The 56463-nt window shown below is 71.4% G+C and carries 50 protein-coding genes and 1 riboswitch (1 of these 51 only partly in view); of the genes, 14 read left to right on the forward strand and 36 right to left on the reverse strand.

The window, feature by feature from the left end; all coding sequences use genetic code 11:
* Positions 1 to 111: 111 nt before the first annotated feature.
* The 9 genes from ABZY33_RS09955 to ABZY33_RS09995 form a co-directional block, all read right to left on the reverse strand.
* A complete protein-coding gene (locus tag ABZY33_RS09955) occupies positions 112 to 879 on the reverse strand; it encodes a DUF3159 domain-containing protein (protein ID WP_356491027.1) in 768 nt (255 codons plus the stop codon).
* A gap of 3 nt (positions 880 to 882) precedes the next feature.
* Positions 883 to 1293, reverse strand: a complete 411-nt coding sequence (locus ABZY33_RS09960) for an OB-fold nucleic acid binding domain-containing protein (RefSeq protein ID WP_356491028.1) — start codon at positions 1291 to 1293, stop codon at positions 883 to 885.
* 65 nt (positions 1294 to 1358) lie between these two features.
* Positions 1359 to 2042 carry a response regulator gene (locus tag ABZY33_RS09965; RefSeq protein ID WP_356491029.1) on the reverse strand — a complete coding sequence of 228 codons (684 nt, stop codon included), beginning with the start codon at positions 2040 to 2042 and terminating at the stop codon, positions 1359 to 1361.
* Complete coding sequence (locus tag ABZY33_RS09970) at positions 2039 to 4705, reverse strand: sensor histidine kinase KdpD (RefSeq protein ID WP_356491030.1); 2667 nt, start codon at positions 4703 to 4705, stop codon at positions 2039 to 2041. Before ABZY33_RS09970 ends, ABZY33_RS09965 begins: the two co-directional genes overlap by 4 nt.
* Positions 4706 to 4822: 117 nt before the next feature.
* Positions 4823 to 5560: an ABC transporter ATP-binding protein gene (locus ABZY33_RS09975; protein WP_356491031.1), complete on the reverse strand. Its 738-nt coding sequence runs from the start codon at positions 5558 to 5560 to the stop codon at positions 4823 to 4825.
* Between the two features lie 87 nt (positions 5561 to 5647).
* Positions 5648 to 6868: an alginate lyase family protein gene (locus tag ABZY33_RS09980; RefSeq protein ID WP_356491032.1), complete on the reverse strand. Its 1221-nt coding sequence runs from the start codon at positions 6866 to 6868 to the stop codon at positions 5648 to 5650.
* Positions 6869 to 7050: 182 nt separating this feature from the next.
* Positions 7051 to 7833, reverse strand: a complete 783-nt coding sequence (locus tag ABZY33_RS09985; protein WP_356491033.1) for a DUF3710 domain-containing protein — start codon at positions 7831 to 7833, stop codon at positions 7051 to 7053.
* A gap of 1 nt (position 7834) precedes the next feature.
* Positions 7835 to 8353 carry a dUTP diphosphatase gene (dut, locus tag ABZY33_RS09990; protein WP_356491034.1) on the reverse strand — a complete coding sequence of 173 codons (519 nt, stop codon included), beginning with the start codon at positions 8351 to 8353 and terminating at the stop codon, positions 7835 to 7837.
* Positions 8350 to 8934: a PaaI family thioesterase gene (locus ABZY33_RS09995; protein WP_356491035.1), complete on the reverse strand. Its 585-nt coding sequence runs from the start codon at positions 8932 to 8934 to the stop codon at positions 8350 to 8352. The genes dut and ABZY33_RS09995 overlap by 4 nt, the downstream gene beginning before the upstream one ends.
* Before the next feature lie 58 nt (positions 8935 to 8992).
* Here ABZY33_RS09995 and ABZY33_RS10000 point away from each other — a divergent pair, with 58 nt between their 5' ends.
* Entirely contained in the window at positions 8993 to 9439 is a 447-nt protein-coding gene (locus ABZY33_RS10000; RefSeq protein WP_356491036.1) for a DUF3093 domain-containing protein, read from the forward strand.
* A 60-nt stretch (positions 9440 to 9499) separates the two neighbouring features.
* Here ABZY33_RS10000 and ABZY33_RS10005 read toward each other — a convergent pair whose 3' ends face one another.
* The 4 genes from ABZY33_RS10005 to ABZY33_RS10020 form a co-directional block, all read right to left on the reverse strand.
* Entirely contained in the window at positions 9500 to 10492 is a 993-nt protein-coding gene (locus ABZY33_RS10005) for a hypothetical protein (protein WP_356491037.1), read from the reverse strand.
* Positions 10493 to 10505: 13 nt separating this feature from the next.
* Positions 10506 to 10802 (reverse strand): DUF4193 domain-containing protein, encoded by a 297-nt coding sequence (locus tag ABZY33_RS10010; RefSeq protein WP_018535993.1) that lies wholly within the window; start codon positions 10800 to 10802, stop codon positions 10506 to 10508.
* Positions 10803 to 11229: 427 nt separating this feature from the next.
* Positions 11230 to 12462: a HAMP domain-containing sensor histidine kinase gene (locus ABZY33_RS10015; protein WP_356491038.1), complete on the reverse strand. Its 1233-nt coding sequence runs from the start codon at positions 12460 to 12462 to the stop codon at positions 11230 to 11232.
* A 7-nt stretch (positions 12463 to 12469) separates the two neighbouring features.
* Positions 12470 to 13123, reverse strand: coding sequence for a response regulator transcription factor (locus ABZY33_RS10020; protein WP_207826424.1), 654 nt, complete (start codon positions 13121 to 13123; stop codon positions 12470 to 12472).
* A gap of 324 nt (positions 13124 to 13447) precedes the next feature.
* On the opposite strand from ABZY33_RS10020, the gene ABZY33_RS10025 reads away from it, so the two are divergent.
* Complete coding sequence (locus ABZY33_RS10025) at positions 13448 to 13621, forward strand: hypothetical protein (RefSeq protein ID WP_356491039.1); 174 nt, start codon at positions 13448 to 13450, stop codon at positions 13619 to 13621.
* A 101-nt stretch (positions 13622 to 13722) separates the two neighbouring features.
* Here ABZY33_RS10025 and ABZY33_RS10030 read toward each other — a convergent pair whose 3' ends face one another.
* Positions 13723 to 14520, reverse strand: coding sequence for an inositol monophosphatase family protein (locus ABZY33_RS10030; RefSeq protein ID WP_356491040.1), 798 nt, complete (start codon positions 14518 to 14520; stop codon positions 13723 to 13725).
* A gap of 10 nt (positions 14521 to 14530) precedes the next feature.
* Positions 14531 to 15664, reverse strand: a complete 1134-nt coding sequence (locus tag ABZY33_RS10035) for a ferrochelatase (protein WP_356491041.1) — start codon at positions 15662 to 15664, stop codon at positions 14531 to 14533.
* 128 nt (positions 15665 to 15792) lie between these two features.
* On the opposite strand from ABZY33_RS10035, the gene ABZY33_RS10040 reads away from it, so the two are divergent.
* Both ABZY33_RS10040 and ABZY33_RS10045 read left to right on the forward strand, forming a co-directional pair.
* Positions 15793 to 17049 carry an MFS transporter gene (locus tag ABZY33_RS10040; protein WP_356491042.1) on the forward strand — a complete coding sequence of 419 codons (1257 nt, stop codon included), beginning with the start codon at positions 15793 to 15795 and terminating at the stop codon, positions 17047 to 17049.
* Positions 16997 to 18328: a D-arabinono-1,4-lactone oxidase gene (locus ABZY33_RS10045; protein ID WP_356491043.1), complete on the forward strand. Its 1332-nt coding sequence runs from the start codon at positions 16997 to 16999 to the stop codon at positions 18326 to 18328. Before ABZY33_RS10040 ends, ABZY33_RS10045 begins: the two co-directional genes overlap by 53 nt.
* A 34-nt stretch (positions 18329 to 18362) precedes the next feature.
* Here ABZY33_RS10045 and ABZY33_RS10050 read toward each other — a convergent pair whose 3' ends face one another.
* The gene (locus ABZY33_RS10050; RefSeq protein ID WP_356491044.1) at positions 18363 to 19718 is read right to left on the reverse strand and encodes a hypothetical protein; all 1356 of its coding nucleotides are present in this window, start codon (positions 19716 to 19718) and stop codon (positions 18363 to 18365) included.
* 521 nt (positions 19719 to 20239) lie between these two features.
* Between ABZY33_RS10050 and sepH the strand changes: the two genes are divergently transcribed.
* On the forward strand, positions 20240 to 21313 hold the full coding sequence (gene sepH, locus ABZY33_RS10055) for a septation protein SepH (protein ID WP_356491045.1): 1074 nt from the start codon (positions 20240 to 20242) through the stop codon (positions 21311 to 21313).
* A 67-nt stretch (positions 21314 to 21380) separates the two neighbouring features.
* On the opposite strand, the gene ABZY33_RS10060 is transcribed toward sepH, so the two are convergent.
* Positions 21381 to 22238, reverse strand: a complete 858-nt coding sequence (locus tag ABZY33_RS10060; protein ID WP_356491046.1) for a sulfurtransferase — start codon at positions 22236 to 22238, stop codon at positions 21381 to 21383.
* 273 nt (positions 22239 to 22511) lie between these two features.
* On the opposite strand from ABZY33_RS10060, the gene ABZY33_RS10065 reads away from it, so the two are divergent.
* Complete coding sequence (locus ABZY33_RS10065) at positions 22512 to 23285, forward strand: VOC family protein (RefSeq protein ID WP_356491047.1); 774 nt, start codon at positions 22512 to 22514, stop codon at positions 23283 to 23285.
* 42 nt (positions 23286 to 23327) lie between these two features.
* Here ABZY33_RS10065 and ABZY33_RS10070 read toward each other — a convergent pair whose 3' ends face one another.
* The 4 genes from ABZY33_RS10070 to ABZY33_RS10085 form a co-directional block, all read right to left on the reverse strand.
* Positions 23328 to 23972: a thymidine kinase gene (locus tag ABZY33_RS10070; RefSeq protein ID WP_356491048.1), complete on the reverse strand. Its 645-nt coding sequence runs from the start codon at positions 23970 to 23972 to the stop codon at positions 23328 to 23330.
* 47 nt (positions 23973 to 24019) lie between these two features.
* The gene (locus ABZY33_RS10075; RefSeq protein ID WP_356491049.1) at positions 24020 to 25207 is read right to left on the reverse strand and encodes a nucleotide pyrophosphatase/phosphodiesterase family protein; all 1188 of its coding nucleotides are present in this window, start codon (positions 25205 to 25207) and stop codon (positions 24020 to 24022) included.
* Positions 25207 to 25794, reverse strand: coding sequence for a DUF5998 family protein (locus ABZY33_RS10080; protein ID WP_356491050.1), 588 nt, complete (start codon positions 25792 to 25794; stop codon positions 25207 to 25209). The genes ABZY33_RS10075 and ABZY33_RS10080 overlap by 1 nt, the downstream gene beginning before the upstream one ends.
* A gap of 79 nt (positions 25795 to 25873) precedes the next feature.
* Positions 25874 to 28699 carry a GNAT family N-acetyltransferase gene (locus tag ABZY33_RS10085; RefSeq protein WP_356491051.1) on the reverse strand — a complete coding sequence of 942 codons (2826 nt, stop codon included), beginning with the start codon at positions 28697 to 28699 and terminating at the stop codon, positions 25874 to 25876.
* 179 nt (positions 28700 to 28878) lie between these two features.
* On the opposite strand from ABZY33_RS10085, the gene ABZY33_RS10090 reads away from it, so the two are divergent.
* Complete coding sequence (locus tag ABZY33_RS10090) at positions 28879 to 29160, forward strand: HPr family phosphocarrier protein (RefSeq protein WP_356491052.1); 282 nt, start codon at positions 28879 to 28881, stop codon at positions 29158 to 29160.
* A gap of 210 nt (positions 29161 to 29370) precedes the next feature.
* On the opposite strand, the gene ABZY33_RS10095 is transcribed toward ABZY33_RS10090, so the two are convergent.
* The 4 genes from ABZY33_RS10095 to ABZY33_RS10110 all read right to left on the reverse strand — a co-directional run bounded on the left by ABZY33_RS10095 (position 29371) and on the right by ABZY33_RS10110 (position 34238).
* Positions 29371 to 30057, reverse strand: coding sequence for a GntR family transcriptional regulator (locus tag ABZY33_RS10095; protein WP_356491053.1), 687 nt, complete (start codon positions 30055 to 30057; stop codon positions 29371 to 29373).
* Between the two features lie 221 nt (positions 30058 to 30278).
* A complete protein-coding gene (locus tag ABZY33_RS10100) occupies positions 30279 to 31067 on the reverse strand; it encodes a M23 family metallopeptidase (protein ID WP_356491054.1) in 789 nt (262 codons plus the stop codon).
* Positions 31068 to 31079: 12 nt separating this feature from the next.
* Positions 31080 to 31251: riboswitch (cyclic di-AMP (ydaO/yuaA leader) on the reverse strand.
* A 237-nt stretch (positions 31252 to 31488) separates the two neighbouring features.
* Positions 31489 to 32856: a pitrilysin family protein gene (locus tag ABZY33_RS10105; protein ID WP_356491135.1), complete on the reverse strand. Its 1368-nt coding sequence runs from the start codon at positions 32854 to 32856 to the stop codon at positions 31489 to 31491.
* 17 nt (positions 32857 to 32873) lie between these two features.
* Positions 32874 to 34238, reverse strand: a complete 1365-nt coding sequence (locus ABZY33_RS10110) for a pitrilysin family protein (protein WP_356491055.1) — start codon at positions 34236 to 34238, stop codon at positions 32874 to 32876.
* Between the two features lie 317 nt (positions 34239 to 34555).
* On the opposite strand from ABZY33_RS10110, the gene ABZY33_RS10115 reads away from it, so the two are divergent.
* The gene (locus ABZY33_RS10115) at positions 34556 to 37015 is read left to right on the forward strand and encodes a DNA topoisomerase IV subunit A (RefSeq protein ID WP_356491056.1); all 2460 of its coding nucleotides are present in this window, start codon (positions 34556 to 34558) and stop codon (positions 37013 to 37015) included.
* A 114-nt stretch (positions 37016 to 37129) separates the two neighbouring features.
* Here ABZY33_RS10115 and ABZY33_RS10120 read toward each other — a convergent pair whose 3' ends face one another.
* Positions 37130 to 38248, reverse strand: a complete 1119-nt coding sequence (locus ABZY33_RS10120; RefSeq protein WP_356491057.1) for a GTP-binding protein — start codon at positions 38246 to 38248, stop codon at positions 37130 to 37132.
* A 283-nt stretch (positions 38249 to 38531) separates the two neighbouring features.
* Here ABZY33_RS10120 and ABZY33_RS10125 point away from each other — a divergent pair, with 283 nt between their 5' ends.
* The 5 genes from ABZY33_RS10125 (at position 38532) to ABZY33_RS10145 (ending at position 43090) form a co-directional block, all read left to right on the forward strand.
* Positions 38532 to 39062 (forward strand): DUF6082 family protein, encoded by a 531-nt coding sequence (locus tag ABZY33_RS10125; RefSeq protein ID WP_356491058.1) that lies wholly within the window; start codon positions 38532 to 38534, stop codon positions 39060 to 39062.
* A gap of 146 nt (positions 39063 to 39208) precedes the next feature.
* Complete coding sequence (locus ABZY33_RS10130; RefSeq protein ID WP_356491059.1) at positions 39209 to 39445, forward strand: hypothetical protein; 237 nt, start codon at positions 39209 to 39211, stop codon at positions 39443 to 39445.
* A 137-nt stretch (positions 39446 to 39582) separates the two neighbouring features.
* Positions 39583 to 40629: a sucrase ferredoxin gene (locus tag ABZY33_RS10135; RefSeq protein ID WP_356491061.1), complete on the forward strand. Its 1047-nt coding sequence runs from the start codon at positions 39583 to 39585 to the stop codon at positions 40627 to 40629.
* A 143-nt stretch (positions 40630 to 40772) separates the two neighbouring features.
* A complete protein-coding gene (locus ABZY33_RS10140) occupies positions 40773 to 42416 on the forward strand; it encodes a sensor histidine kinase (RefSeq protein WP_356491062.1) in 1644 nt (547 codons plus the stop codon).
* Positions 42413 to 43090, forward strand: a complete 678-nt coding sequence (locus tag ABZY33_RS10145; protein ID WP_356491064.1) for a response regulator — start codon at positions 42413 to 42415, stop codon at positions 43088 to 43090. The genes ABZY33_RS10140 and ABZY33_RS10145 overlap by 4 nt, the downstream gene beginning before the upstream one ends.
* 134 nt (positions 43091 to 43224) lie before the next feature.
* Here the strand turns inward: ABZY33_RS10145 and ABZY33_RS10150 are convergent, their stop codons facing one another.
* The 6 genes from ABZY33_RS10150 to ABZY33_RS10175 form a co-directional block, all read right to left on the reverse strand.
* Positions 43225 to 44817 carry a cation acetate symporter gene (locus ABZY33_RS10150; RefSeq protein WP_356491065.1) on the reverse strand — a complete coding sequence of 531 codons (1593 nt, stop codon included), beginning with the start codon at positions 44815 to 44817 and terminating at the stop codon, positions 43225 to 43227.
* Positions 44814 to 45341: a DUF485 domain-containing protein gene (locus tag ABZY33_RS10155; protein ID WP_356491136.1), complete on the reverse strand. Its 528-nt coding sequence runs from the start codon at positions 45339 to 45341 to the stop codon at positions 44814 to 44816. Before ABZY33_RS10155 ends, ABZY33_RS10150 begins: the two co-directional genes overlap by 4 nt.
* Positions 45342 to 45441: 100 nt before the next feature.
* Positions 45442 to 46155, reverse strand: a complete 714-nt coding sequence (locus ABZY33_RS10160) for a response regulator transcription factor (RefSeq protein WP_356491066.1) — start codon at positions 46153 to 46155, stop codon at positions 45442 to 45444.
* Positions 46152 to 47309, reverse strand: a complete 1158-nt coding sequence (locus ABZY33_RS10165; protein ID WP_356491067.1) for a histidine kinase — start codon at positions 47307 to 47309, stop codon at positions 46152 to 46154. The genes ABZY33_RS10160 and ABZY33_RS10165 overlap by 4 nt, the downstream gene beginning before the upstream one ends.
* Positions 47306 to 47812, reverse strand: coding sequence for a DUF1453 domain-containing protein (locus tag ABZY33_RS10170; RefSeq protein WP_356491069.1), 507 nt, complete (start codon positions 47810 to 47812; stop codon positions 47306 to 47308). The genes ABZY33_RS10165 and ABZY33_RS10170 overlap by 4 nt, the downstream gene beginning before the upstream one ends.
* 138 nt (positions 47813 to 47950) lie before the next feature.
* On the reverse strand, positions 47951 to 50074 hold the full coding sequence (locus ABZY33_RS10175; protein WP_356491070.1) for a DNA topoisomerase IV subunit B: 2124 nt from the start codon (positions 50072 to 50074) through the stop codon (positions 47951 to 47953).
* 441 nt (positions 50075 to 50515) lie between these two features.
* On the opposite strand from ABZY33_RS10175, the gene ABZY33_RS10180 reads away from it, so the two are divergent.
* Entirely contained in the window at positions 50516 to 50746 is a 231-nt protein-coding gene (locus ABZY33_RS10180) for a hypothetical protein (protein ID WP_356491071.1), read from the forward strand.
* A gap of 94 nt (positions 50747 to 50840) precedes the next feature.
* On the opposite strand, the gene ABZY33_RS10185 is transcribed toward ABZY33_RS10180, so the two are convergent.
* The 4 genes from ABZY33_RS10185 to ABZY33_RS10200 form a co-directional block, all read right to left on the reverse strand.
* Positions 50841 to 51671 (reverse strand): serine protease, encoded by an 831-nt coding sequence (locus ABZY33_RS10185; RefSeq protein WP_356491072.1) that lies wholly within the window; start codon positions 51669 to 51671, stop codon positions 50841 to 50843.
* A 161-nt stretch (positions 51672 to 51832) separates the two neighbouring features.
* On the reverse strand, positions 51833 to 53365 hold the full coding sequence (locus tag ABZY33_RS10190) for an RNA polymerase sigma factor (RefSeq protein WP_356491073.1): 1533 nt from the start codon (positions 53363 to 53365) through the stop codon (positions 51833 to 51835).
* 437 nt (positions 53366 to 53802) lie between these two features.
* Positions 53803 to 54687, reverse strand: coding sequence for a FadR/GntR family transcriptional regulator (locus ABZY33_RS10195; RefSeq protein WP_356491074.1), 885 nt, complete (start codon positions 54685 to 54687; stop codon positions 53803 to 53805).
* A gap of 162 nt (positions 54688 to 54849) precedes the next feature.
* On the reverse strand, positions 54850 to 56463 hold the 3' portion of the coding sequence (locus ABZY33_RS10200; RefSeq protein WP_356491075.1) for an ABC transporter ATP-binding protein. Its footprint extends 441 nt past the window's final position; 1614 of the gene's 2055 nt are visible here — the last part of the coding sequence; its start codon lies off the right edge, out of view; its stop codon occupies positions 54850 to 54852.

Below are 56463 nucleotides of genomic sequence, written 5' to 3' on the forward strand. Positions count from 1 at the left end.
GCGGGTCGGGGGCCCCCCCCACGCCGCCGGGGGCGGCCCCCCCCTTCCGCTGTTCAGGGGCGCGGGGAACTGCGCGCCCAGCCATCGACGGCCCGCGGCCGCGAGATGACCTCAGGCCTCCCGGCGATGCCGCGCACCCTCAGCAGAAGCAGCCTTCTCAGCGGCCTCGGCCGCTTCCATCTCGGCGAACACATCGATCGGCGCGGGCGCCTTCGCCAGGAAGACCCACGTCAGATAGACCGCCAGCAGGAACGGCGGGATCTTCAGCGCGATCAGCACCCAGCTGAACTGCGTCGTCGCCGAGTCCGTGTCCGCCCAGAAGTACAGCGGGAAGAGAATCGCGCACTTGGCGAGCAGGATGAGCCCCCAGGCCCAACTCGCCTTGCCGTACGCCTTCTTGCGGCCGGGGTTACGTGTGCGCCACGACAGGTTCTCCTTGAACACGGGGCCGAGGATGAGCCCGATCAGGGGGACGCCGCAGAGCGTGGTCACGATGTAGGCGAGCGCGAGCCCCAGCGTGTAGAGCATGCCCGGCAGGTAGAAGTCCTTGGCGTTGCCGGTGAACATCGCGAAGACGACGCCGAACGCGACACCGAAGACGCCGCTGAAGGCGTGCTTGACGGTGTCCTTCATGACCAGCCGCACCACGACGAGGACCAGGGAGACCGCGAGGGCCGCGATGGCCGACACGTGCAGGTCCTTGTTGATCGTGAAGATGGTCACGAAGAGGAGGCCGGGCACGACCGTCTCCACCATGCCCCGCACGCCGCCGAAGGCCTCGAAGAGCGCGGCCTCGGTCACCGCCTTCGCAGCGGTGGAGCCCTGATCTGCTTGGTGGGCTTCCTGTTCGCGGTCGGTCGGCTTGTCGAGGGACGTCACCGGCTACTCCCGTCCGAGCGGTCTGAGTTCGTACTTCGGGTTGAAGAGCACCCTACGGCCCCGGCTCATCGAGATCCGCCCGGAAGCGATCAGCTTGCGGCCAGGTTCGATTCCCAGAATCGAACGCCGGCCGAGCCACACCACGTCCAGGGCGGCCGACCCGTCGAACAACTCCGCCTCCAGGGCCGGGACTCCGGCGCGTGGTCGCAGGGTCACCGTGCGCAACGTACCAGTTACCTGGACCACCTGGCGGTCCTGGCAGTCGCCGATGCGCGTACAGCCCGTGGTCTGGGAGTCCTCGCGCAGCTCCTCCGACTCCAGGTCCTCCTGGGAGGTGGACAGCCGGTCGAGCATGCGCCGGAAGCGGCCCGCCGGCTTCTCGGACGCCCTGTCGGAACGAGGAACAGCACTCATACAGGAAGCCTACCCGGGGCCGCTTCATCGGTCGTACTCGCTGGTGTACCCCGATCACGGGGCGCTTATTTCTCGAACCGGTAGCCCATTCCCGGCTCCGTGACGAAGTGCCGCGGGTGCGAGGGATCGGCCTCCAGCTTGCGGCGCAGCTGGGCCATGTACACGCGCAGGTAGTTGGTCTCCGTGCCGTACGAGGGGCCCCACACCTCCTGCAACAGCTGCTTCTGGCCGACCAGGCGTCCCGTGTTGCGCACGAGCACCTCAAGCAGGTGCCACTCGGTCGGGGTCAGGCGCACGTCGCGGCCGGCCCGGTGGACCTTCTTCGCGGCCATGTCGACGGTGAAGCCGTCCGTCTCGACGATCCCCTCGTCGCCGCCGGGGCCGGTGGGCTCGGCGCGCCGCACGGCCGCGCGCAGCCGCGCGAGCAGCTCGTCCATGCCGAAGGGCTTGGTCACGTAGTCGTCGGCGCCCGCGTCGAGCGCCTCGACCTTCTCGTCCGAGGAGTGCCGGGCGGAGAGCACGAGGATCGGCACGCGGGTCCAGCCGCGCAGCCCCTTGATCACCTCGACGCCGTCCATGTCGGGCAGGCCGAGGTCCAGGACGACGACGTCGGGGTGGCGGGCGGCCGCGAGCTGGAGCGCGCCGGCCCCGTCGGCCGCCGCGTCCACCTCGTACTTGCGCGCCTTCAAGTTGATGACGAGGGCGCGGACGATCCCCGGCTCGTCGTCGACCACGAGCACCCTGGTCATGCGTGCCTGCCTCTCTGCGCGGCGGCGGTGTCGGCCGCCGCTGTCTCGGTTGTCGCGGTCTCGGTCACCGCGTTCTGAGTCACTCCGGTATCGGTCACTGCGGTCTCGGTCACTGCGGTCTCGGTCACTGGGGTCCGGGTCGCTGCCGTGCCGGTGACGGGGTCCGCCGCCCGCAGGGTGAGGACCATGGTGAGTCCGCCACCAGGAGTGTCCTCCGCACCGAGTGTGCCGCCCATGGCCTCGACGAAGCCGCGGGCCACGGCGAGGCCGAGCCCGACGCCCGCGCCCCGCGGCGCGTCTCCGTAGCGCTGGAAGGGCGCGAAGATGCGCTCCTTGGCCTCGTCCGGGACGCCGGGACCGCGGTCCACCACGCGCAGTTCGACGCGGCGGCCGAGCGTGCTGGCGGAGACCAGGACGGGGGCGTCGGGCGGGCTGTACTTGACGGCGTTCTCGACGATGTTCGCGACGGCCCGCTCCAGCAGGCCCTTGTCGACGCTGACCATCGGCAGCGACTCCGGGATGTCGAGGTCGACGCTGAGCTCCGGGTCCTCCACGCCGACCAGCGCCATCGGCACCACCTCGTCGAGGTCGGTCTCCCGGACGAGCGGGGTGACCGTGCCGGTCTGGAGCCGTGACATGTCGAGCAGGTTCCCGACGAGGTGGTCGAGCCGGTCGGCGCCCGCCTCGATCCCGGCGAGCAGCTCGGCCCGGTCCTCGGGCGACCAGTCGACGTCCGGCGAGCGCAAGGAGGAGACGGCGGCCTTGATGCCGGCGAGCGGGGTGCGCAGGTCGTGGCTGACGGCGGCGAGCAGGGCGGTGCGGATGCGGTTGCCCTCGGCGAGGGTGCGGGCCTGTTCGGCCTCCGACTGGAGCCGGCGCCGGTCCACCACTACGGCGGCCTGCGCGCCGAAGGCGGCGAGCACCCGCCGGTCCTCCGCGGGCAGCACGCGCCCGGTCAGCGCCAGCGCCATGTGGTCGCCCACGGGCACGTCGACGTCGGCGTCCTCGGGCCGGCCGTCGGGGTGCGGCCCGACGCTTCCCGCGCAGGTCCAGGCGGAGGTCTCCGTCTCCCGCTCCAGGAGCGCGACAGACTCCATCGCGAAGGTCTCGCGTACGCGTTCGAGCAGCGCTTCCAGGCTGGTGTCGCCGCGCAGCACGCTGCCCGCGAGGAAGGAGAGGATCTCGGACTCGGCGCGCAGCCGGGCGGCCTGGTGGGTGCGCCGGGCGGCGAGGTCGACGACCGACGCGACCGAGACGGCGACGCCCACGAAGATCACGATGGCGACGATGTTCTTCGGGTCGGCGACGGTGAACAGGTGCAAGGGGGGCGTGAAGAAGTAGTTCAGGAGCAGCGAGCCGAACGCGGCCGAGGCGAGCGCCGGGAGCAGTCCGCCGACCAGCGCGGCGGCCACGGTCAGCGACAGGAACAACAGCATGTCGTTGGCGAGGCCGAGGTCGGCGTCGACGTGGGTGAGCAGGAGGGCGAGCAGCGCGGGGCCGCCGACGCCGGCGAGCCAGCCGCCGAGGATGCGGGTGCGGCCGAGCCGGGCGCCCCGGGCGACGGGCAGGCCGCGCCCCTTGGCCGCCTCCTCGTGAGTGACGATGTGGACGTCGAGGTCGGGCCCGGACTCGCGGGCGACGGTCGCGCCGACGCCGGGTCCGAAGACGTACTGCCAGGTCTTGCGGCGGGAGGAGCCGAGGACGATCTGCGTGGCGTTGACGCCGCGGGCGAACTCCAGGAGCGCCGCGGGGACGTCGTCGCCGATCACGTGGTGGAACGTGCCGCCGAGGTCCTCGACGAGGGTGCGCTGCACGGCGAGTTCCTTGGGCGAGGCGGCGGTCAGTCCGTCGCTGCGCGCGATGTAGACCGCGAGGACCTCGCCACCCGCGCCCTTCTCCGCGAGCCGTGCCGCGCGCCGGATCAGCGTGCGGCCCTCGGGGCCCCCGGTGAGGCCGACGAGGATGCGCTCGCGAGCCTGCCAGGTGGAGCGGATGTTGTGCTCGCCCCGGTACTGCTGGAGGTACTCGTCGGCGCGGTCGGCGACCCACAGGAGGGCCAGTTCGCGCAGGGCGGTGAGGTTGCCGGGGCGGAAGTAGTTGGAGAGGGCCGCGTCGACCTTGTCCGGTTTGTAGATGTTGCCGTGGGCCATCCGGCGGCGCAGGGCCTGGGGCGACATGTCGACGAGTTCGATCTGGTCCGCGCGGCGCACGACCTCGTCGGGGACCGTCTCGCGCTGGCGGACACCGGTGATCGCCTCGACGACGTCGCCGAGTGATTCCAGGTGCTGGATGTTGACGGTCGAGACGACGTCGATGCCCGCGGCGAGCAGTTCCTCGACGTCCTGCCAGCGCTTGGCGTGGCGCGAGCCCGGCACGTTCGTGTGCGCCAGCTCGTCGACGAGAGCGACGGCCGGGGCCCGCGTCAGGACGGCGTCGACGTCCATCTCGGGGAAGACGGAGCCGCGGTACGCGATCTCCTTGCGCGGGACGACTTCGAGGCCGTGCAGCATGACCTCGGTCCGGGGCCGCCGGTGGTGCTCGACGAAGGCGACGGCACAGTCAGTGCCGCGCTCGGTGCGACGGTGCGCCTCGGCCAGCATCGCGTACGTCTTGCCGACGCCCGGTGCGGAACCGAGGTAGATCCGAAGCTTGCCGCGTCCCATGGCGTCGACCTTACGGTCATCGGGGGTGGCGGAGCGGACGGATGCCTGGTGGGCGGCGGTCTTTGACAGAACCCTGATGCCCGCGTGGACCGCTCGGTGCTCGGCCCGGTACTCGGTTCAGCGCTCGGTCCGGTGCTCGACGATCTCGCCGTCGCTCAGCTCCAGGACCCGGTCGGCGAGGCCGAGCAGCGTCGGATCGTGTGTGGCCACCAGCGCCGTGACGCGCTCGCTGCGCACGACGGCGCGCAGCAGCTCCATCACGGCGAGCCCGGTCTCCGCGTCGAGCTGGCCGGTCGGTTCGTCGGCGATCAGCAGGGCGGGCCGGTTGGCCAGGGCGCGGGCGATGGCGACGCGCTGCTGCTGGCCGCCGGAGAGCTCGCCGGGCCGCTGCCCGGCGTGGTTCTCGAGGCCGACGAGGGTCAGGAGCAGGGCGACCCGTTCCTCGCGTTCGCGCACCGGCGTCCCGCGCAGCCGCAGCGGGACGCCGACGTTCTCGGCGGCGGAGAGGATCGGGATGAGCCCGAAGGACTGGAAGACGAAGCCGACGCGGTCGCGGCGCAGCTCCAGGAGCCCGTTCTCACCGAGGCCGGCGAGGTCGAGTCCGTCGACCTCGACCTCGCCGCGGTCCGGTGTGTCGAGGCCGCCGACGAGGTTGAGCAGGGTCGTCTTGCCGGAGCCCGAGCGGCCCTTGAGCGCGACGAGTTCGCCGCGCGGGATCTCGAAGGAGACGCCGCGCAGGGCGTGCACGGCGGCGGCGCCGGTGCCGTAGGAGCGGTGCAGGTCCCGCACGACGACCATCGGCCCGCCGCCGTCCTGGCCGAGGACGGCACTCCCCGCCCCGGTGCTCTCGGTCATGCGTCCCGCTCCCCCGTACGTACGTTCCCGGCCGGGCGCCAGTATGGTCACGCGGCGCCCGGCCGGGCAATGGCGAGGCCGCGCGGGTCAGCTCGGGTTCTCGGCGTGGGTGAGGGTCTCCCAGGCGACGAAGAGGTTGTCGGAGCCGGCGGGCCGCTGCTGCTCGGTCAGCTTCTGGGTGTTGGTCATGGCGGTGCCGAGGCGGGTGTGCAGGGCGTTGTAGCCGACCTCGGTGACGGGGCCGAGCCCGCGGGTGACGCTGCCGCCGCACAGCCAGCTCGGCGGAGCCTCCCCGAGCTCGTACTTGGCGTGGAAGCCGAGCGCCTGGCGCAGCCGCTCGCCGACGTCCGTGCCGTACAGATCCTGGCCCTGGATGCGGCTGGTCTCGGCGATGTGCGAGATGGCGGAGATGCCGTACCCGGTGTGGGTGAAGTCGCGGCAGGTCTCCTGCGTCAGGCCGGTCACGAACGTCGACTGGCCCTGCCAGTAGCTGACGATCTTGGCCTTGGTGTCCAGGTTCTGGCTCGGCACGGTCCTGGGCAGCGCGCCGTCCGAGGCGAGGTAGACGTAGGCGGCCGTGCGGGTGCGGAACTTCGCCATCGCCTTGTCGTAGGACGCCTTGTCCTCCAGGAAGACGGAGATGCCGACGGCGGCCTCCATCATCGACAGCTCCCAGTTCCCGTTGGAGTTGGAGCCGTTGATGATCTTCGGCAGGTAGACGTCGCGCAGCATGGTCTTGAAGCGCGCCTCATTGGCCCAGCCGCCGGTGTACGTGTACTTGATGATCTCGGCGGCCTTGGGCCAGGAGGAGCCTGCCCAGCCGGTCTGCAGCGGCCCGTTGCTGTTGGTGTGCTCCTTGATCGTCCCGGACCAGGCGTCCATGAGTGCGATCGACTTCTTCGCGTACCGCTCGTCGCGCGTGAAGTACCAGGCGAGCGCGTCGGTGTACGCGGCTATCGCGTCCTCGCGCTCGTCGGTGCAGCCGTAGTTGGGGTTCGAGTACGAGCCGCACTCGACGGTGGCTCGGGGCTTGGGGGTGCGGTTCAGATCGGCGTACTTGCCGGCGATCATCTGGTCGAAGGCGCTCTTCCAGGGCTGCGCGCCGGCGTCGACCTTGGCCTTGGCGAAGTCCAGCTGTGCCCGGGAGACGGTGACGCCGGGGTGGGCGAAGGCGGTGGGGGCGGCCTCGGCGCGGTCCGCGGCGGGCCCGGTGACGACGCCGGCGACCAGCGCGGCGACGGCGGTGGCGAGGGTGGCGAGCAGGGCGGGACGCGATCTTCTGTGACGAGCCTGCATGGTGGGGGCCATCCGTTCTCGTATGTGAACGCTAGGCGCTGATATGAACCACAGCGCTGGCCGGTGACCCTAGGTACGGACCAGCCCCCCGTCAAGTACGCGGAACGGAACGGCAGTTGGGAGCGGACAGGAAAACGGCCGGGGCCGCGCACCCCTTGGGATGCGCGGCCCCGGCCGGTGTACGGACCGACGGGTCAGCGAACCTCGGTGATCTCCGGACCCCGGGCCAGCTGGCCCATGCCGCCGGAGAAGCGCGAGCCGTCCGCGGCGTCCTGACCGGCGCCCTCGGCGACCATCTGCGCGTCGTCGGGAAGCTTCAGGACGATCGGGTCGCGCGGGGCCATCGGGCCCTCGCCGCGGACCACGACGGTGTCCCGGAAGATCTGCTCCAGCAGGCCGGCCGCCTGCGGCTGCACCGCGCCCTGGCCCGAGATGACACCGCGCAGGAACCAGCGCGGGCCGTCCACACCGATGAACCGCACGACCTGAAAACCGCCGGTGCCGTCCGGCAGCTGCACCGGCACCTGGGCCCGCAGCTCCCAGCCGAGCGGACCCTCGACCTCGTCGATCACACCACCCTGCTGGGTGATGCCCGAGGCGATCTCCTCGCGGACCTCGCCCCAGATGCCCTCCTTCTTGGGGGCGGCGAAGGCCTGCAGCTGGACCGCGCTGTCCTGGAGGACGACCGTCGCGGCGACGATCGCGTCACCCGCGACCTCCACGCGCAGCTCCATGCCGTCCACACCGGGGACGAAGAGTCCGCCCAGGTCGACCCGGCCCTCGCCGGGCTCGCGGACCTCGGTGGAGTCCCAGGGCCCGTCGGGCCGCGGCTCCGGCTCCAGCCGGACGCGCGCGGAGCGCCCCTCGGCGTCCGTACCGGCACTGTCGGCCCCGTCGACACCGTCGACCTGCTCGGCCTCGCCCGCCGCGTCCACTGCGTCTTCAGCGGAGCTGTTCTTCTTGCGACGTCCGAACACGTCACTGTCCTTCCCGGTCGGATACGACCGATGCGTATCGATTCCCACCCTGTTGACCGTCCGTGCCCACCGAGGCGTGGCCTCCCGTGGACCCGAAGCCCCCCTCGGCCCGCACGGAGCCGGGAAGCTGCGCGACCTCCTGGAAGCGCACCCTCTCGACCTGCTGGACGACCAGTTGGGCAATCCGGTCGAAGCGCTCGAACCGCACCTTCTCGCGCGGGTCGAGATTCACCACGATCACCTTGATCTCCCCACGGTACCCGGCATCCACCGTCCCCGGGGCATTCACCAGAGCGACACCACAGCGAGCGGCGAGCCCGGAGCGCGGGTGCACGAAGGCCGCGTACCCCTCGGGCAGCGCGACAGCCACGCCGGTGGGCAGGACCACGCGCTCGCCCGGCGCGAGGACGCACCCCTCGGTGGTGCGCAGGTCGGCGCCCGCGTCACCCGGGTGCGCGTACGCGGGCAGCGGCACATCGGGGTCGACGCGCCGGATGAGCACGTCCAGCGGCTGGTTCACGGGTTCACCTCGAAGGCACGCGCGCGCCGGACCTGGTCCGGGTCGCTCATGGCCGCCTGGATCTCCTGCGGGCGGCCGTTGTCGATGAAGTGGTCGACCTTGACCTCGATGAACAGGGCGTCGGCGCGGACCGCGACGGGCCCGTCGGGGCCGCCGAGCCGGCCGGTGGCGGTCGAGTAGATCTTGCGGCCTGCGACGGCGGTGACCTCCGCGGACAGGTGCAGCACGGTGTCCACGGGCACGGGCCGCACGAAGTCCGTCTCCAGCCGGCCGGTCACGGCGATGACCCGCAGCAGCCAGTTGAGCGAACCGAGCGTCTCGTCGAGGGCGGCGGCGAGGACACCGCCGTGGGCCAGGCCGGGCGCGCCCTGGTGGGCGGAGCGCACGGTGAACTCGGCGGTGACGCGCACACCGTCACCGGCGCGCGCCGCAAGGTGCAGTCCGTGCGGCTGCTCACCGCCGCAGCCGAAACAGTGGCCGTAGTGCGCGCCGAGAAGCTCACCGGGGGCGGGAGCGTCGGGGTGGCGCACCGGCGTTATGGCGTCGGCGGGGGGCGTCAGAGCTGCTGAAGTACCACTCACAGGCGCAGACCTTACCTGCGCGTCCTGTGCCGTCGCGCATCGTGCCAAGCTTGGTCGCATGGAGCTCTCGACGACGCCTTACGAAGAACGCCTCACCGCACCTAAAACGTGGTGGCTCGTCACCTTCCTCGTGGGGGTGGCCTGCGGTCTGACGCTGCTGCCCTTCGGCACGCTGCCGCTGCTCGGCGGGTTCGTCGGCGGAATCCTCGTGGCGGCCGTGATCACCAGCCAGTACGGCTCCGTGCGGATCCGCGTCGTGGGCGACTCGCTGGTGGCGGGGGAAGCGCGGATCCCGCTGTCGGCGCTGGGCTCCGTCGAGATCCTGGACGCGGAGGAGGCGCGCGCCTGGCGCACGTACAAGGCGGACCCGCGCGCCTTCATGCTCCTGCGCAGCTACGTCCCCACGGCGGTCCGCGCCCAGATCACGGACCCGTCCGATCCGACGCCGTACGTCTACCTGTCGACCCGCGAACCTGAAGTTCTGGCAAAGGCTCTGGGCGCCTGACCCGGCCGGGGCCTCCCCCGCGCCGGCGCGCGCGTGCCGCAAGGGCCGGTCCTACGGGGATCAGTCCTCGATCTCCAGGGCGTCCTTCGGTACGGGCAGGGCCGGCAGCTCGGGCAGGGCGTCCCAGGGCACCTGGAGGCGGCGCAGGTCCTTGCGGACCCGCTCGGCGAGCTTCTTGGTGTCCCTGCGGTTCATGGCCGCGCCGACCGCGGCGCCCACCAGGAACGGCATCAGGGCGGGGAGGTTGCGGACCATCCGCTTCATGATCTGCTGGCGCAGTTCGCGCTTCATCTGGCCGCCCAGCGCCGCGTTCAGGGTCGACGGCTTCGAGACGTCGATCCCGCGCTCCTCGGACCAGGAGGTCAGGTAGGCGCTGCTGCGGCTGGGCAGGTTCCCGGGGGGCCGGACCCCGTAGACCTCGTGGAGTTCGGCGATGAGCTTCAGCTCGATCGCCGCGACGCCCGTGATCTCCGCGGCCAGTTCGGCCGGCATCGCGGGCGGGACGGGCAGCATCGCGGCCACGCCGACACCGGCGCCCACCGTGGACGAGGCGGCCGCCGCTCCGGCGACCAGCTTGTCGGCGATCTGCTCGGGCCCCAGGCCCGGGAAGTGTCTGCGCAGGGTCGCGAGGTCCCGTACGGGCACGCGCGGGGCGATGTCGATGATCCGGTCGGCGAGGTGGCCGACCGCGGCTCTGGCGGCGCTGCCGCTCTTGGCGAGGCCGGTCCGTGCGGCGCTGCCGCTCTTGGTCAGGCCGGTTCTGGCGGCACTGCCGCTCTTGCGGACGCCGTCCTTCATGGCGTCCCTGCGACGCCGGGCCGGCGACATGTCGCTGCCCGTCGCCTCGACCGCGTCGGAGTCGTGCGCCACCACGACACCGGCCGCCGTCGGGGCACCCGTCGTGTCGCGGGGGTGCGCCGCTTCGAGCGAGGCGTCTTCACTGGTGGAAGAGCCCCGCCCGTCGTCGTCACGCACGGCCTCTGACGGGCCTTCTGCCGCATCCCGGTGCTTGCTGCGGATGCGGCGCTTCCAGGGCGGGGTCGAGCCACTCATGCCCGACCCCACCTCAGTCGCAGTCGCGGCAGATCGGCTGGCCGTTCTTCTCCCGCGCGAGCTGGCTGCGGTGGTGCACCAGGAAGCAGCTCATGCAGGTGAACTCGTCCTGCTGCTTGGGCAGGACCCGGACGGCCAGCTCCTCGTTCGAGAGGTCGGCGCCCGGAAGTTCCAGACCCTCGGCCGCCTCGAACTCGTCCACGTCGACGTTGGACGCCGACTTGTCGTTCCTCCGGGACTTCAGCTCTTCGATGCTGTCCTCGTTGAGGTCATCATCTGTCTTGCGTGGGGTGTCGTAGTCCGTTGCCATGTCGCGCTCTCCCCCTCTGGGTGTATGCGGTGTCTCAGCGCACGTAACGCATGAGAGGCCGGACTTGTGCCCGACCTGAGGCGGAGATTTTGCCTCACATCAAGGTCTGTTACTCAATCGACACCCAACCGGACCCCTCAGGAGTGATCGGCTTGGGTGGCGATCGGGACCGTACACGGTCCGATTTCGTACCGCACGGGCGCCACCCCGTGTACTTCCCGTGATCAAGGTGCCCGAAAACTCGGATTTTCCGGCTTTCAGACGGCTTTTACGATCACGCAGAGTAGAAACCCGGAATATCGCCCTTGTGATCGATCACACACGGACTGACGGGTTGCAGGTCCCGAAAATTCCGCTAAAAGCGAACTCTTCCAGCGCGTCGGCGGAAGCATGTCAGATCCCTCCGCGCGGCGCACGTCGAACCGGCCTAGATCGGCAGGGTGACACGCATCACGAGGCCACCCCCCTCCCGGGGCACCGCGGTGATCCGGCCACCGTGCGCCCGCGCCACCGACCGGGCGATGGACAGGCCGAGCCCGACCCCCTTGTCGCTGCCGGTGCGCTCGGTGCGCAGCCGCCGGAACGGTTCGAAGAGGTTGTCGATCTCGTACGCGGGGACGACCGGGCCCGTGTTGGCGACCAGCAGGACGGCCTGCCCGTGCTGGGCCTCGGTGTCGACCTGGACCCAGCCGCCCTCCGCGACGTTGTAGCGGATCGCGTTCTGGACGAGGTTCAGCGCGATGCGCTCCAGGAGGACGCCGTTGCCCTGGACGACCGCCTCCTTGCGCTCGCCCCGGACCTCCACGCCCTTCTCCTCCGCCTCGGACCTGGCTTGATCGAGCGCCTGGGAGGCGACCTCCGCCAGGTCCACGGGCTTGCGCTCGACGATCTGGTTGTCGCTGCGGGCGAGCAGCAGCAGGCCCTCCACCAGCTGTTCGCTGCGCTCGTTCGTGGCGAGCAGGGTCTTGCCGAGCTGTTGCAGCTCGACCGGGGCGCCCGGGTCCGAGAGGTGGACCTCCAGGAGGGTGCGGTTGATGGCGAGCGGGGTGCGCAGTTCGTGCGAGGCGTTGCCCACGAACCTCTGCTGCGCCGTGAACGCCCGCTCCAGGCGGTCGAGCATCTCGTCGAAGGTGTCCGACAGCTCCTTCAGCTCGTCGTCCGGGCCGTCCAGCTCGATGCGGCGCGTCAGGTCCGTGCCGGCCACGCGGCGCGCGGTGCGCGTGATGCGGCCGAGCGGGGACAGGACGCGGCCCGCCATCGCGTACCCGAAGGCGAAGGCGATGATCGCGAGGCCGAGCAGAGCCATGAGGGAGCGGCTCAGCAGGACGTCCAGGGCGTGCTGGCGCTGCTGGTTGACGCAGTCGTTAAGGGCGTCGTTGAGCTGGTTGTCCGTCGGGTCGGACGGGATGGCGCAGACCGAGCTGACGAGGTTGTGGTTGATGATCTTGAACGGCAGGTCGCTGCCCACGTTGAGCGCCTGCGCCGCGAGCATGTAGATGATCGACAGCAGCAGGATGCCCGCGATGAGGAACATGCCGCCGTAGAGCAGCGTGAGCCGTATGCGGATGGTGGGGCGGAGCCAGGGGAAGGGCGGGTCGACTTTCGTGCCCGGTTTCCAGCTCGGCTTCGGAGGCGCGGTGGGGGGCGCTGGGGCGGCCATGGTGGGATCAGATCCGGTAGCCGGAGCCGGGCACCGTGACGATGACCGCGGGCTCGCCCAGCTTGCGGCGCAGCGTCATCACGGTGACGCGCACGACGTTCGTGAACGGGTCCGTGTTCTCGTCCCAGGCCTTCTCCAGAAGCTGCTCGGCGGAGACGACGGCGCCCTCGCTGCGCAGCAGCACCTCCAGGACGGCGAACTCCTTCGGGGCGAGCTGGATCTCCTTGCCGTCGCGGAACACCTCGCGCCGGTTCGGGTCGAGCTTGATCCCGGCGCGCTCCAGGACGGGCGGCAGGGGCACGCTCGTACGGCGTCCCAGAGCCCGCACACGGGCCGTCAGCTCGCTGAACGCGAAGGGCTTGGGCAGGTAGTCGTCGGCGCCCAGTTCCAGGCCCTCCACGCGGTCGCTGACGTCACCGGAGGCGGTCAGCATCAGGATGCGGGTGGCCATGCCCAGCTCGACGATCTTGCGGGCGACGTCGTCGCCGTGCACGAGCGGGAGGTCGCGGTCGAGCACGACCACGTCGTAGTCGTTGACGCCGATGCGCTCGAGGGCCGCCGCACCGTCGTACACGACGTCGACGGCCATGGCCTCCCGGCGCAGCCCGGTGGCCACCGCATCGGCGAGCAGTTGCTCGTCCTCGACGACGAGTACGCGCACGTCGCTGTCCTTCCTCTGGCCACCCGCGGGCAGGTTCGGGCGCACGCGGGCAGATCGTTTCCTGGGATGTGAGCCTCCATCCTGCCCCTTTCGGCCATAAACCGGCTGTAAGGCGGCCAGGCGGCGGGGGAATGCCGGTTTTTCTCCGGGTGTTGAGGTTTCCGCGGATGGGGCCGGGGGGAGGACGGTTCTACACCCGCGATCACGCTTTGTATGTGGCGTGCCACGAGCTGCTCACCGCAGGCGGCTCGAGACGTGATCACCCCTTCCACAGGGCACACCCCCGTGCCACCGACCCACGACCCAGGACGAGGGGGCGCAACCATGGACGCATTCACCGCAGGACTGCTGCAGCGCATAAAGGCGGCCGAGTCCGACCTCACGCTGGCGCGCGAGACCGGCGACGACTTCCTCGCGGAGGTCGAGCAGGGCGAGTTGGACGACCTCCACCGCCTCGCCGCCGAGCACGGCGTGGAGATCCACGCCGCGAGCGCCTGACCGACCTCCGACAGACCAGACCGGCACAGGGAAGGGCCCCGGCGCCTGATATCGATCCAGGCGGGCGCCGGGGCCCTTCGCCGTGTGCGGGCACGGCCGCGTCAGTCGTGCCAGGCGCCCAGCTCCTCCAGCAGGTTCTGCAGCGGCTCGAAGAGGCCGGGCGGCGCGGCGACCGTCAGCTCGGGCGACACGGGGTCGCCGGGACGGCCACCGGTCAGCGCGCCCGCCTCGCGGGCGATCAGGTCGCCGGCCGCGTAGTCCCAGGGGTTGAGGCCGCGCTCGTAGTACGCGTCGAGGCGACCGAGCGCCACGTCGCAGAGGTCGATCGCGGCCGAGCCGCCGCGCCGGATGTCCCGGACCCGGGGTACCAACTCCCGTACGACGTCGGCCTGTCGGGCCCGGCGCGACTCCAGGTAACCGAAGCCGGTGCCGACCAGCGCCTGTCCGAAGGGGGGCGCCACGCGCGCGTGGGCGGGCCGGTCGTTCACGTGGGCGCCCTCCCCCAGGACGGCGCGGTAGGTCTCGGCGCGCATCGGCGCGGCGACGACGCCGACGATCGTCTCGCCGTCCTTGCGGGCCGCGATGGAGACGGACCAGTCGGGGCGCCCGTACAGGTAGTTGACGGTTCCGTCGATGGGGTCGATGACCCACTGGACGCCGCTGCTGCCCTCGCTGGAGGCGCCCTCCTCGCCGAGCACGCCGTCGTCGGGGCGGCGCTCGGCCAGGAAGTCGGTGATGAGCTTCTCGGAGGCGATGTCCATCTCGGTGACCACGTCGACGGCGCTGGTCTTGGTGGCGGCGACGCCGAGGTCGGCGGGGCGCCCGTCGCGCAGGAAGGTCCCGGCGCGGGCGGCCGCCTCCAGGGCGACGGCGAGGAGTTCGGCCTTGAGGTCGGTCACGTCGGCGTCCTTACGCGTACGGGCTGTCGGCGCCCGCGGCGGCGGGCTTGGGGGCGCGGGCCGGGCAGCAGCCCACCGGGCACAGGTCATGGCTGGCGCCGAGGGCGCCGAGCGCGCACGGTGCGACGTCCGCGCCGCTCTCGCCCGCGGCCCGCTCCAGGACCAGCTCCCGGACGGCGGCGGCGAAGCGCGGGTCGGCGCCCACGGTCGCCGACCGGCGGACCGGCAGACCCAGCTCCGCCGCCTTGGCCGTGGCCTCGGTGTCGAGGTCGTAGAGGACCTCCATGTGGTCCGAGACGAACCCGATGGGGGCCATGACGACGGCCGGGACACCGGCCCCGTGGCGCTCCTCCAGGTGGTCGCAGATGTCGGGCTCCAGCCACGGGATGTGCGGAGCGCCGGAACGCGACTGGTAGACGAGCTGCCAGGGGTGGTCGACGCCGGTCTCCTCGCACACGGCGTCGGCGATCAGGCGCGCGACGTCCAGGTGCTGCCGCACGTACGCGCCGCCGTCGCCGTGCTCCGCCACCGGGCCGGAGGTGTCGGCCGCCGCGGTGGGGATGGAGTGCGTGCTGAAGGCGATGTGGGCGCCGTCCCGGACGTCCTCGGGAAGGTCGGCGAGGGACTTCAGGACGCCGTCGACCATGGGACGGACGAAGCCGGGGTGGTTGAAGTAGTGGCGCAGCTTGTCGATCGTGGGCAGCTCAAGACCTTCGGCCTCCAGGGCGGCCAGCGACTCCGCGAGGTTCTCGCGGTACTGGCGGCAGCCCGAGTACGACGCGTACGCGCTGGTGGCGAGCACGAGGATGCGGCGGTGTCCGTCCGTGACCATCTCGCGCAGGGTGTCGGTCAGGTACGGCGCCCAGTTCCGGTTGCCCCAGTAGACCGGCAGGTCCAGGCCGTGCTCGGCGAAGTCCTTGCGCAAGGCGTCGAGCAGCGCCCGGTTCTGGTCGTTGATGGGGCTGACCCCGCCGAACAGGAAGTAGTGCTGCCCCACTTCCTTGAGCCGCTCCGTGGGGATGCCGCGGCCCCGCGTCACGTTCTCCAGGAACGGGACGACGTCGTCGGGGCCCTCGGGGCCTCCGAACGAGAGCAGCAGCAAGGCGTCGTAGGGGCGGGCGTCGAGCTTGGCAGCGTCTGGCATGTCTTCGATCCTGCCACCCGCCACTGACAGGCGGAGAACTGCCATGCCGCCCGTCCATGACACGCGTAAGCTGTATCGGTCGCACCACCGACCTACCCCTTACGCCCCGCCCTGACGCCGGAGTCCCGTTGCCCAGCCCCTACCGCGCCATTTTCGCCCTGCCCGGCACCAAGAGTTTCTCCGTGGCCGGGTTCCTGGGCCGGATGCCCCTGTCGATGATGGGCATCGGCATCGTCACGATGGTCTCGCAGCTGACCGGGCGCTACGGACTGGCCGGCGCCCTGTCGGCGACGGTGGCCCTGTCCGCCGCGGCGATCGGGCCGCAGATCTCCCGCCTGGTCGACCGGTACGGCCAGCGGCGCGTGCTGCGTCCGGCCACGCTGGTCTCGCTCGTCGCGGTCGCCGCGATGCTGCTCTGCGCGACCTACGAGGCCGCGGACTGGACGCTGTTCCTGTGCGCCGCGTTCATCGGCTGCGTGCCGAGCGTCGGCTCGATGATCCGGGCGCGGTGGGCCGTCCTGTACCAGGACGCGCCGCGGCAGCTGCACACGGCGTACTCCTTCGAGTCCGTGATCGACGAGGTGTGCTTCATCTTCGGGCCGATCCTCTCGATCGGGCTGTCCACGGCGTGGTTCCCGGAGGCCGGGCCGCTCCTTGCGGGGTGTTTCCTCGCGGCGGGCGTCTTCTGGCTGACCGGGCAGCGCGCCACCGAGCCCGCGCCGCACCCGCGCGCGCAGCACGGCGGCGGATCGGCGCTCCGCGCGCGCGGGTTGCAGGTCCTGGTGGCCACGTTCGTGGCGACGGGCGCGATCTTCGGGGCCGTCGACGTCGTGACGGTGGCCTTCGCGGAGGACCAGGGGCACAAGTCCCTGGCCAGTGTGGTGCTCGCCGTGTACGCGTCCGGGTCCTGCGTCGCGGGCGCCGTCTTCGGCCTGCTGCACTTCACGGGGGCGCCCGCGCGCAGGTGGCTGGTCGGGGTCGTCGCGATGGGCCTGAGTATGATCCCCCTCCAACTGGTCGGGAACCTGGCGTTTCTGGCCGTGGCGCTCTTCGTTGCGGGCCTGTCCATCGCACCGACGATGATCACGACGATGGCCCTCGTCGAGCAGCACGTACCACGCGCGAAACTGACCGAGGGCATGACCTGGGTGAGCACCGGACTCGCGGTCGGGGTCGCGCTCGGCTCCTCCGCGGCCGGCTGGGTGATCGATGCCGCCGGCGCGAAGGCGGGGTACGGGGTGCCGGGGGTCGCCGGTGCCGTCGCGGTCGTGGTCGCGTTCCTCGGCTACCGCCGGCTGCAGCAGCCGGTTCCGCGGCGGGGAGGGACGAGCGATGAGCACGGCGCAGACGGACAAGGGCGCGAAGAGCGGCGCAACATGGCGTAACTGGGCGGGGAACGTCACCGCGCGTCCCGCGCGCGAGGTGACGCCCGCCTCCGCGGAGGAGCTGGCCGCGGCCGTGCGCGGCGCGGCGCGGGACGGCCTGACGGTGAAGGCCGTCGGCACCGGCCACTCCTTCACCGCGGCGGCCGCCACCGACGGGGTGCTGATACGCCCTCAGCTGCTGACCGGCATCCGCTCGGTCGACCGGGCCGCCGGGACGGTCACGGTCGAGGCTGGCACCCCGCTCAAGCGGCTCAATCTGGCCCTGGCCCGCGAGGGCCTGTCGCTCACCAACATGGGCGACATCATGGAGCAGACCGTCTCCGGCGCCACCAGCACCGGCACGCACGGCACGGGCCGCGACTCGGCTTCGATCGCCGCCCAGATCAAGGGCCTCGAACTGGTGACGGCGAGCGGTGAACTCCTGAGGTGCTCCGAGAAGGAGAACCCGGAGGTCTTCGCGGCCGCCCGCGTCGGCCTCGGCGCGCTCGGCGTCATCACCGCCCTCACCTTCGCCGTCGAGCCGCTCTTCCTGCTCACCGCGCGCGAGGAGCCGATGAGCTTCGACCGGGTCACCGCCGACTTCGACGAGCTGTACGCCGAGAACGAGCACTTCGAGTTCTACTGGTTCCCGCACACCGGAAACTGCAACACCAAGCGCAACAACCGCAGCGCGGGTCCCGAGGCCCCGGTCTCCCGGCTGAGCGGCTTCGTCGACGACGAGGTGCTCTCCAACGGGCTGTTCCAGGTGGTCAATACGCTCGGCCGCGCGGTGCCCGCCACGATCCCGGCGATCGCCAAGATCTCCAGCAAGGCGCTCTCCGCGCGGACGTACACGGACATCCCGTACAAGGTCTTCACCTCGCCGCGCCGCGTCCGTTTCGTGGAGATGGAGTACGCCGTCCCGCGGGCGGCGCTGGTGGAGACGCTGCGCGAGCTGAAGTCCATGGTGGACCGCTCGCCCCTGCGCGTCAGCTTCCCCGTCGAGGTCCGCACGGCCCCCGCCGACGACATCACCCTGTCCACCGCGTCCGGCCGTGACAGCGCCTACATCGCGGTCCACATGTACCGGGGCACCCCGTACCAGCGCTACTTCACGGCCGCCGAGCAGATCTTCACCGCGCATGAGGGCCGCCCGCACTGGGGCAAGATCCACACGCGCGACGCCGCGTATTTCGCGCAGGCCTATCCGCGCTTCGGCGAGTTCACCCGGCTGCGTGACCGGCTGGACCCGGACCGCCTCTTCGGCAACGCCTACCTGCGGCGGGTCCTCGGCGACTGAGGCGGCGCGCCGGGTCCTCGGCGGCGGCCCGCGCCTACTGCGCCGGGCTCTGCCCGCTGGTGCCGGCGCCCGGCCCGGTGCCGGTGTCCGCGCTCCCCGACGGGGTCGGCGTGGGCGTCGGGGTCGGGGTCGCCTTGCCGCCGTCGCTGTTCCCGCCGTTGTCCGAGCCGTTGCCGTCCGGGTCCGGGTCGGAGTCCGTGCCGGACCCGGTGTCCGAACCGCTGCTGGTGCTCGGCGTCGGAGTGGGCGTGGCGTCCTCGCCCGTGGACGGGCCGTCTCCGTCGCGCGGGGTGCCGCTCTCCGTGCCGGTGCTGCTGCCGTCGGAGGGCGTCGGCGTGCTGGGGGCCGGGTCGCTGTCGCCGGTCGACTTGTGGTGGCCGGTGAAGGCGTCCCGGAACGTCGTCCCGCCGCTGTCACCGCTGAAGCTGTGCCCGGCCACGATCTCATACGTGGTGATGCCGCCCATGGTGACGCCGAAGACGACGGCGGCGGCGATCAACGGCTTCTTCCACCGCTTCACGCGGACCGTGTGCACGGTGCCCTCGGTGAACTCCTCGTCGCCGCCGGCGGCGGAGGCCGCCTGGTGCGGGAGGCCCGTCGCGGGCCGCAGCATCCGGGTCGCGTCGTCGACCGGGCCCACCTTGAGGAGCTGCGTCTTGTCGGCATCGACGGCCCCGAGGATCCGTGTCCTCTCCGGGTCGGCCGTACCGAGGAACCGCGTCTGCTCCGGGTCGGCCGTGCTAAGGCGCGTCTCTCCCTGGTCGGCCGTACCGAGGCGCGTCTCCTCCGGGTCGGCCGCGCCAAGGGACCGTGTCTGCTCCTCCTTGGCCGCGTCGGGCAGTTGCGTCCCGCCGGTGTCATCGGGGAAGAGGTCGGCGACCCCGCCGGTGTCGAGGAGCCGCGTCATGTCCTCCTCGGCCGCGCCGTGCGGCGCCGCCACGGCCCCGGCGCCCGCCGGTCCCGGCGCCCCCCACGTCGTGGTCGTCGGCAGGGCGGCCGTGGCGGGGCGGGCGGCGGGAAGGCGGCCGCCGGTGGCCATGGCCTTCGTCGCGTCCATCGACTCGTCCGAGCGGAAGGTGCGCGGGACCGGGCGCCCCTCGGCCGTCACCGGCACCTGTTTGCCCTTGGGCTTCGTCTGCACCGCCACGTCACGTATCTGCTCGCCGGTACGGCTGAAGAAGTGCTGGAAGACGGTGCCGCCACAGGTGGCGAGCGCACTGACCACGCCCGCCCCCAGGATCGTGCCGTAGACGCCGAAACTGGAGGCGAGCTTCGCGGCCACGACGGCGGCGACCGCGCTGCCCGCCACCTGAGGCACGCTCAGATCCACCCGCTTCTTCCCCTGGGGCTTGTCCTGCTCGTCCTGGGAGTTGTCCGGCCTTACGCCCATTTCCGACCCTTACCTGCCCTTCTCGTCACCAGTCCGCTTTTCGTACCGAAGCTCACGAGGCTACGCGAACTTCCTGTGCCGCACGAGAAAGGGACGTATGACCGAAGGCCCTGGTTCCGCTTCTGAAGATTCCGTGAAGCACACCACGCGCATCCCTCACGAATCGGGCGTGGACTCCGGGTACTCCCGGCTCAACTCGCGCCACGCGTGAGAAGTTCGGCGGCGAGGCGATCCACGCGCGTGGCCCGAATGGAGTACTGTTGCGAGCCCTGGGTCCGGTCTCCCGCCAGGGTGTCCGGGGCCTTCCAGGACCGCCGAGAGGGGGCTCGTTGCACAGGGTGACGACTTCGGTCACTTAGCGTTGCGAACAGGTAACCGTGCCATAACGGCGCTCTCGGGTCGTCGCCCGACACGCCGGGCAACTCGGCAAGGTTGTGGCAGGCTGCACCCGGGCAGGCCACACTCGACTAGCGGAAGCAGCGACGCACGTGACGTCGGCAGGCACCACCCGGGAGGTCCCCATGCCCGAACTGCGTGTCGTGGCCGTCTCTAACGACGGCACACGGCTGGTGCTGAAGGCTGCGGACAGCACGGAGTACACGCTTCCGATCGACGAGCGCCTCCGGGCCGCCGTGCGCGGCGATCGTCCGCGTCTCGGCCAGATCGAGATCGAGGTGGAGAGCCACCTCCGCCCACGCGACATCCAGGCGCGCATACGGGCAGGCGCCTCCGCCGAGGAGGTCGCCCAGTTCGCGGGCATCCCGGTCGACCGGGTGCGCCGGTTCGAGGGGCCCGTGCTCGCGGAGCGCGCCTTCATGGCCGAGCGGGCCAGGAAGACCCCCGTACGCCGCCCCGGCGAGAACACCGGCCCCCAGCTCGGCGAGGCCGTACAGGAGCGGCTGCTGCTGCGCGGCGCCGACCGGGAGACCGTCCAGTGGGACTCGTGGCGCCGCGACGACGGCACCTGGGAAGTCCTGCTCGTCTACCGGGTCGCGGGCGAACCGCACTCGGCGAGCTGGACGTACGACCCGCCCCGCAGACTCGTCCAGGCCGTGGACGACGAGGCGCGCTCGCTGATCGGCGAGTCCGACGACATCGGCGCGCCCGAGCCCACGTTCCCGTTCGTGCCGCGCATCGCCCGGCTGCCCCGGGACCGTCCGCTGGACCGCGCCCTGGACCGGCAGTTGGAGCGTCCGGCGCCGCCGGAGCCGCCCCTGGAGGAGAACCTCCCGGCGATCGCCTCCTCCTCGGAGCGCGACTCGCTGACGAGCCTCCTGGAGGCCGTGCCCAGCTACCGCGGCGACATCGTGGTGCCCGACCGTCCCGCGCCGGCGCCCGAGCCGTCGCAGGAGGACCCGGAGCCGCCCGCCGTCGTAGCCGAGCTGGAGGAACCGGCAGCGCCCGCCGCGTCGGCCGGGGCCGGCTCCGCGTACGCGGACGTGCTGATGCCGCGCAGCGTCGCGGGCCACCGGGACCGCCTCACCGGCACCACCGACCGCCAGGCCGAGGCCGACGGGGTCCGCCCCGGACGCCGGGCCGCCGTGCCGAGCTGGGACGAGATCGTCTTCGGGACGCGCCGCAAGAAGCAGGAGTAGCCGCGACCACGCGCGACGGCCCGCACCGATCGTTCGGTGCGGGCCGTCGCCGCGTACGGAGCGGCGGTCACTGCGGGTCCGGGCCGGTCGCCACCGGGCGGGACTCGTCCGCGGACCACTGTGACCACGAGCCGACGTACAGCTGCGCGTCGATGCCCGCCACCGCGAGCGCCAGGACCTCGTGGGCGCCGGAGACACCCGAACCGCAGTAGACCCCGACCTGGCCCGGCTCGCCGGTCGCGCCAAGGGCCTTGAAGCGTGCGGCGAGTTCGCCTGCCGGACGGAAGCGGCCCTCCGGCCCGACGTTCTGCGTGGTCGGCGCCGACACCGCGCCGGGGATGTGGCCGCCGACGCGGTCGATCGGCTCCACGTCGCCGCGGTAGCGCTCGGTGGCGCGAGCGTCGAGGAGGAGGCCGGAGCGGGCGAGCGCGGCGGCGCCGTCCGCGTCGAGGAGGCCGGTGGCACCGGGTGCAGGGGTGAAGGTGCCGGGCTCCGGCGTGACGGTGCCGGTCTCCAGAGGCCCCTGCCAGGCGGCGAGGCCGCCGTCGAGGACCCGCACGGACGGGTGACCCGTCCAGCGCAGCAGCCACCAGGCGCGGGCCGCGGCCCAGCCCTGTCCCCCGTCGTACACGACCACGTCGCGGTCGGCACGGACACCGGCCGCGCGCAGCGCCGCACCCAGCTCGGCCAGGTCGGGCAGGGGGTGCCGACCGTGGTCCGGTCCCGCGTGACCAGCGAGTTCCGCGTCGAGGTCGACGAAGACCGCGCCGGGGAGGTGGCCCGCGACGTACTCGGCGCGCCCGTCGAACGCGGGTTCTCCCGCGGCCTTCCCGGTGCTGAGCTGCCAGCGGATGTCGAGCAGGACGGGCGGCGTCTCCCCGGTCAGCTCGCTCGCGAGTTCAGATGCGGTGATGATGGCATTCATGAGGGCCATCCTTGCTCATGGTCTGGCCCGGGAGCTCTCGTTCGGATAGCGTGCTCGATCGACTACCGAGCGTCATCCGGCCGGGCTCGGCCGGAACATGACGCAGAAACGTCTTCGACCTACCGTTTCGGGCATTCTCTGTGCGGAGCCCGGCGGTGACGGCGCTGTCAGGGAGCGCCGTGCGGCACGCAGTGCCACCATCAGCACGGGCGTGCTGTGACACGCGTTTCCGATCGCGGGCCCTGCGGGGTCCGCTTCGAGGAGAGAGTGACGATGACCGAGGCAGCAGCCAGGCGCGCGCCGGGGACACCTTGCTGGGTGAGCCTGATGGTGCACGACATGGCCGCGACCCAGGAGTTCTACGGAGCACTGTTCGGCTGGGAGTTCAGGCCGGGGCCGAGGCAGCTGGGCCCGTACGCGCGGGCGCTCCTCGACGGCAAGGAGGTGGCCGGCATCGGTCTGCTGCCTGCCGAGCGCCAGCTGTCGATCGCCTGGACCCCGTACGTGGCCTCGGACGATGTGGACGTGACCGCCGCGACGGTGCGGCAATGCGGCGGCACGGTGGGCGTCGGCCCGCTGGACGCCGGTGAGGCGGGCCGGATGGCGATCGGCTCCGACCCCTCGGGGGCGGTCTTCGGCATCTGGCAGGCGGCGGAGCACCTGGGGATGGCGGTGACCGGTGTACCCGGCGCGGTGGCGTGGAACGAGCTGGTGACGCGGGAGACCGCGAGCGTGACGAAGTTCTACGAGTCGGTCTTCGGCTACACCGAGGACGCGGTGGTCTCCGCCGATTTCGACTGCGTGACGCTGCTCCTGGAGGACCGGCCGGTGGCGTCCGTGCACGGCGTCGGCCACGCGCTGCCGCCCGACCGCGGCCCGCACTGGATGACGTACTTCGAGGTCCGGGACGTCGACGAGGCGGTGGAGCGCGTCGCCGACCTGGGCGGCCATGCCGTCAGGGCCGCACGGGACGGCGCGCGCGGCCGGGTGGCGACGGTGGCCGACCCCGAAGGGGCCGAGTTCGCGCTCGTGACGTCCGCGTCCTGAGGCGCGCGTCCACGTGGTGGACGGGGTGTCCCGCGTCGTGGGCTACGCGACGGGCAGCACGTCGGGTGAGAGGGCCCCGGCGCGCGCCGTCGCGCTCGTCGCCCGCCTGCGGTGGTGCCGTCGGCACAGCACCTCGTAACCGATCTCGTCCTCGACGTGGTTGACGTCCCCGACGACGACCTGCGCGCCCTCGACGACCATCTCGCCGTTGATGGTGCGCGCGTTGTGCGTGGCGCGCTCACCGCACCAGCAGAGCGCCTCGACCTGCAACACCTCGACGCGGTCGGCCAGTTCGACCAGACGCTGCGAGCCGGGGAAGAGCTTGGAGCGGAAGTCGGTGGTGATACCGAAGGCGAAGACGTCGAGATCGAGGTCGTCGACGACCCGCGCGAGCTGGTCGATCTGCCCGGGCGCGAGGAACTGCGCCTCGTCCGCGATCACGTAGTCCACCCTGCCGCCCTGGGAGAGCCGGTCGACGACGTACGCGTACACGTCCAGGTCGTCGGCGACCTCGACGGCGTCGGTGACCAGGCCGAGGCGTGAGGAGAGCTTCCCGGCGCCCGCCCGGTCGTCCCGGGTGAAGATCATCCCTTGGAGGCCGCGGGCCGAGCGGTTGTGCTCGATCTGCAGAGCCAGGGTGCTCTTTCCGCAGTCCATCGTTCCGGAGAAGAACACCAGCTCAGGCATGGCAGGTCGAGCACCTTTCACGGGTGGGGACGGGGTGGGAGAGGGCGTCAGGAGCGTACTTCGAGGAGCGGGACGAGCTGTTCGGCCGGGGTCATGGAACCGTGGTTGCCGACCATCAGGGACTCCTTCGGCTCGGTGCGCGAGGCGGTGATGAGCACGTCGTCACGGGCGGCGGCGATGACGTCGCCGAGCCGCTCGACCACCCGCGGGTCGACCTGCGGGCCGAACCAGCCGGCGGCGATCGCCTCGTCGCGCCCGGCGATCCAGAACTGCTCGCCGAGGACCTCGCGCCAGACGGCCAGGACGTCGCCCTGCGCGCCCGGCACCGCGTAGACATGGCGGGCGCGACCTTCGCCGCCCAGCAGGGCGACGCCCGCGCGCAGCTCCCAGTCCTCGTCGAAGTCGATGCGGGACTGCTCGTCGAAGGGGATGTCGAGCATGCCGTGGTCGGCGGTCACGTACAGGGCGCTGCGTGGCGGCAGTTGCTCGGCGAGGCGCTGCGCCAGCCGGTCGACGTACATGAGCTGGCCGCGCCAGGGGTCGGAGTCGACGCCGAAGCGGTGTCCCTTGCCGTCGACCTCGCTGTAGTACGTGTAGACCAAGGAGCGGTCGCCCCCGGCCAGTTGGGCGGCGGCCAGATCCATGCGGTCCTCGCCGGAGAGCCGGCCGTGGAAGGTGCCGCCGCTGAGCGCGATCTTGGTGAGGGGCGTCGACTGGAAGGCGGGCGCGGAGACCTGCGCCGTGTGGACGCCGGCCTCGTGGGCGCGCTGGAAGATCGTCGGGTAGGGCTGCCAGGTCTGCGGTTTCGTCCACGGGGTCCACCGGAGCTGGTTCATCAGCTCGCCGGTGGCGGGATTGCGCACGGTGTAGCCCGGCAGGCCGTGGGCGCCGGGCGGCAGGCCGGTGCCGACCGAGGCGAGGGAGGTCGCGGTGGTGGCCGGGTACCCCGCGGTGATCGGGGTGCCGGTGCCGCCGCGGGAGGAGGCCAGCAGCGAGGTCAGGAAGGGGGCCTCGTCCGGGTGGGCCCGCAACTGCTCCCAGCCGAGGCCGTCGATGAGGAAGACGCACGCGCGGTCGACTGGCGCGAGCTCCGGGATCACCGGGTCGCAGCCGGGGACGCCCAGGTGGGCGCCGAGGGTGGGCAGCAGGTCGGCCAGGGAGCCGGTGCCGTACGCCGGGACGGGAGCGGTGTGGACGGGCAGCGGCTCCACGTCGTCCCAGGCAGCCTGCGTCATCAGCGTCCCGCGTCCGCGGTGGCCTCGGAGAGGGACTGGGCGAAGGCGAGGGCCTGGCGCACCGTCTCGGGACCGTCGCCGGCCTCGCTGACCCGCAGGCTCAGGTCATCGGCGGTCGAGCTGCCCGTGTAGCCGTGGTCCGCCTCGCAGTTGGGGTCGCCGCAGGCGGCGGGCTCCAGGTCGATGCGGGCGACGGCACCCCAGCCGATGGTGAGCACGACCTCGCGCGGCAGCGTGCCCGGGACGTACTTCTCCGGATTGGCGACGACCCGGCTGAGCACGACCGACGAGATCCGGTCGAGCTTCACGGACTCCGTGGACGTCGTGGCGTACGGCGTCGGCGAGGTGGTGTCGGCCGCCTGCTCGTCGGTGTGGCTCACGATGAAGCGGTGGTCGGTCAGGACAAGGACGGTGACATGACGACGGACCTCGTTCGCGTCGAACGTGGTCTCCTGGTGCACGAGGTACGACGCGATGGGTTCGCCGCCGACCGCGGCCTCCACCGCCTCGGCCACGAGGGCCGGGTAGTAGCCGCTGCGCTCGATCGCCGCTCGCAACCCTTGGGTCGTCGTACTGGTCTTGGCCATGGGGTCCATTCTAAGGCCCGGGGAGAGGCCCCCGGTGCCCCTGTGGATAACCCCCGGTGCCGGCTTTTCGCGCGGTGGTTCAGTACGCGACGGGCAGGGTGCGGGGCCCGAGATCGTCGCGGGCGGGCGGCGGCGCGAGCCGCACCGAGGCGCCGAGCACGCTCAGGCCGTGCTGGGCGACGACGACCGGTTCGAGTGCGACGCCGACGACCTCGGGATGGTCGTCGACGAGGCGGGACACTCGCTGCAGCAGCTCCTCCAGAGCGGGGGTGTCGACGGGGGCGGCGCCGCGCCAGCCGAAGAGGATCGGCGCCGTCTTGATCGAACGGATGACCGCCCTGGCGTCCTGGTCGGTGACCGGGATCAGCCGGTGCGCGGTGTCGCCGAGCAGCTCGGAGGCGGCGCCCGCCAGCCCGAAGGAGAGTACGGCTCCGGCCGCGGGGTCGATGACGGCCCGTACGACGGTGTCGACGCCGCGGGGCGCCATGGACTGCACGACCGGGCGCAGCTCGGCCGGTCCGCCCAGCTGCCGGGTCAGCTCTTCGTAGGCGCGCCGCAGATCCGTCTCGTCGGCGAGGTCCAGGCGGACGCCGCCGAGGTCCGCGCGGTGGCGCAGGTGCGGGGCGGTCGTCTTGAGGGCGACGGGGTAGCCGAGAGCCCGCGCGGCGTCGGCCGCGCGGTCGGCGTCGGGTGCGGGCAGCGTCTGCCGTACGGCGATGCCGTAGTGGGCGAGCAGGTCCCGGGCGTCGTCCGGGGCCAGCTCGACGCCGCGCGGGTCGTCGTCCTTGGCGAGGAGTTCGGCGATCCGGGCGGCGGCCGCGGCCTCGTCGACGTCCTCGTACTCGGGCACCTTGCCGGGCTCGGTGGCGTCGCGCCGCCACTGGGCGTACTTCACGGCTTCGGAGAGGGCGCGTACGGCGCGCTCGGCGGCGGGATAGGCGGGGATGAGGCGCGGCGTCCCCTCGGCGGCTCCGGGGGTCGCGGCCGGCGGGGCCGGCTGGGTGCCGGGGGCGCCCGGGGCGTTGGGGCCCGTGCTGGCCGCGGCGGAGAGCGCCTCGGCGAGGCCGCCCAGCTCCACGTGGACGACGCAGACCGGCTTGGCGGGCGCGGCCGCGGCGGCCGCGCTCAGGGCGGCCGCCAGCTCCGCGTCCCCGGCCTGGCCCTCGCCCACGGCCGGCATCGCGGTGACGACGACGGCGTCCGTCTTGTCGTCGGTCAGCGCCTCGTCGAGGGCGGCGCGGAAGTCGGCCGCCGACGCCGCCGTGGTCAGGTCCCGGGGCGGCTTGGGACGCAGCCCCTCGGAGAGGCACACGTCGTAGGTGAGCAGGCCGAGCGACTCGGAGTTGCCGAGGATCGCGACGCGCGGTCCGGCGGGCAGCGGCTGGCGGGCCAGCAGCAGGCCCGTGTCGACGAGTTCGGTGATCGTGTCCACCCGGATGACGCCGGCCTGGCGCAGCAGCGCGGAGACCGTGGCGTACGGGAGGCGGGTGGCGCGTACGGCATGGCCGGTGGGCGCGATCCCGCTGTGCCGGGCACCCTGCACGACCACCAGGGGCTTGGCCTCTGCGGTGCGGCGGGCGAGGCGGGTGAACTTACGCGGGTTGCCGATGGATTCGAGGTACATGAGGGCGACGTCCGTGTCCGGGTCGTCGTACCAGTACTGCAGGACGTCGTTGCCGGAGACGTCGGCGCGGTTGCCCGCGGAGACGAACGTGGAGATGCCTGTGGCGCCGGTGACTCCCCCGCCCCTGCGGTGCAGGCGGGCCAGGAGGGCGATGCCGATGGCCCCGGACTGGGCGAACAGGCCGATGCGGCCGGGGCGGGGCATCTCGGGGGCGAGAGAGGCGTTCAGGCGGACGTCCGCGGCCGTGTTGACGACCCCGAAGGCGTTCGGCCCGATGATGCGCATCCCGTAGGTACGGGCCTGCCGGATCAGTTCCCGCTGGCGCTCGCGGCCTTCGGCGCCGCTCTCGGCGTACCCGGCGGAGACGACGATCAGCCCTTGTACGCCGCGTGCGCCGCACTCGGCGACCACGTCGGGGACGTCGGGCGCGGGGACGGCCACGACGGCCAGGTCGACCTGGTCGGCCGGATCGATGTCGCGCACGCAGCGGTGCGCCGGCACCCCGTCGACCTCGGCCAGGTCCTCAGGGAAAGCGCGATTGACCGCATACAGGCGGCCGGTGTACCCCGCGTCCTTCAGGTTCTCCAGAATGCTACGGCCCACGCCGCCCGGCGCCCGCCCCACGCCGATCACGGCGACGGAGCCGGGCGCGAGCAGCCGCTGCACCGACCGGGCCTCGGCGCGCTGCTCACGGGCGCGCTGCACCGCGACGGAGGCCTCGGTGGGCTCCAGGCCGAACTCCAGGCGGACCACGCCGTCCTCGAAGCTGCGCCGCTGCGTGTACCCGGCGTCCGTGAACACCTTGATCATTTTGGTGTTGGCGGGGAGCACCTCGGCGGCGAACCGGCGGATGCCGCGCTCGCGGGCGACGGCGGCGATGTGCTCCAGCAGGGCGGACGCCACTCCGCGCCCTTGGTGGGCGTCCTGGACGAGGAAGGCGACCTCGGCCTCGTCGGCGGGGGCGGAGGCGGGCCGGCCCTGGGCATCGATGCGGTCGTAGCGCACGGTCGCGATGAACTCACCGCCCACGGTGGCGGCGAGGCCGACCCGGTCGACATGGTCGTGATGGGTGAAGCGGTGCACGTCCTTGGCGGACAGCCGGGGGTAGGGCGCGAAGAAGCGGTAGTACTTCGACTCGTCCGACACCTGCTCGTAGAAGCTGGTCAACCGCTCGGCGTCCGCGCCGGTGATCGGCCTGATCCGCGCGGTGCCGCCGTCGCGCAGCACCACGTCGGCCTCCCAGTGGGCGGGGTAGGCGTGCCGGTCCGACGGGGTCTCCATGCGGCAAGAGTAGAGCCGGGCACCGACACTCGTACGGGTCGCGGCCCGCGCGCGTGGGAGGCAGGCTATGGAAGGCCGCGGGGCGGTGCGTCCACGGGACCCGGGTCCACGTCGATCGCCGGGCCACGGTATGTGAGAATGGTCTAGACAACCTTGAGTCACTCGAAGGGCAGCATCACATGGCTGAGCGCCGCGTCAACGTCGGCTGGGCCGAGGGCCTCCACGCCCGCCCCGCCTCCATCTTCGTCCGCGCGGCCACGGCGGCCGGCGTCCCCGTGACGATCGCCAAGGCCGACGGCAACCTCGTCAACGCGGCCTCGATGCTTGCGGTCCTGGGCCTGGGCGCCCAGGGCGGCGAGGAGATCGTCCTGGCCTCCGACGCCGAGGGTGCGGACGCCGCGCTCGACCGTCTGGCGAAGCTGGTCTCCGAGGGCCTCGACGAGCTCCCCGAGACCGTCTGATCCCTCGCTCCGCCGGGCCGCGCGTTTCCCCTCGGGGCGCGCGGCTTCGTCGTTTCCACAGCCGCCCGGTTCCTCGCGGAACGCGCCCCGGGAATCGGAACCGGAATTCAGGTATTCCTGAGCCCGCCGACTATTCAGTAGTGACAGGCGCCGCGAAAATACCCTGCACTTCTTCCGAAAAAATGCACCTCTATGTATACGGCCTTCCTGTTAATGGGGAAGGCCTGCCGTGTTGACGGGAGGTTGCGAAGTCCTCACACGGTCGGCGGCGCGGGGAACGCGCAACCGGTGGACGGCGACCACGCGCTCGGCGTGCCGCGCGGTCAGGGCACGGGCGCGCTCGGCGTCACCGCGGGCCACCGCGTCCACGATGGCACCGTGCTCGGCCCAGGACTCGACCGGCCGGGCCGGGTTCTCCACGCCGTACATCCAGGCGATCTTGTGCCGGAGCTGCGTGAGCAGCGCGATCAGGCCGGGGCTGCCAGAGGCTCCCGTGAGGGTCTCGTGGAACCAGCCGCCCAGGGCGCGCAGATCCTCGTTCTGGCCGCGCCTGGCACGCTCCTGGCCCAGCCTGACCAGGCCGCGCAGGACCTTGAGATGGGCTTCGGTGCGGCGCTGCGCGGCGCGCGCGGCGCTCAGGGGTTCGAGCAGCATCCGCACCTCCAGGAGGTCGGCGGCCTCCTGCCCGGTGGGTTCGGCCACGCACGCGCCCGCGTGCCGCCGGGTCACGACGAAACCCTCGGCCTCCAGGGTGCGCAGCGCCTCGCGCACCGGTACGCGCGAGACTCCGTAGCGCCGCGCGAGCACTTCCTCGGTGAGTCTGCTGCCACGCTCATGGACACCCGCGACGATGTCGTCGCGGATCGCCGTGCATACCGAGTGTGCGGGAATGCGCATGACCCGACCTCCGCCTTCATCCCCGCGAAACGCGGTCGATCGACGCTTGCACGGGCGCGCAGATCACCTTTAGGTCACGCCCGATCCGGTGACTCTATTCCACCGCCGTGGCATTTCCGATGCCGGACCGGAATCCATGGATATTTTCTGGCCAGAAATGCTCGCTGCACGCGAAAGCCCCGGCTCGACGAGCCGGGGCTTTCCCTGTGGGCGATGGGACGTCAGACGTTCACACCGTGCGAGCGCAGATACGCGACGGGGTCCATGTCCGAGCCGTACTCGGGGGTCGTGCGGGCCTCGAAGTGCAGGTGCGGGCCCGTGGCGTTGCCGGTCGCGCCGGAGAGGCCTATCTGCTGGCCGGGGGTGACGGCCTGGCCGACGGAGACGCCGAGGGACGACAGGTGCCCGTACTGGGTGTACGTGCCGTCGTTCATCTTGATCACGATGTTGTTGCCGTACGCGCCGCCCCAGCCGGCCTCGACCACGGTGCCGGCGCCGACGGCGTGCACGGACGTACCGCTCGCCGCGTGGAAGTCGATGCCGGTGTGGCTTCCGGAGGACCACAGGCCGCTGCTCGCCTGGTAGCCGGTGGAGACATAGGAGCCGGCGATCGGCGCCACGAAGCTGTTGAGGCGCTTGCGCTCGGCCTCGCGCGCGGCCCGCTCCTTGGCCGCGCGCTCCTTGGCGGCCTTCGCCTCGGCCTCGCGCTTGGCCTCCTCGGCCCGCTTCTTGGCCTCAGCCTCGGCCTTCGCCTTGGCGGCGGCCGCGTCGGCGGCCTTCTTCTGGGCGGCGGCCTGCGCGTCGATCTGGTCGGCCAGGGAGTCACCGATGGAGAGGGCCTGGGTCAGGCCGTTCTGCTCGGGGGCCGCGGTGTCGGCGGCGAGTGCGGGGGCCGCGAGGCCCGCCACCACACCGGTCGTGGTGAGCGCCGCGACGCTCGCGACCTGCGCGGTGGTACGCGTGAGGCGACTGGGACGACGGTGCTTCCCGGTGGCACGGGTGAACGCCATGAAGTGGCTGGTCCTTTCCTTCCCTCTCGCCTACCGGGTTAGCTGACGGGTTCGGAGCAGGAAGGTCTCCTACGGGCGCCCGGCCCGGCCTGCACGGCCGGGAAGAGTGCCCGATTCACCCCAGGGACTGCGTGGGTCCCCGGCTCCCCTGGCTCGCGCCTGGGGGACTCGGCGATGACTGTCCGGTGTCGCGGGCGCGACGCGTGTCTGGCGGACAGCCGGACCGACGCTAAGCGGGACATCTTTTAATCAACAAACGGATCCCGGCTTTTGTAGCGCATGCCACAGAGCAGACAGGCAACCTCCGCCCCAATCCGGGCATAAGCGGCACCTGTGCCTTCACGGGCGAACGTGAGCGACACCACGAAGCCCCGGTGGCCGTGGTGGCCGCCGGGGCTTCGGAGGACGTACGGGGCCGCGGTCACCCCCGGACGACGCTCACCTCACCGATGCCGAGGGCCTTGACGGGCTCCTCGATCTGCGCGGCGTCGCCCACGAGGACCGTCACCAGACGGTCCGCCGGGAAGGCGCTCACGACCGCTGCGGTGGCCTCCACGGTGCCTGTCTCGGCGAGCCGGCGGTACAGCCGGGCCTGGAAGTCGTCCGGCAGGTGCTGCTCGACCTGGTCGGCCAGCGTGCCCGCGACGGCGGCGGCGGTCTCGTACTTGAGCGGGGCCACGCCCACCAGGTTCTGCACGGCGGTGTCCCGCTCGGCGTCGGTGAGACCCCCCTCGGCAAGGGTGCGCAGCACCTGCCACAGGTCCGCGAGCGCGGGTCCGGTGTTCGGGGTGTCCACGGAGCCGCTGATGGCGAGCATCGCGGCGCCCGTCCCGTCCGGCGCGGACCGCAGCACCTGGGCGAAGGAGCGCACACCGTAGGTGTAGCCCTTCTCCTCGCGCAGGACGCGGTCCAGGCGCGAGGTGAGCGTGCCGCCCAGGCAGTACGTGCCGAGGATCTGCGCGGCCCACACCCGGTCGTGCCGGTCGGGTCCGATGCGGCCGATCAGGAGCTGCGTCTGCACGGCTCCGGGGCGGTCCACGATGACCACGCGGCCGGTGTCGTCGGCGGTCACCGGCGGGATCGGGCGCGGCTCCGCGGTGTCGCCGGTCCAGGCGCCGAGCGTGTCCGCGAGGAGGGCGTCCAGGTCGGTGCCGGCCAGGTCGCCCACCACGACGACGGTCCCGGTGGCGGGGCGCACGTGCTTCTCGTAGAAGGCGCGTACCGCCGCGGCGTCGATGGCGGCGACGCTCTCCTCGGTGCCCTGCCGCGGGCGCGACATGCGCGCCTGGGCCGGGAAGAGCTGCCGGGAGAGCTCCTTGGCGGCGCGGCGGGCCGGGTTGGCGCTCTCGTGCGGGATCTCGTCCAGGCGGTTGCGGACGAGGCGCTCGATCTCCCCGTCCGCGAAGGCGGGCGCGCGCAGGGCGTCGGCCAGCAGGGCGAGGCCCATGGGCAGGCGGGAGACCGGCACTTCCAGGGAGACCCGGACGCCGGGGTGGTCGGCGTGCGCGTCCATCGTGGCGCCGCAGCGCTCCAGTTCGGCGGCGAACTCCTCCGCGGAGTGCTTGTCGGTGCCCTCGTTGAAGGCACGCGCCATGATCGTGGCGACGCCCTCGAGCCCGGCGGGCTCGGCGTCCAGTGGCGCGTCGAGGTTGATCTCCACGGCCACGATCTGCTGGCCGGGACGGTGGCAGCGCAGCACGGTCAGGCCGTTGGCCAGTTCGCCGCGCTCGGGCGCGGGGAACGCCCACGGCTTGGCCGTGCCGGCCTGCGGTCGGGGATGGAAGTCCATGGTCGCGAGCTGCTCGGTCACCGGCCCGCCTCCTCGTCGCTCGGGTCGCTCTCGGCGGTCTCGTCATGGGGTTCGGCGGGGGCCGTGGGCTCGTACACGAGGACCGCGCGGTTGTCGGGGCGCAGCCGCGCCTTGGCGGCCTCCTGGACCTCGTCCGCGGTCACCTCCAGGACGCGCTGCACGGCGGTCAGGGCGAGCTGCGGGTCGCCGAACAGCACGGCGTAGCGGCACAGTTCGTCGGCGCGGCCCGCCACTGTGCTGAGCCGGTCCAGCCACTCGCGCTCCAACTGGGCCTGCGCGCGCTCCATCTCCTCGGGCGAGGGGCCCTCCTCGGCGAACCGGGCGAGTTCCTCGTCGACCGCGCTCTCGATCGCCGGCACCTCGACGTCGCCGGAGGTCTTCACGTCGAGCCAGCCCAGGGAGGGCGCTCCGGCCAGGCGCAGCAGCCCGAACCCGGCGGCCACCGCGGTGCGGTCGCGGCGTACCAGGCGGTTGTAGAGCCGCGACGACTCGCCGCCGCCGAGCACTGTCAGGGCGAGGTCGGCGGCGTCGCACGCGCGCGTGCCGTCCTCGGGCAGCCGGTAGGCCGCCATGAGGGCGCGCGCCGGGACCTCCTCCTCGACGACCTCGCGCAGCTCCGTGCCGATCACGTCGGGCAGGGAGCCGTCGCGCGGCGCGGGCTTCCCGTCGTGGCCGGCGATCGAGCCGAAGTACTTCTCGACCCAGGCGAGCGTCTCCTCGGGGTCGATGTCACCGACGACGGAGAGCACGGCGTTGTTGGGCGCGTAGTAGGTGCGGAAGAAGCTCCGCGCGTCCTCCAGGGTGGCCGCGTCCAGGTCGGCCATGGAGCCGATGGGCGTGTGGTGGTACGGGTGGCCCTGCGGGTACATGAGAGCGGTCAGCTTCTCGAACGCGGTGCCGTAAGGGACGTTGTCGTAGCGCTGACGGCGCTCGTTCTTGACGACGTCCCGCTGGTTCTCCATCGACTCCTCGTCGAGGGCGGCCAGCAGGGAGCCCATGCGGTCGGCCTCCAGCCACAGCGCGAGCTCCAGCTGGTGGGCGGGCATGGTCTCGAAGTAGTTCGTGCGCTCGAAGCTGGTCGTGCCGTTGAGCGAACCGCCCGCGCCCTGGACGAGTTCGAAGTGGCCGTTGCCGTGCACCTGCTGCGAGCCCTGGAACATCAGGTGCTCGAAGAGGTGAGCCAGGCCCGTACGGCCCTTGACCTCGTGGCGCGAGCCGACGTCGTACCAGAGGCAGACCGCCGCGACCGGGGTCAGGTGATCCTCGGAGAGCACGACACGCAGGCCGTTGGCCAGCCGGTGCTCGGTCGCTGTCAGGCCGCCGGAGCCGGCCTCGGCGGTGGCCGTGTGACCCATGGGCATGTACGTCCCTTCGATCGCGGGGGGAAACGGGGAAACAGAGAACACGGAGAACATCGGAAAAGCTGGAGAATGCTGGGAAAGCTGAGTACGCGGGCAACACTGTGGACACGAGACGGCTGCCAGTCCTGCCACTGTATGCAAGCGTGCAGGCGCCTGGCGAAGTTCCCGTCCGGGCTACGCCCTGAGCGAGCACGACGGCCCCCGAGCGGGCCGCCGGCCGCCCCGTTCCGACGGGTCGCGATCAGCGTTGTCAGTGGAGCGGTCCACAATGGTCCGCGACAGTTCCCGTAGATGTTGGTGAAGGAGCCGCAGCAGCGATGGCCCGCCGCAGCACGAAGACCCCGCGACCCGATGACGTTGCCTTCGAGGAGAGGATCCTCGACATCGACGTGGTCGACGAAATGCAGGGCTCCTACCTCGAGTACGCGTACTCGGTCATCTACTCGCGTGCCCTGCCCGACGCCCGGGACGGGATGAAGCCCGTCCACCGTCGGATCGTCTACCAGATGAACGAGATGGGCCTGCGCCCCGACCGCGGCTATGTGAAGTGCGCCCGCGTCGTCGGGGAGGTCATGGGTAAGTTGCACCCCCATGGCGACGCGTCGATCTACGACGCGCTGGTGCGCCTGGCCCAGCCGTTCTCGATGCGCGTACCGCTGGTGGACGGGCACGGGAACTTCGGTTCACTGGGCAATGACGACCGCCCGGCCGCGATGCGGTACACCGAGTGCCGCATGGACCCCGCCGCGAGCCTGATGACGGAGTCGATCGAAGAGAACACGGTCGACTTCGCGCCGAACTACGACGGGCAGGAGCAGGAGCCCCTCGTCCTCCCCGCGGCGTACCCGAACCTGCTGGTGAACGGCGCGTCGGGGATCGCGGTCGGCATGGCGACCAATATGGCGCCGCACAACCTGGGCGAAGTGATCGCCGCCGCGCGACACTTGATCAAGCACCCGGGCGCCGATCTTGAGACGCTCATGAAGTTCGTGCCCGGCCCCGACCTGCCCACGGGCGGCCGGATCGTCGGCCTGTCCGGTATCAAGGACGCGTACGAGTCGGGCCGCGGCACCTTCAAGATCCGCGCGACGGTCGCGGTGGACAGCGTGACGGCGCGCCGCAAGGGCCTCGTCGTCACCGAACTGCCCTTCGCGGTGGGCCCGGAGAAGGTCATCGCGAAGATCAAGGAGCTCGTCGGCAACAAGAAGCTCCAGGGCATCGCCGACGTGAAGGACCTCACGGACCGCGAGCACGGCCTGCGCCTGGTCATCGAGATCAAGAACGGCTTCGTGCCGGAGGCCGTCCTGGAGCAGCTCTACAAGCTGACGCCGATGGAGGAGTCCTTCGGTATCAACAACGTGGCCCTGGTGGACGGCCAGCCGCTCACGCTCGGCCTCAAGGAGCTGCTCGAGGTCTACCTGGACCACCGCTTCGACGTGGTGCGCCGCCGCAGCGAGTTCCGCCGCACCAAGAAGCGCGACCGGCTGCACCTGGTCGAGGGGCTGCTCGTCGCCCTGCTCGACATCGACGAGGTCATCCGCCTCATCCGCTCCAGTGAGAACAGCGCGCAGGCCAAGGAGCGGCTCATCGAGCGCTTCTCCCTGAGCGAGATCCAGACGCAGTACATCCTGGACACGCCGCTGCGCCGGCTCACCAAGTTCGACCGCATCGAGCTGGAGTCCGAGCGCGACAAGCTCAACGGCGAGATCGACGAGCTGACCGGCATCCTCGACTCCGACACGGAGTTGCGCAAGCTCGTCTCCGCGGAGCTGGCGGCCGTCGCCAAGAAGTTCGGCACGGACCGGCGCACGGTGCTGCTGGAGTCCTCGGGTCCCGCGGTGGCCACGGTGCCGCTCCAGGTGGCCGACGACCCGTGCCGCGTGCTGCTCTCCTCGACCGGACTGCTGGCCCGTACGGCGAACGGCGAGCCGTTCACCGCCGACGAGGACGCCAAGCGCACCAAGCACGACGTGATCGTCTCGGCGGTCCCGGCCACGGCACGGGGCGAGATCGGCGTGGTCACGTCCGGGGGCCGCCTGTTGCGCCTGAACGTCGTGGATCTGCCGCAGCTCCCGGACACACTGTCCGCGCCGAACCTCTCCGGGGGTGCCCCGATCGCCGAGTTCCTCCCCCTGGAGGCGGACGAGACGGTGATCTGTCTGACGACGCTGGACGAGTCGTCTCCGGGCATCGCCCTCGGCACCGAGCAGGGCGTCGTGAAGCGGGTGACGCCGGACTACCCCTCCCACAAGGAGGAGCTGGAGGTCATCACCCTCAAGGACGGCGACCGGATCGTGGGCGCCGTCGAACTGCGGACCGGCGAGGAGGACCTGGTCTTCGTCACCGACGACGCGCAGCTGCTGCGCTACCAGGCCGCGATGGTGCGCCCGCAGGGCCGCCCCGCGGGCGGTATGGCCGGGATCAAGCTGGCCACGGGCGCGAAGGTCATCTCGTTCACCGCGGTCGATCCTGCGGCGGACGCCGTCGTCTTCACGGTGGCGGGCTCACGCGGCACGCTCGACGACTCGGTCCAGACGACGGCCAAGCTGACGCCGTTCGACCAGTACCCCCGTAAGGGGCGTGCGACCGGTGGTGTGCGCTGCCAGCGGTTCCTGAAGGGGGAGGACTGCCTGAGCCTGGCCTGGGCGGGTCCGGCGCCCGCGCGCGCGGCGCAGAAGAACGGCATGCCGGCCGAGCTGACCGAGATGGACCCGCGCCGCGACGGCTCGGGCATCTCGCTGCCGAAGACGGTGGCCGTGGTGGCCGGGCCGGTCTGAGCCGGTCCCGGTCCGGGCCTGCGCCTACAAGGGCCGGTGCGGCGCCTACAGGGGGGCCGGTGAGCGCTTTACAGGCGGCCCGGTCGCGCGCCTACAGGGGGCCGCTTCTGGCACCTACAGAGGCCCGGTGAGGTCCTCGACGTCCATGACCTCACCGGCGCCCCCGGCCTCGGCCTCGGCGTCCCCGTCGCCCTTGTCCTGTACGTAGCGCAGAACGCCCCACATGCCGTGCTGGTCGACGGGGTGCGGGGCGTCGCTCGTGCCCCTACAGGCGTCCAGCCCCTGGCGGAGCGCGTCCGAGTCGATGCCCGCCCCGATGAGGACGAGCTGCGTGCGGCGCTCCTCACCGGCCGGCCAGGGCTCGGGATAGAACCGCAGGAACCGGCCGACCGCGTGCACCGCGTACCGGTTGGCCGGGTCGCCCGCACCGAAGTCGACGTACCCCTTGATGCGGTAGAGCCCCTCGGGCCTGCTGTCGAGGAAGTCCATCAGCGCACGCGGATCCATGGGTGTTCCGGAGACGAACGCGACGCTTTCGTAGGCGGCGTGCAGATGCTCGTCGGATGTCCCGCCACGGTGCAGGTCGTCGAAGGACAGCTGCCCGATCCGCTCCTGGGTGGGACGGCAGTCGAAGAGCAGCTCCGGGTCGATGCGTCCGTAGGACGCGCTGACGACCGCGGCCCGCTCGGCCGCTGTCCGCACCGCGCCCAGCACCCGCTGGCGCTCGGTGCCGGGCACCCGGTCGCCCTTGTTGACCACGACGAGGTCCGCGATGCCGAGGTGGCGGTCCACCTCCGGGTGTCTGCGCCGGGTCGCGTCGAACTCGGCCGCGTCGACGACCTCGATCAGCCCTCCGTACACGATCCGCGGATTCTCGCTGGCCAGCACCATCCGCACCAGCTCCTGCGGCTCCGCGATGCCGCTCGCCTCGATGACGATGACGTCCATGAGCCGGCCGTCGCGGACCGGACGGGTCAACTTGTCCAGGTAGACGTCGAGTTCGCCGGCGTCCACGGCGCAGCACAGGCAGCCGTTGCCGAGCGAGAGCGTCGAATCGCCCACCTGCCCCGCTACGGCCATCGCGTCGATCTCGATCGCTCCGAAGTCGTTGACGATCGCCCCGATCCGCGATCCACCGCTGTGGTGCAGCAGGTGGTTCAGCAACGTCGTCTTCCCCGAACCGAGGAAGCCCGCGAGGACGACGACGGGGATCTGCGGACTGACCTGGCTCACGACGGACTCTCCCAGCGACGACGAAATGCCGCTTCAGGATAGGCACGTGCCCAGAGACGGCCGAGTGAACGATTGTTTGCGTCCCCAGGCGGGCAGACGTGGGGCATGGCGCCGGTCGCCGCGACCCGCTCATGCTTCCGTGCGCCTCCTCTCCGCCTCCCAGCCGATCAGAGCCGCTCGGCACCCTGGGAGACGGCAAGCGCGCCGCCCTTCGCTCGCCGGTCCCCATGCCCTCGACCCGCGCCCGACGCCCGGCGGACCGCCGCCTGGATCGGGGGTTGACATGGTCACACAGAGTACGAGGTCATGGCGGACAGTGGCCGCCGCGGTGTGTGCGGGCGGGCTCGCGGGCACCGTCACGGCCCATATGTGGCACCTGTACGGTCCGGGCCGCGCGCAGGCGGCGGCGCAGGGGCACCGGCAGGCCCGCGCCCACCAGCAGCGCATGCACTGGGAACTTCTGAGCCGGGCGCTCGACGACCCCGCGCTGGCCGCCGTGATCGACAGCTACGGCCTCGACCTCACACCGGAGAAGCGCCGGCAGTACCTCTACGCCAATCTCTGGTACGTCAACGCCTTCCACCTCTACGAATCCGGCCTGCTCGACCAGCGACAGCTCCGCGGCCATCTGCGCGACCTCTTCCAGAGCGCGCACATCCGCGAGTACTGGGAAGCCACACGGCCCCACCGCGCCTCGCTCGATCCGTCGTCCACGGAGGCGGAAGTCGGACGCATCGCCGAAACGCTTCTCCAGGAACGGGCCGAGGCCGACACGGACGAATGGTGGGTCGTGGGAGAACCGCCGTCCCACTGAGCCCCCACACCCGTACGAGGGTTCGGCCATACCAGTGAAATTCTTCACCAACTCCCCCTGGAATCAAGGGGTTCACTACTATGCAGCGACAACCGGAGCACTACTGTGGCGCATTCACGTCGCTCTCCAGAAGGACCGGTTTTGTCTTGAAGATCGTACGCCGCATCGGGGTGCCCCCGAGCGCTCGCGGAAGTGCCTCCGGCGCCACCTGCCCCGATGTTTTCGAACTCAGCGACGGTAACTTCGCGGTGATCGGCACGGAGGCCACCGCCGAGCTCCGCAAGGAGCTGCCGGCGGACGCGGGGGTCGCCGACTACGAACGCATCGTCATCGTGAACCGAGAGACGCTGCTTCGCGCCAAAAGCGATATTCCGGACGCCTGACCTCGGCGTCGACGCCGGCGTCACCCTGACGCCCGCCCCGCTGTCCGACCCTTGCGTCCGGCGCCGCACGCCTGGTGCCCGACCTGTCACACGCCTCCCGCCTGGAGCGATCCTCCGCGCGGGTTAGGCTCGCCTCCGTGAGTACGTGCGCAGCCTCCTCGCTGGACCTCGACGAGCCCCTCGCGGGGACCGCCGCCACGGCCCGGACCTGGCTGCTGATCGAACAGCCGGGCCCCTGGGGTGCGAAGGCCCTGACTTCCAGCCATCTCGACCCCGACGTGGGCCGGGCCCTGGAGAGCGCCGCCGGGAACACCGGAGTACGCGTCGCCCTGATCCGCCGCCCGGGCCGGCACGCCGACAGCCACGCCCCCACACGCCGTCAGGTCTACCTCGCCCACACGGTCCCCGGCCACGCCTGGCTGCGCCGTGCCACCGTCGACGCCCCTGAGGAACTGCTGCGGCTCGACTTCGCCGCTCTGGGCACCGGTGACCACGGCGGTTTCGGCGCGCCCCACGAAGGCGCTCCGCTCGCCCTCGTCTGCACCAACGGGAAGCGGGACCGCTGCTGCGCGCTCCTCGGTCGGCCGCTGGCCGCCGAACTCGCGCTCTCCTCCGCAGAGGGCATCTGGGAGGTCACCCACCTGGGCGGCCACCGTTTCTCCCCCACTCTTCTGGTGCTGCCGTACGGATACGCCTACGGAAGGGCCACGGCTGCGGCCGTGAAGGAGGTCATGGAGGCGGTGCGCGCCGACCGGATCGTCCTGGAAGGTTGCCGCGGGAACTCCGCCTGGGACCGACCGGGCCAGGCCGCCGAACTGGCTGTGCGCCGCACAGCGCACGAATACGGCGCGGGCACCTTGAATGTCGTACGGACGGACGCCGTCCTCCGTAGGAGCCCCGCAACACAGACGGACAGCGACGTACGGGCCGATGCCGTCCTACGTACGCACGGAGTCGTACCCGCGCCTGGCGTGCCGCCTCAACCTGCGTCCGTAGCGGCCGCGGAGGTGGATGTGCCTTGGTGGGAGGTGACCGTCGCGCACCGCGACGGCCGCCGGTGGCAGGTGACCCTCGCCCAGGGCGCCTCGCTTCCCCCGCGCGCGGAGAGCTGCGGCGGCGCCCTCGGGTCGCCCGCGCGCATGGATGTCGTGGCCGTGCGGGAGGTTCCCGCGGGGCTCGGCTGACGGGGCTCGCACGCGGCATCCGAGGAGCGGCCTTACCTGGGGCGCGTACTGAGCGCGCGGACGCGCGTCACCTGGGAGTGCGTACGAGATCCGTGCCACAAGGGCTTCGGTCGGCGGCGCAAGGACCCGTACCGTTCGTCTCCATGAGTCCGTCCTCCCCGGCCCGCCGTCTGCGCTTCGCCCTGCCGAGGCGCATGTTCGCGCAGGTACTGCTCATGCAGGTGGCGATCGCGGCGGGGGTGGCCGTGCTGGCGACCGGGCTGTTCCTGGCTCCTCTCGGCGACCAGCTGGACGACCAGGCCATGCGGCGTGCCCTCGCCATCGCGCAGACCACGGCGGCGCAGCCGCGGATCGCCGAGGACCTGCGGTCCTCGCCACCGTCCGCCGCCGGGCCCGTCCAGGCCGAGGCGGAGCGGATCCGGCGGGCCAGTGGTGCCGAGTACGTCGTGATCATGAACAAGCGGGGGGTCCGCTGGTCGCACACCGACCGCGGCCAGATCGGCCGGGTCGTCTCGACGGACCCCAGCGACGCTCTGGCGGGCCGCGAGGTGATGGAGATCGACGACGGTACCCTCGGCCGCTCCGCGCGCGGCAAAGTGCCGCTGAGGGACGCGGACGGGGCTCTGGTGGGCGCGGTGTCGGTGGGCATCGAGTACGACAGCGTCCGCGCGCGCCTCGTCCACGCGATCCCGGGCCTGTTCGCCTACGCGGGCGGAGCCCTGGCGGTGGGGGCGCTCGCCGCGTACGTGATCGCGCGGCGGGTGCAGCGGCAGACCCGCGACCTGGCGTTCTCGGACATCTCCGCGCTGCTGGCCGAACGGGAGGCCATGCTGCACGGCATCCGTGAGGGCGTCGTCGCGCTGGACCGCGCCGGCCGGATCCGGCTGCTGAACGACGAGGCCCAGCGGTTGCTCGGCCTCGGGGCCGAGGCGCTCGGGCTGCCCCTGGACGACGCGCTCGGGGCGGGCCGGACGACGGACGTGCTCGCGGGCCGCGTCACCGGCACCGATCTGCTGACGGTGCGCGGCCACCGCGTCCTGGTGGCCAACCGGATGCCCACCGACGACGGAGGCGCCGTCGCGACCCTGCGGGACCGCACCGAGCTGGAACAGCTGGGGCGCGAGCTCGACTCCACGCGCGGTCTCATCGACGCCCTGCGCGCGCAGGACCACGAGCACGCCAATCGCATGCATACGTTGCTGGGGCTGCTGGAGCTGGAGATGTACGAGGAGGCCGCGGAGTTCGTCGGCGAGGTGGCGGGCGCGCACCGGGTCACCGCCGAGCAGATCACCGAGAAGATCCAGGACCCGCTGCTCGCGGCCCTGCTGGTGGGCAAGGCGACGGTCGCGGCGGAACGCGGCGTCGCCCTGGGCATCTCACGGGAGACCGCGCTGCCGGACCGGCTCGTCGACCCGCGCGGCCTCGTCACGATCGTCGGCAACCTCGTGGACAACGCCGTGGACGCCGCGGCCGGTTCGGGGCGCCACGCGCGCGTGGAGGTGGCTCTGCGCGCGGAGGGGCCCACGGCGGTCCTGCGGGTCCGCGACACGGGGCCCGGGGTCCCGGCGGAGCAGCGGGAGAGCGTCTTCGTGGAGGGCTGGTCCACGAAGGAACCGCCGGCCTATGGCAGACGCGGGATCGGCCTCGCCCTGGTGCGGCGGCTCGCCGAGCGGCAGGGCGGCAGGGCCGAGGTGACGGCGGCGCCCATGGGCGGCGCGGAGTTCGTCGTCGTCCTTCCTGAGGCATTCGCCGAACCCGTCCCGACCGCGGCCGGGGAGGTCCGATGATCGAGGTTCTGGTCGTGGACGACGACACGCGCGTCGCCGACGTCAACGCCGCCTATGTGGCGAAGGTGCCCGGCTTCCGTGTCGCCGCCACGGCACACAGCGCCGCCGAGGCCCTGGAGCGTATCGACGCTCTCCGGGTCGACCTGGTCCTCCTCGATCACTACCTGCCGGACGAGACCGGGCTCGACGTCGCCCGCACGGTGCGCGAGCGCGGCCTCCAGATCGACGTGATCATGGTGACCGCGGCGCGCGACGTGGCGACCGTGCAAGCGGCCATGCGGCAGGGAGCGCTGCAGTACCTGGTCAAGCCGTTCTCGTTCGCGGGCCTGCGCGGCAAGCTGGAGGCGTACGCGACACTGCGCCGCACTCTCGACGGCGGGGGTGAGGCCGAGCAGGCAGAGGTCGACCGGATCTTCGGCGCCCTGTCGGCGACACCGGCGCCCGATCTGCCCAAGGGGCACTCCCCCACCACGGCCGAGCTCGTGCGCCGCGCCATGATGAGCGCCGAAGGCCCGCTCTCGGCCCAGGAGCTGGCCGACCGGACCGGGCTCAGCCGCCAGACCGCCCAGCGCTACCTGAAGCTGCTGGAGCGCACGGGACGCGTGCGGCTGAGCCTGAAGTACGGCGACACGGGACGGCCCGAACACCGGTACGAGTGGGCTGCCAGCCGGTGAACGGGCCGGTACGCCGGTCTCCTGAGCCGGGCGGTGTACGGCCGGCGCCGAGGCAGCCGCGCTGAACCGGCCCGGGCGTGCTTCGGGTGCCGGGCGATTCAGGCGGCTCCGGCACGCTCCAGGTGCGGACCGGCTCACGCGGCTCCGGCTCCGGTGAGCGCCCGTACCTCCGTCTCCGCGTGCTTCGCCTCGTCCGCCGGTTCGCCGGAGGTCATGGTGCCCAGCCAGCCGGCCAGGAAGCCGAGCGGGATGGAGACGAGCCCCGGGTTCTCCAAGGGGAAGAACTGAAAGTCCACCCCGGGGAACAGGGACGTCGGGCTCCCCGAGACGACCGGTGACAGCACGACGAGGACGAGCGCCGGGACGAGCCCTCCGTACACGGCCCACACGGCCCCGCGCGTGGTGAAGTGCCGCCAGAACAGCGAGTACAGCAGTACGGGCAGGTTCGCGGAGGCGGCGACGGCGAAGGCGAGACCCACGAGGAACGCCACGTTGAGATCGCGGGCGAGCAGCCCGAGCGCGATCGCGAGCACGCCGATCCCGGTCGCGGCGACCCGCGCCACCGCGACCTCGCTGCGCTGCTTCCCGCCCGGTCTGCGCAGCGAGGCGTACAGATCGTGCGCCACCGAGGCCGAGGAGGCCAGCGTGATACCGGCGACGACGGCGAGGATGGTGGCGAAGGCGACCGCGGCGACGACCGCGAACAGCACCGTGCCGCCGGTGGAGTCCGCTCCGCCGCCCAGATGGAGGGCGAGCAGCGGAACCGCCGTGTTCCCCGCGGCGTTCGAGTCCCGTACGGCGTCGGGGCCCACGAGCGCGGCCGCGCCGAATCCCAGCACGATCGTCATCAGGTAGAAGCTGCCGATGAGCCCGATCGACCAGACGACGGAGCGCCGGGCGGCCCGCGCGGTCGGCACGGTGTAGAAGCGCGACAGGATGTGCGGCAGGCCCGCCGTGCCCAGGACGAGCGCGAGGCCCAGGCTGATGAAGTCGAGGCGCGCGGTCCAGCTCCCGCCGTACTTCAGGCCGGGGACGAGGAAGTCGGAACCGTGCCCGCTGCGCACCGCGGCCGTGTGCAACAGCTCGTCGACGTCACCGTGGAAGCGCGCCAGGACGAGCACGGTCAGGGCGATCGTCCCGCCCATGAGCAGCACGGCCTTCACGATCTGGATCCACGTGGTGGCCCGCATCCCTCCCATCGATACATAGATCACCATGAGCGCGCCCACGCCGACGACGGTCCACGCCTGCGCCGCACCGCTCTCACCGCCCAGCAGCAGCGCGACCAGGCTGCCCGCCCCCACCATCTGCGCCACCAGATAGAGAACGGAGACAGTTACCGAGGAAGTTCCCGCCGCGATGCGCACCGGCCGCTCCCGCATCCGGGAGGCCACGACGTCCGCCATCGTGAACCGGCCGCAGTTGCGCACCAGTTCGGCGACCAGGAAGAGCACGACGAGCCACGCGACGAGGAACCCCACGGAGTAGAGCAACCCGTCGTATCCGAAGAGGGCGATCAGCCCGGAGATGCCGAGGAAGGAGGCGGCCGACATGTAGTCGCCGGCGATCGCGAACCCGTTCTCCAACGGCGAGAAGAGGCGTCCGCCCGCGTAGAACTCCTCGGCGGACCCGTGCCGTTTGCGCCCCACCCAGGTGGTGATGGCGAGAGTAACCGCCACGAAAGCGCTGAACAGGAGCAACGCCAAGGTCTGATGTGTCACCGTCATCGCGGACCGCCCCCGCTCCTCGCCGAACCGTTCAGCCGGACGGCGTTGTCGATTCCGCGGGTCATCTCCTGCGTGTCCCACCGCAGTTCGAGCGCGAGGCGGTCACGGCGGAGCCGGGCATGACGGGCGTACAGCCAGGTCAGCAGGAACGTACTGGCGAACTGCCCGAGCCCTGCCACCATCGCCACGTTCACGGAACCCGCGACCGGCCGGGCCATCAGTCCGGGCGCGCTCGTGGCGGCCACCACGTACGCGACGTACCAGGTGAAGAAGATCGCGACGGCGGGGACGACGAACCTCCGGTAGCGCCCGCGCACTTCCTGGAAAGCGGCGCTGCGCTGCACCTCCAGGTAGACCACCGCCGCGCTCCGCTCCTGGCGCGCGGGCTGGGCGGGCACGGCGGACACCGGTGTGTCCGTGCCGTCCCACTCTCTCCACCCCGAGGTCGGCGCGTCGTGCCAGGGATCGCTCGTGCCGCCACGATCACCGGCCCGGGGGCGCGCCGTATCGCGCCCGTCGTGCATCTCCACCGAACTCTCCTTGTCCGCGGCCCACAGTGACCGCGTGCCCAAGGATGGACAGACCCGGAAGATCCCGGACTCTCCTCGCAAGTCCTTCACTCCATTAGGTGATGGACGCACCTGGTGGTCTCGCGAGTCCGTGCCGGTACGCGTAACGGACCGCCTGGGCACGGTCTTTGAGGCCCGTCTTCGCGAACAGGTTGTTGATGTGGGTCTTCACCGTCGCCGTGGAGACCCGAAGGCTCCGGGCGATCTCCTGATTGCTCAGCCCGTCGGCGATGAGCCCCAGGACCTCGGCCTCCCGGGCTGTGAGACCGTCCGGCGGCTCCTTGGCCACCGGCGCCGCGGGTTCGGGCTGCGACAGCCTCTCCAGGAGCCGCCGCTGGATCCGAGGCGAGAGTCCGGCGTCACCACAGAGCACGTCCGTCACGGCCCGGACGATCTCGTCCCCGCCCGCGTCCTTCGTCAGATAGCCGCGCGCACCCGCCTCGAGCGCCGGGAAGAGCGACTCGTCATCGGCGTACGTGGTCAGAATCACGACCTGGGTGCGCGGGTGCTCGGCACGGATCCGGCGCGTCGCCTCCACGCCGTCGCAGCGCGGCATGCGCAGGTCCATCAGAACGACATCCGGGTCCAGTTCGGCCACGAGGCTCACTGCCTGCTCGCCGTCTCCCCCGGCGCCGACCACCTCGATCCCGGGCAGCAGACCCAGAAGCATGACGATCCCTTCGCGCACCACCGTCTGGTCGTCGACCACCACGACGCGCGCCGGTGGCCGCCCGGCCCCGGCCACCGGATGGGTCCCGCCCGCGTTCACCGTGGAACCCTCAATGTGACCACGAACCCCTCCTCGTACGGCCCGGCGTCCAACGTGCCGCCCAGCAGTTCGGCCCGCTCCCTCATCCCCAGCAGACCGTAGCCGGAACCGCTGGCAGCCAGTTCCTCCTGTGGACAAGCCGCTCCCGAGTCCCGTACCTCCAAGGTCACCCCGCTCGGCGCATACTCCAACCGCAAGGTGGCTCTGGCGCCCGGTGCGTGCTTGCGTACGTTCGTCAGCGCCTCCTGCGCCACCCTGCGCACGGCCTGCGACGCCTCCGCGGACATCGGCCCGGCCTTCCCCGCGACGGACAGCGACGCCCCGTCGCCGGCCGCGACGAGCTCGCGCAGGAAGTCCTCCAGCGGGGTCATCTCGCCGCGCAGCGCGGACAGGGCCTGCCGGGTCTCGGTGAGGCCGTCCCGGGCCATGCCGCGGGCCGCGACGACCCGATCCAGGATCTGGTCCCGGTCGGCCCCGCGCTCGATGAGCAACCGGGCCGCCTCCAGGTGCACGAGCTGGGCGGAGAGGCTGTGCGCGAGGACGTCGTGGATCTCGCGGGCGATCCGGGACCGCTCCGCGAGGGCCGCCGACTCGGCCTCCGCGGCGCGGGCGGCCCGCTCCTGCACGAGCAGTCGCTGCGCGCTTCCCCTGGCCTCCGCGTCGAGACGCAGCACGTATCCCGACAGGCAGAGTCCGGCCGCAATGACGGTGGTGGTCAGCCAGGCGTCGTCGTTGCTGAGCGCGAAGCCGGTGAGCGAGACCGCCGCTGCGGGCAGCGCGGCGGCGAGAGGCAGCCGCTCGATCGCGGAGATCGCACAGCCGCACCACAGCACGGTGGCGGGGCCGACGAAGCCGGTCTGCTGAGCGCCCACCGCGATCAGCACGAGCGCCGCGAGCAGAGCGAGCGAGGACCAGAGCCGATGCTCGAGTGTGGTGCGGAAGTAGGCCCAGGCGGCGGCCGCGCTGGCCAGCAGCCCCACCGGAGCGGCCACGACGGCCCAGTCGGCGACGTCCCGCTGCGTGAGCGCGGTCCACAGCAGGACGGCGATCACCACCACCCGGACCAGCCCGGCCAGCATCCTTCGAGCGCGGGTCAGTCCCTCGCGGGAGAGCGCCTCCCGCGAGGGCCAGGTCGCCCAGAGACTCGGCCTCACCTGCGGTCCTCCCAGGCCGGCTGGGCGAGAGGACCGACGTACGCCGACCGCAGGCCGCCGGCCCGCCACATCAGCAGGCCGGAGCGGACCAGCAGCGAGAGGGCGAACCCCAGCATGAGGGCGGAGCCGCCGAGGTGGATGCCGAGGGCCAGGCCGACGCTGATGACGGCCGCCCGCGCGGCGATGCCGCCGAGCCAGGTGCCGGCCGTCGCCACCGTGCCCTTGGTCCAGACGCCACCCCGCTCGTCGGACCAGACATGTGTCGTGAACGCCCAGCCGACGCCGAGGCCGAGACTGACCAGCAGCTCGACGACGATGAGGGCGACCGAACCCGTCGGGTGGTGCGGGTCCGTGAGGGAGCCGTCCCGAAGGGCGAGGAATCCGAGCAGGCCGGGAAGCAGCCACCATCTGCGGTCCGTCGACAGGCGCTCGGTCCTGAACTGGCGGACGAGGACCAGTGCGGCCACTGCGACGATCACCAAGACATCGGTGAACCCGGACATGACGGCCTCCGTGGAGCGATCGGGAGCGGAAGGTTTCTACGCCTTCGACGCTACGGAGATCGGCGGGACGACGGATCGGAGCCGGGGTGGATCTCGGGTGGATCATGCGGCTCCACCCGAGGGTGGAGCCGCACGGGGCTACGCGTCGATGCGCGAGCGGTCGAGCGTGGCCGCGGAGCTGCTGATGAACTCCTTGCGCGGCGCCACGTCGTTGCCCATGAGCAGATCGAAGACCTGCTCGGCGGCGTCCAGCTCACCGATGTTGATCCGGCGCAGCGTGCGGTGGCGCGGGTCCATCGTGGTCTCCGCCAGCTGGTCGGCGTCCATCTCGCCCAGGCCCTTGTAGCGCTGGATCGAGTCCTTGTACCGCACGCCCTTGCGCTGGTACTCCAGCAGCGTCTCCCGCAGCTCGCGGTCCGAGTACGTGTACACGTACTTGTCCTGGCCCTTCTTCGGCTGGACCAGCTCGATGCGGTGCAGGGGCGGCACGGCGGCGAAGACGCGACCGGCCTCGACCATGGGGCGCATGTAGCGCTGGAACAGCGTCAGCAGCAGGCAGCGGATGTGGGCGCCGTCGACGTCGGCGTCGACGAGCAGGATGATCTTTCCGTAGCGCGCCGCGTCGAGGTCGAAGGTCCGGCCGGACCCTGCTCCTATGACCTGGATGATCGCGCCGCACTCGACGTTCTTCAGCATGTCCGAGACGGACGACTTCTGGACGTTGAGGATCTTGCCGCGGATCGGCAGGAGGGCCTGGAACTCCGAGTTCCGGGCGAGCTTGGCGGTGCCGAGCGCGGAGTCGCCCTCGACGATGAACAGCTCGCTGCGCTCCACGTCGTCGCTGCGGCAGTCCGCCAGCTTCGCGGGCAGCGACGACGACTCCAGGGCCGTCTTGCGACGCTGCGCGTCCTTGTGCTGACGGGCCGCGATCCGGGTGCGGGCGGCGGCGACGGCCTTCTCCATGACGGCGCGGGCCTGTGCCTTGGCGTCGCGCTTGGTGGAGGTCAGGAACGCCTTGAGCTCCTTGGCCAGGACGTTGGCGACGATCCGGTTGGCCGCCGAGGTGCCCAGGACCTCCTTCGTCTGGCCCTCGAACTGCGGCTCCGCCAGGCGCACCGTGACGACCGCGGTGAGCCCTTCCAGGGCGTCGTCCTTGACGACGTCGTCCTCGGCGACGCGCAGCAGCTTCTGGGTGCGCAGCACCTCGTTCATCGTCTTCGTGAGCGAGCGCTCGAATCCGCTCACGTGGGTGCCGCCCTTGGGGGTGGCGATGATGTTGACGAACGACTTGATAACCGTGTCGTAGCCGGTGCCCCAGCGCATCGCGATGTCGACACCGAGCTCGCGGGTGACTTCGGTCGGCGTCATCTGGCCGTCGTCGTCCAGGACGGGGACGGTCTCCTTGAAGGTGCCCTGCCCCGTGAAGCGCAGGACGTCGCAGACCGGCTTGTCCTGCGCGAGGTACTCGCAGAACTCGCTGATGCCGCCGTCGAAGCGGAAGCTCTCCTCGCCCTTGCTGCCGCCGTCGCCGAGGCCGAATTCGTCGCGGACGACGATGGTCAGGCCGGGGACCAGGAAGGCGGTCTGGCGGGCGCGCTGGTGCAGGTGGTCCAGCGAGAGCTTGGCGTCCTTGAGGAAGATCTGCCGGTCCGCCCAGTAGCGCACGCGGGTGCCGACGCGGCTCTTCGGGACCTTCTTGACCTTGGTCAGCCGAGCGGACGAGTCGAAGGGCGCGTCCGGGCCGGGCTTGGAGAAGGCGCCGGGGACACCGCGCCGGAAGCTGATGGCGTGCGTGTGCCCGTGCAGGTCGACCTCGACGTCGAGGCGTGCGGACAGCGCGTTCACCACGGAGGCGCCCACGCCGTGCAGGCCGCCGGAGGCCGCGTACGCGCCGCCGCCGAACTTGCCGCCCGCATGGAGCTTGGTCATGACGACCTCCACCCCGGAGAGACCGGTCTTGGGCTCCACGTCCACGGGAATGCCGCGACCGTTGTCCCGCACCTCCACGGAGCCGTCGTCGTGGAGGATCACCTCGATGTGGTCGCAGAAGCCACCGAGGGCCTCGTCGACGGAGTTGTCGATGATCTCCCAGAGGCAGTGCATCAGGCCGCGGCTGTCGGTCGAGCCGATGTACATGCCAGGACGCTTGCGTACGGCTTCGAGCCCCTCGAGAACGAGAAGGTGCCGCGCGGTGTAGTTGGAGCCGTCCCGCTCTGCTCCGGTCAGCAACGCTGTGGACGGCACGGACGTGTCGGCGGTCACGCGGTTCGCTCCTCGCTGAATTTCAATGGGGGCCCATGTGGGTAAGGGGCCGGCTTCGGTCGCCCGTCAGAGGGTACCGAGGCCTGGTAGAGCCGTTGTACCGCCACCCTCACCTCTGCTCAGACTAGTCCACGATCGCATGAGTGTTCGATCCCTCGATGGAGTGACGCCCACATCACGTTCCCTTCCAGGCATGAACCATTTAGGCTCCGGGCACGTCCTCATGAACAACCGGCAAGCCAGCCGGGGACGACCGACCTGATGGATCGCGCGAACCCGTAAGACACGTAAGAGACGCAATACGGCACATTCGCCGCCACCCGGCAGCAGACAGCCGGTCTCGAAGAAAGATTTCGAGGAAAAGCCGCGAGCGGGAACGTTTTCGGCCTGGTTGGATGTTGACCCTGGTACGACAGCTCGTCGAGCTAGAGAAGAGGCGACGTGACTACTGTTCTGACCCCCGCGAGCCCGCTGACGGCGGCTGACCGCTGTGACCGTTGCGGCGCCCAGGCATATCTGCGCGTCGTTCTGATCAGCGGTGGTGAACTGCTCTTCTGCGCCCACCACGGTCGCAAGTTCGAGCCGGAACTCAAGAAGATCGCCGCTGAGATACAGGACGAGACGGAGCGGCTCACCGCCGTCCCGGCAAGTTCTGAGACCGAGGAACGCTGACGCCTCGCATCCACGACGAGCCAGCACCGGCACCAGGCCGGCGAACGGGCGGTCACCCCTCACCAGGGGTGACCGCCCGTCCTCGTTGTCCGGGTCAGCCGTGCTGCTGGATCACCTTCACCACGTCGGAGACCCGGGTGTAGACGCCAGGGCTCCGTGGGCGCCCGCAGCCGCTTCCCCAGGAGACGAGGCCCACCAGCCGCCCTTCGGCGACCAGCGGGCCGCCACTGTCCCCCTGACAGGCGTCCTTGCCGCCTTCCGGCTCCCCTGCGCACAGCATCGTCTTCGGCACGTACGTGCCGTCCTCGTTGCCGGGGTACGCCTGCTCGCACTCGGAGTCCGCGAGGACGTGCACCGGGGCGGCACGCAGCGTGTCCGGGTACTGCCCGGCCCCCGACGTGTCGCCCCACCCGTAGACGGTCGCCTTGGTCCCCGCCTTGTACGCCGGGTCGCCCTCCTCGGCCATCGTGATCACGTCCCCCGCGGGCAGCGGCGTGGCCAGAGTAAGAACCGCCACGTCACCCGAGTTCGTACGGGCGTCGTAGGCGGGGTTGATCCACTCGTTGCGGAGGGGGATCTCGGCGCCTTCCGTCGTCCCCAGGTCGGTTCTGCCGGCGATGACCTTCAGGTCGCTCACTCGGTTGCGCGGGACGCCGAGCACTTCTTGGCTCATGCAGTGGGCGGCGGTGACGACCGTCGACCGTGCGATGAGCACGCCCCCGCAGAACTGGCCGGAACGCGTACCTCCGAACCGGTCACGGCTGCCGAGCGCCACCACCCAGGGATGGTCCGACGTCTTGACAGCGCTGCCGCCGATGACGCCCTCGTCGGCGCTCGCGTGGACCGGCGAGGCCAGGGGCAGCACAGCCGCCGCGACCAGCGCGGCCAGTGGCACGGTCAGCGCTCGCGCGATGGGACGACGCATACGAACTCCTCACTCTAGGTGGCCATGGAACACCCAGGGTGATTCAGCAGCGTGCGCGACGCACCGCGAGGTGGCGCTCTCCGCCCCTCAACGCGGACGGCCCGGCATCATCCCGCGGGCGGGACGTGCCGGGCCGTCTGAGCGCCGGAGAGGGGCGCTGACTAGTCGAGGTAGTCGCGCAGGACCTGCGAGCGCGACGGGTGGCGCAGCTTCGACATCGTCTTGGACTCGATCTGGCGGATGCGCTCACGCGTCACGCCGTACACCTTGCCGATCTCGTCGAGGGTCTTCGGCTGACCGTCGGTGAGACCGAACCGCATGGAGACGACGCCCGCCTCACGCTCGGACAGCGTGTCGAGCACCGAGTGCAGCTGCTCCTGGAGGAGCGTGAAGCTGACCGCGTCGGCCGGGACGACGGCCTCGGAGTCCTCGATGAGGTCACCGAACTCGCTGTCGCCGTCCTCGCCCAGCGGGGTGTGCAGGGAGATGGGCTCGCGGCCGTACTTCTGGACCTCGATGACCTTCTCCGGGGTCATGTCGAGCTCCTTGGCCAGCTCCTCCGGGGTGGGCTCACGGCCCAGGTCCTGGAGCATCTGGCGCTGCACGCGCGCGAGCTTGTTGATGACCTCGACCATGTGCACCGGGATACGGATGGTGCGGGCCTGGTCGGCCATCGCGCGGGTGATCGCCTGACGGATCCACCAGGTGGCGTACGTGGAGAACTTGTAGCCCTTGGTGTAGTCGAACTTCTCGACCGCGCGGATCAGACCGAGGTTGCCCTCCTGGATGAGGTCCAGGAAGAGCATGCCGCGGCCCGTGTAGCGCTTGGCCAGGGAGACCACCAGGCGGAGGTTGGCCTCCAGGAGGTGGTTCTTGGCGCGGCGGCCGTCCTCGGCGATGATCTCCAGCTCGCGCTTGAGCTTGGGGGCGAGCTTGTCGGCGTTGGCGAGCTTGTCCTCGGCGAACAGACCGGCCTCGATGCGCTTGGCGAGCTCGACCTCCTGCTCGGCGTTGAGCAGCGGGACCTTGCCGATCTGCTTGAGGTAGTCCTTGACCGGGTCGGCGGTGGCGCCGGCGGCCGCGACCTGCTGCGCGGGGGCGTCGTCCTCGTCGTCGTCGGACAGGACGAAGCCGCCCTGGCCCTCCTCGGCGGGCTCGCCTTCCTTGGCCGTGGCAGGAGTTTCCTCGGTCGCCTCGTCCTCGGAGACCTCGTCGTCCTTCTTGCCGCCCGCCTTCTTGGCCGTGGCCTTCTTGGCAACGGTCTTCTTGGCAGTGGCCTTCTTGGCGACCGTCTTCTTGGCCGCGGCCTTCTTGACCGGCTCGGTCTCCTCGGCGCCGACCTCGGCCGCGGGCTCGGGAGCGGTCGTGGCAGCGACCTTCTTGGCGGTGACCGTCTTGGCCGCAACAGTCTTGGTGGCGGTGCGCTTGACCGGACTCTTGGCCGCGACGCTCTTACGAGGACGCTTGGGTTCAGCGGCACTGACCATCAGCGTCACACCCTCTTCCTCGAGGATCTGGTTGAGGCTGCGCAGAACGTTCTTCCACTGAGTGGCCGGAATCTGGTCGGCCTCGAACGCACGGCGTACGTCATCGCCGGCGATCTGGCCATCAGCCTTTCCCCGCTCAATGAGCGCCATGACAGAGACGGACTCGGCGATCTCCGGCGGGAGCGTACGGGATGTGCTGGCCGACACGAACAACCTCTCGGAACGTTGGAAAACGGCTTCCGGCCCCGTCCTGTGCGGACCGGAGCCGACGACCGACGACTTGGGGATGGGCCGACGGCGCGGGCGGAGGCCGGGGAGAAGGACAGCGCCACGCACGGCTGCTGTATTCCCTCCTCGGCTGTCACCTCTTAGGTCATCGCGTTGCCCCGAGGAGCGTTACGCCCAATCTACGTGGCCCGAGTCACACCCTGCATTCGGTCAAAAACTGACGGATACGGGCGCAGCCGGGCATGACGGACCCCTCTGACCCACCGGACTGCATCCAACCGACATCTTCCAGGCAACGCACCCGTATGGCCGAGTCGCCGAATGGCGCCCTTCTACACATGCGCGTGGCACATGGAGGGCGCCGTCCGGCGACACCAGGTTCGTGCTTCCTCGCTCCGCTACGACTGCGGGGACGGTCAGTGCTCGCGCGGGGCGGGCACCACGCGCTCCACCTCGGGGTGGATCATCAGGAGCTGGCGCACGGCCGCCTCGGCGCCGGAGCTGTCTCCCGCGGCGAGGGCGTCGGCGATCCGGGCGTGGTGCGCGATGGCCGACTCGTTCGGCCGGTCACAGCCGGTGACGGGGCCGCCGGAGACCTGGAGGGCGGCGGAGACGATGCCGGAGAGGTGCTCCAGCATGCGGTTGCCGGCGAGCTGGATCAGCAGCGAGTGGAACTCCGCGTCGGCGCGGGAGAACGTGATCGAGTCCCCCTGGCCGAGCGCGTGCCCCATGATCTCGACCATGTCGACAAGGCGCTGCTGCACGTCCTCGCGGCCGTGTCCGGCGGCCAGGCGCGCGGCGAGCGGCTCGATCGTCCAGCGCATCTCGCTCAGCTCCCGGCGCTGGTCGTCGCGCTGCGGCCCGAAGGCGCGCCACTCGATGATGTCGGGGTCCAGCAGGTTCCAGTCGCTGACCGGACGCACGCGCGTGCCCACATTCGGCCGGGCACTGACCAGGCCCTTGGCCTCCAGGACGCGCAGGGACTCACGGACGACGGTCCGGGAGACCTCGAAGCGCTGGCCGATCTCCTCGGGCACCAGCGGCCGGTCCGCGCCCAGGTCTCCGGAAACGATCATCTGTCCCAGCTGTTGGACGAGTTGACCATGCAGACCGCGGCCCCGGCTGCCCGCGGGGCGCCGGCCAACCCGGCCGAGATCCTGGTCCGGGCCGTCCCAGACGGGACCGCCGACACGGTCGGCGGGCGACCCCGTGTAGGGGTAGCGGTCGAGTTCGCCCGGTCCGGCGAGGCCGGAGTCGGCGGAGCGGGCGGCGGTCATCATGGTGTGCGCAAGGGTACTCACGGAATGTGTTGTCGGCTCCGTTCTCAACTCCCTTGAGGTCTTTGGTGAAAAGCACACGAAAGGGTGATCTCCCCCCTCACCGCACTTGACGCCTTATCGGAAGGAAGCGGGCGTTACAGGGAAGTTGTGTGCAGTGGAGGTCGCGAAGGTGCCGGATTTGCGTCATCGCGCCCGCGGTCGCAGCCCCGTGAGCAGATATGCGCAGAGCAGCGCGGTGATCGACAACGTCATTGCGCCGCCCACAGGTTGGGCGATCAACCGGGCTCCCGCCGCGATGAACCGCTCCGCACCGAACGGCCAGTGCAGCAGAGCAAGATCACGCAGTCGGGACGGCAGCCCCGCAGCCGTTCGCACAGAGGGGCCCGCCAAGGCCTCCTGTACGAACGGCACGATGACGATGGGCACGGCCACCACGGCCGCGAGTCCGGCCGCGGTGGACCGGAACACTCCGGACGCGAGGACCCCGGCACAGGCACAGGCGACGACGAGCGTGAACCAACTCGCGGCCAGCGACGCCCAGTCGGCGGGAACTCTGGTGACCTCCGGTCCGTATACGAGGTGAAGCAGCGCCGCGCCGCAGCCCACGACGAGCACTGCCATGAGGACGGCGGTCGCCGCGCTGACGAGCAGCTTGGCGGCAAGCAGCCCCAGGCGGCGCGGGACGGTGCCGCGGTCGGCGGCGAGCGCGGGGTGGCGGAACTCGTCACCGAAGGCAAAGGCGCCGAGCAACCCCGCGCCGAGGGCGGCCGGCGGCAGGGGCAGTTCTCGCGGCCAGGCGGCGAGCAGACGGGGTTGCGAGGTGTGACCGACGCGAGCGAGCAGCACGGACAGGAGCGCCGAGACGGCAAGGACGAGCGCGACGGTGAGGTATCCGGTGGCGATGCCGGTCGCGCGGTGGAGTTCGTAGCGGACGGGGCGCAGCGGGCTGCGAGCGGGGCGGGCGGTGATCGGTGGCGGCAACGGGGAGGCGGCCGCCGGTCGGGGTTGTGCCGCTCTCGACGCGTGCCCGCTGGGATCCGGGGTTCCGCTCCTGGGAGCGGTGGGGCGGACGGTCGTATCGACGAGGGGCACGAAGGTGCTTGGTGTGGGGGCGGGAGTGGAGGTGGGGGTGGAGGCGGGGGCTTTGATGCTTGGAGGCGCGGGGGTGCGTGCTGGGGGGTTTGGCACGGGGGCGTCAGGTTGGGCGCCGGTCGCAGTGGTTTGGGTCTGGGCGGTTGCCGCGGCGGCTTGGGCCTGGACGGTTGCCGCAGTGGCGTCGTTGCGGGTGGTGCGCGGGGTGACGGGCGCGTGGGATCCCCGCGTGTCCGGGCTGCCGCCCGGCGGGAGGGGCCGCGTCGCGACCGGCCCCTCGTCCCCGACCTCATCAGCGATTTGGTGCACGAGGATGTGGTGCCGGAACGCCGTCTCCCCCACGTCCGCGCACGTACTGCCGTACACGGAGAGGTGGTTGCCGCCCTCCGGAACCACTTCGACCGTACGTCTGGCATTGCGCGCTTCTTTGGCCAGCAGAACCCCGAGCCGAGCGGCGTGCGGGCTGCGGACCGCGACCCGGGGCCGCAGCCGGGTACGAGCGAAGTCGGCGACCTCCTGGTCGGCGACCGTTCTTCCCTCGGCGAGCGTGACGACGTGGTCCGCGGCCCGTGCCGCTTCCCTGGGGTCGCCCGTGGTGAACAGAACCGTGCCGCCGAGACCCGCGTGCGCACGCAGAAGGCCGTGCATCCACGCGCTTTCGCGGGTCGACAGACCGTCCGTCGGACCGTCGAGCAGCAGGGTGTG

Source organism: Streptomyces sp. NPDC006552, from assembly GCF_040611655.1.
Taxonomy (GTDB): domain Bacteria; phylum Actinomycetota; class Actinomycetes; order Streptomycetales; family Streptomycetaceae; genus Streptomyces.

Excerpts from the sequence above, each read along its gene's own strand:
- ABZY33_RS10170 (WP_356491069.1), bottom strand. The coding sequence starts at position 47,812 with ATGTCCGGGTTCACCGATGTCTTGGTGATCGTCGCAGTGGCCGCACTG.
- ABZY33_RS10100 (WP_356491054.1), bottom strand. The coding sequence starts at position 31,067 with ATGGCGTTCACCCGTGCCACCGGGAAGCACCGTCGTCCCAGTCGCCTC.
- ABZY33_RS10015 (WP_356491038.1), bottom strand. The coding sequence starts at position 12,462 with ATGGCCGCCCCAGCGCCCCCCACCGCGCCTCCGAAGCCGAGCTGGAAA.
- ABZY33_RS10060 (WP_356491046.1), bottom strand. The coding sequence starts at position 22,238 with ATGAATGCCATCATCACCGCATCTGAACTCGCGAGCGAGCTGACCGGG.
- ABZY33_RS10005 (WP_356491037.1), bottom strand. The coding sequence starts at position 10,492 with ATGAGTGGCTCGACCCCGCCCTGGAAGCGCCGCATCCGCAGCAAGCAC.
- ABZY33_RS10000 (WP_356491036.1), top strand. The coding sequence starts at position 8,993 with ATGGAGCTCTCGACGACGCCTTACGAAGAACGCCTCACCGCACCTAAA.
- ABZY33_RS09980 (WP_356491032.1), bottom strand. The coding sequence starts at position 6,868 with ATGGCCCCCACCATGCAGGCTCGTCACAGAAGATCGCGTCCCGCCCTG.
- ABZY33_RS10090 (WP_356491052.1), top strand. The coding sequence starts at position 28,879 with ATGGCTGAGCGCCGCGTCAACGTCGGCTGGGCCGAGGGCCTCCACGCC.
- ABZY33_RS09975 (WP_356491031.1), bottom strand. The coding sequence starts at position 5,560 with ATGACCGAGAGCACCGGGGCGGGGAGTGCCGTCCTCGGCCAGGACGGC.
- ABZY33_RS10080 (WP_356491050.1), bottom strand. The coding sequence starts at position 25,794 with ATGGCCAAGACCAGTACGACGACCCAAGGGTTGCGAGCGGCGATCGAG.
- ABZY33_RS10110 (WP_356491055.1), bottom strand. The coding sequence starts at position 34,238 with ATGCCCATGGGTCACACGGCCACCGCCGAGGCCGGCTCCGGCGGCCTG.
- ABZY33_RS10065 (WP_356491047.1), top strand. The coding sequence starts at position 22,512 with ATGACCGAGGCAGCAGCCAGGCGCGCGCCGGGGACACCTTGCTGGGTG.
- ABZY33_RS10115 (WP_356491056.1), top strand. The coding sequence starts at position 34,556 with ATGGCCCGCCGCAGCACGAAGACCCCGCGACCCGATGACGTTGCCTTC.
- ABZY33_RS10050 (WP_356491044.1), bottom strand. The coding sequence starts at position 19,718 with ATGGGCGTAAGGCCGGACAACTCCCAGGACGAGCAGGACAAGCCCCAG.
- ABZY33_RS10045 (WP_356491043.1), top strand. The coding sequence starts at position 16,997 with ATGAGCACGGCGCAGACGGACAAGGGCGCGAAGAGCGGCGCAACATGG.
- ABZY33_RS10185 (WP_356491072.1), bottom strand. The coding sequence starts at position 51,671 with ATGCGTCGTCCCATCGCGCGAGCGCTGACCGTGCCACTGGCCGCGCTG.
- ABZY33_RS10150 (WP_356491065.1), bottom strand. The coding sequence starts at position 44,817 with ATGACGGTGACACATCAGACCTTGGCGTTGCTCCTGTTCAGCGCTTTC.
- ABZY33_RS10085 (WP_356491051.1), bottom strand. The coding sequence starts at position 28,699 with ATGGAGACCCCGTCGGACCGGCACGCCTACCCCGCCCACTGGGAGGCC.
- ABZY33_RS09965 (WP_356491029.1), bottom strand. The coding sequence starts at position 2,042 with ATGACCAGGGTGCTCGTGGTCGACGACGAGCCGGGGATCGTCCGCGCC.
- ABZY33_RS09960 (WP_356491028.1), bottom strand. The coding sequence starts at position 1,293 with ATGAGTGCTGTTCCTCGTTCCGACAGGGCGTCCGAGAAGCCGGCGGGC.
- ABZY33_RS10070 (WP_356491048.1), bottom strand. The coding sequence starts at position 23,972 with ATGCCTGAGCTGGTGTTCTTCTCCGGAACGATGGACTGCGGAAAGAGC.
- ABZY33_RS10125 (WP_356491058.1), top strand. The coding sequence starts at position 38,532 with ATGGTCACACAGAGTACGAGGTCATGGCGGACAGTGGCCGCCGCGGTG.
- ABZY33_RS10010 (WP_018535993.1), bottom strand. The coding sequence starts at position 10,802 with ATGGCAACGGACTACGACACCCCACGCAAGACAGATGATGACCTCAAC.
- ABZY33_RS10140 (WP_356491062.1), top strand. The coding sequence starts at position 40,773 with ATGAGTCCGTCCTCCCCGGCCCGCCGTCTGCGCTTCGCCCTGCCGAGG.
- ABZY33_RS10025 (WP_356491039.1), top strand. The coding sequence starts at position 13,448 with ATGGACGCATTCACCGCAGGACTGCTGCAGCGCATAAAGGCGGCCGAG.
- ABZY33_RS10035 (WP_356491041.1), bottom strand. The coding sequence starts at position 15,664 with ATGCCAGACGCTGCCAAGCTCGACGCCCGCCCCTACGACGCCTTGCTG.
- ABZY33_RS10155 (WP_356491136.1), bottom strand. The coding sequence starts at position 45,341 with ATGCACGACGGGCGCGATACGGCGCGCCCCCGGGCCGGTGATCGTGGC.
- sepH (WP_356491045.1), top strand. The coding sequence starts at position 20,240 with ATGCCCGAACTGCGTGTCGTGGCCGTCTCTAACGACGGCACACGGCTG.
- ABZY33_RS10105 (WP_356491135.1), bottom strand. The coding sequence starts at position 32,856 with ATGGACTTCCATCCCCGACCGCAGGCCGGCACGGCCAAGCCGTGGGCG.
- ABZY33_RS10095 (WP_356491053.1), bottom strand. The coding sequence starts at position 30,057 with ATGCGCATTCCCGCACACTCGGTATGCACGGCGATCCGCGACGACATC.
- ABZY33_RS10145 (WP_356491064.1), top strand. The coding sequence starts at position 42,413 with ATGATCGAGGTTCTGGTCGTGGACGACGACACGCGCGTCGCCGACGTC.
- ABZY33_RS09970 (WP_356491030.1), bottom strand. The coding sequence starts at position 4,705 with ATGGGACGCGGCAAGCTTCGGATCTACCTCGGTTCCGCACCGGGCGTC.
- ABZY33_RS10075 (WP_356491049.1), bottom strand. The coding sequence starts at position 25,207 with ATGACGCAGGCTGCCTGGGACGACGTGGAGCCGCTGCCCGTCCACACC.